The following is a 57,671-nucleotide window of genomic DNA, read 5'->3' on the forward strand; positions in this document are numbered from 1 at the left end:
CCGTTGTAAGCGGATGCCGGCCAACCGTCGTCGAGCGGCGTCAAGCCTCGGGCGCGGGCCTGCACCGACAGCGCCAGGTTGCCGATCTGAACCCCGGCATCGTTGTAATAAAACTCGCGTGTGACCGCGTAACCTTGCGCGTCCAGCAGCGCTGCCAGCGCATCGCCCAGCGCGCCCTGACGACCGTGGCCGACATGCAAGGGGCCGGTCGGATTGGCGGAAACGAATTCGACCACCACCTTCTGGCCGGCGCCGGCCGTGCTTCTGCCGTACTGCGCGGCTTGCGTCAGCACCGTCTTGACCACCGACTGGCGCGCGGTAGCCGACAGGCGCAGATTGATGAAGCCCGGCCCGGCGATCTCGGCCGCTTCGATCAAGGTTCCATCAGCGGCTTCTGCCATCAGCGCGGCAACGATTGCCTGCGCCAATTCACGCGGGTTTTTCTTCAATTTCTTGGACAACTGCATGGCGATATTGCATGCGACATCGCCGTGCGCCGGATCGCGCGGACGCTCCAGCGTGACATTCGCCTGCACTTCGGTGCCGGCCAGCAAGGGCGTCAGCGCCGCGTTGAAAAGTTCGAGAATTTGTTGTTTTTGATCGGCAAGCATGGGCAAATGGGGCGCAGCGGCATGGCCGCCCGCGATAAATTAATCGATGGGCACAATTATACTGGCATGAACTTGGCCTGCGTTGCGGGAGCCAACGCTGCAGCCGCAGCGACGCGGCGCAACGTGATCAACCGGAACCATGGATTGCTTCCAGCGTCAAAATGCCGCATATTCGGCTGCGGCATTTTGCCATGCCACATCTGTTCCCTGGAGTGTTGATGCTTGATTACTATTTCCCTGCCGCACTGGCGCCCGATATCATCAGCGGGCGCAAGAACCGGATCGTCGCGGCGCTGCCCGCCAGCGGCCTGCCGCCGTCAATCGGCGACCGGGTGCAGCTGTATTGCGGCAGCGGCAAGAAGGACCGGGTGCTGATCGCGCAAGGCCGCATCTGCACAGTCCAGCCGGTATTGCTGTGGGGCGACTTGATGGCGGTCGATGGGCGTGACCTGTCGGCCGCGGAAGCGCAAGCTTTTGCGCTGGAAGAAGGTTATGCGTCCTTTGCACAACTCAAGGGCTGGTGCCAGCAGCGCCATGCGCTACCTTTCTCAGGCCATTTGGCGCAGTGGGAAGCACGCCCGATTCCAATCCAGGCCCAGCTTTTTTAGGTTCGGCACATAGTCTGATACAGATCAGGATTGCATGCTGCCCACATACCGCATAAGCGGCATGCAGTGGATGACCATGCTAGTATCAAATGGTTGCTTCGTTGCACCGTTGCAAGCTTGTCCGGGCTGGAATGGGCTGATTAAAAAGGCTCTTTTGCAGCGCAGTGACGACATTTCATCGTTCGGCACATGCCGCCGAATTGATGCTGAGAGTTCAGATTTATTGTTGACGACGGAGGGTATTGCTGTGGACCGTATCATTAAAAATAATTACACCAGCACCGCGCAGTTGAAAGAATTGATGACTGCTCCGCCGATGACTGCAGAGCAGCACACCAAGCTGATGCGCAAACGCATCGCGCATCGCAGGATGATCGAAGATGCCAAAGAAAGCCATCTGCAAAATAGCGCGGACTGGGAATTCTCCGGCTAGTCCGTGAGCCGCTCGGCGATCTGGATACCGCATTTATACTGATCCACAGTATAAATTTTTACGCACTGTTGTATTGCAGCAAACACGGTGTTTATTGCCATACTCCACCACAATAAAGAACGCGTGGCAGGTGATTATTTCCTTTGTAGAATGGCTCGATCTTTGCTATAAATACAATAGAGATTCAGTCTCTGAAGGAGGAAATCATGCTGCGCCGACTCTATTACACCCTACCCGACGTACCTGCCGCCCGGGCCATGCTGGACGAATTATTGCTGGCACGGGTCGAGGAAAAACACATCCGTTTCTGGGCCAAGGACGGCACTTTGCTGCCGGACATGCCGGAAGCCGGCTTCCTGCATAAAACCGATGTGGTTCATGGCATGGAACTGGGCGCGGTGGTCGGCACCTTTACCGGCCTTGCCATCGGTATTCTGCTGACCTTATTCCCGCTGGAGGGCTTGCCTTTGCCGACCATGACGATTCTGGGTGCCGCTATCGGTGGTGCCTTGTTCGGTGCCTGGGTGTCAGGCATGGTGGCAGCTGCAATCCCGAATTCGCGTCTGAAAACCTATCAGGAAGACATCGAACGCGGCCAGGTGCTGCTGATCGTCGACCTGCCCCATCGGCGCGTGCCGGAAATCGAGGAAATAATCGCCAAACATCATCCTGAAATACGCTTCGGCGGCGAGGAACCGCATACGCCGGTATTCCCGTAACCGCATCCGGCCTTGCCATTGCGCAGCCGGAATGGGTGTGATCTGTCCCAGTCCATTACTCTGCTCTGGGCTTGGCCAATAATGCTTTCAAATTCGCCAGCCGGTTCTGTGGCGTAATAATTTCTGCTTCGGTCGGCACCGCATCGCCTTCATCGAGCTTCATTTCCTTGATGAAGCGCGAGATATCGCAGTGCACGCTTTCGCGCGCACGCATGCGCTTCTTGCACCAACTGACATGCAGCGTGCGCTGGGCGCGGGTAATGCCGACGTACATCAGACGGCGCTCTTCCTCAATGCGGGCGCCGAGGATTTCTATCGGCACTTCGCCCTCGGTGCCATTGCCTTTGTGGGGCAGGATGCCTTCTTCCACGCCGACCAGAAACACGTGCGGAAACTCCAGCCCTTTGGAGGCGTGCAGCGTCGACATGCGCACCGCGTCGGGTTCTTCATCACGGCCTTCAAGCATCGTCATCAGCGCCACCATCTGGGTCAAATCGAGTAAACTTTTTTCGGCAGCGTTGCCGTCCTTGCCACCGCTGCCTTTTTCTTTCAGCCAGGTGGTGAAGTCGAGCGTGTTTTGCCATTTGCTCTGGGCGGCGCGGTCGTCGAAGCTGTCGTACAGATAGGCTTCGTAATTGATCTCTTTCATCATGTCGTCCAGCAATTCGGCGGCGTGCCCTTCCCGGTGCGCGTGCATTTCGAGCTGGTTGATGAAAGTGCAGAATTGCCGCAGCGGGTACAGTTGACGGTCGGCCAGTTGCGCCTCGATGCCGCCCTTGAAGACCGCTTCGAACAGCGAACATTGCCACTGGCCGGCGACCTTGCCCAGTGTTTCCAGCGTCGATTGACCGACGCCGCGCTTGGGCGTGGTGACCGCGCGGATGAAGGCCGGGTCGTCATCCTGGTTGGCGACCAGGCGCAAATAGCTGACGATATCCTTGATTTCAGCCTTGTCGAAAAAACTCTGACCGCCCGAGATCGTGTACGGAATGCGCTCCTTGCGCAGCGCCTGCTCGATCACCCGCGCCTGATGATTGCCGCGATACAGGATCGCGTAATCGGAATACTGGGTGCGGCGCTCGAAGCGATGGGCCGACAGCATGATGGCGATTTGCTCGGCCTCCTGTTCGTTGTCCTGCATGCCGAGCACCTTGATCGGTTCGCCCAAGCCATGCTCGGACCAGAGTTCCTTTTCGAACAGTTTCGGATTATTGGAAATCACCGCGTTGGCAGCCTGCAGGATGCGGGTGGTGGAACGGTAATTCTGCTCCAGCTTGATAATCTTCAGATCGGGGAAATCGACTTGCAGGGTTTTCAGATTTTCTACCGTAGCGCCGCGCCAGGCGTAAATCGCCTGATCGTCGTCGCCCACCGCCGTAAACAGCGGCTTCTTGCCGGGACCGGACACCAGCAGCTTGACCAGTTCGTACTGGCAGGTGTTGGTGTCCTGATATTCGTCCACCAGCAGGTAACGCAGGCGGCGCTGCCATTTGTCGCGCACCGCCTCGTCAGTGCGAAACAGCTCGACCGGCAAGCGGATCAGGTCGTCGAAATCGACCGCCTGATAGGCCGACAGTGTGGCTACGTAGTTGCGGTAAATGCGCGCGGCTTGCGCCTCGTCTTCGTCGATGGCCTGGTTCAGCGCGGTGTCGGGATCGATCAGGCTGTTTTTCCACAGCGACATCGCGCTCTGGATGCGGCGGATCAGTTGCTTGTCGGTGGTGATCGCCAAATCCTGCACCAGCGAGAAGCAGTCGTCGCTGTCCATGATCGAGAAGCGATCTTTCAGCCCGAGCGACTTGGCTTCCTGGCGCAAAATTTTCACGCCCAGCGAATGGAAGGTCGACACCGTCAACTGCTTGGCCTGGCGCGGCTCCTTCAGCAGTTTGGCGATGCGCTCCTGCATTTCCAGCGCCGCCTTGTTGGTAAAGGTCAGCGCGGCGACGTTTTTGGCTTCGTAGCCGCAATCCTCGATCAGATGCGCGATTTTTTGCGTGATCACGCGGGTCTTGCCGGAACCGGCACCGGCCAGCACCAGACAGGGACCGTCCATGTAATGGACCGCATCGCGTTGCGGTGCATTTAAACCATGCGTTAAACCATGAGACATCGGGAAGGCAGACAAAAAGACGACGAGGCCAGACATTGTAGCAGCGCGCTGAAGCCGGCAACGGCCAGCCTTTCTACCGCTTTCTTGCTTTATTCGATTGATATAAGGTAATTTATTCGGTTCTTTTACAGGATATAGTCGCAAAGAAACATTTTGTCACGCAACATAATGCGCCTTGCATGCAAGAGCCCGGAACAGGCAGTCAATGTACGTCATGACAACCTTAATCCATCGCCCTGGCCAAGGCTGACATTGCGTAATCCACAACACATATCCCAAAGGAACCTATCATTATGAATGCGCTATTAAACCAACTCCGACTATGGCAAAAATTTGCCATTCTGGCTCTATTCGGCGTGATTCTGGTGGCTGCGCCATTCATTATGTATATCAATGAAGCCGGCAAAGTCATCAGCGCAGCCCGGCTGGAAATCCAGGGCTTGGCTCCGATGCGCCTGGTTCTCAAGACAATGCAAATGGCGCAGCAGCATCGCGGCCTGTCTGCGATGGTTCTGAGCGGCAATGCCGCGGCCCAGCCGAAGCGCGTTGGCAAGATGGAAGAAACCGACCAGGCCTTCGCCGCACTGGATGTAGAACTGCAAAAAAATATCAAAGCCGCCGCGATCACCAGCACCTGGCTGCAAACCACCAACGCCTGGAGCGCACTCAAAGGCAAGGTCGCGCAAGGCGCAATTTCAGCACCGGACAGTTTCGCCGCACATACCGCGATGATTGCGCAGTTGCTCAGGATCAAAACGCTGTTGATGGAATATTACGGACTTAGCTTTGATCCTGAAGCGCAAAGCTACTACCTGATCGATGCGGCACTGGTGCAAGCGCCGATGCTGGCCGAGATATTTGGCCAGACACGCGCCTTAGGCGCCGCCTTGCTGGCGGCGCAAAGCGCCACAGTGGAAGACCGTATGAAAATAATCGCAGTGATCGACAAGGCCAATGATCGTTACCAGGGCTTGAACGATTCACTCGAAAGAGCAGTTTCGCACAACCCGCAACTCAAGGAAAAATTAGCCGCACCCGGCCAGGCTGCGCTTGCCATCGCTAATCAGGTGATCCAGCTAGCGCAAAACGAGATCGTCAAAGCGGAACAACTGCAGTTTTCCGCCCCCGACTACGTTAACCAGTTCACTACGGCCATTGACACCCAGTTCAAACTCAATGAAGTCGCACTGGTGGAACTGGAAGCCATCCTCGTAGCCCGCGCCGCGCAGCTGACCACCACCAGCTATTTGCTCTGCGGCGCTATTGCATTGCTCAGTCTGCTGGCGGCTTTCATCAATTTCCTCATCACTCGCGGCCTGCTGCGCCAACTCGGCGGCGAGCCGGCGTATGCCGCCTCGATTGTCGAAAAAATCGCTGCCGGCGACCTTTCTGCCGCCATCGAACTCAAGCCGGGCGACCAGTCCAGCCTGCTGTTTGCGATGCGATCCATGCGCGATCATCTGGGAGCCATCGTCGGCAACGTGCGCAGCGGCACCGACGCGATCGCCACCGCCTCCGGCCAGATTGCCGCCGGCAACCTCGATCTGTCGTCGCGCACCGAAGAGCAAGCCAGCACGCTGGAACAGACCGCCGCCTCGATGGAAGAACTGACCGGCACCGTCAAGCAAAATGCCGACAATGCGCGCCAGGCCAATCGACTGGCGGCATCGGCCTCGGAAGTTGCGGTCAAAGGCGGCGAAGTAGTCGCGCAAGTGGTCGACACCATGCATGACATCAATGCCTCGGCCAGAAAAATCGCCGACATCATCAGCGTCATCGACGGCATCGCTTTTCAGACCAATATCCTGGCGCTGAATGCGGCGGTTGAAGCGGCGCGCGCCGGCGAACAGGGGCGCGGCTTTGCGGTGGTTGCCACCGAAGTGCGCAATCTGGCGCAGCGTTCGGCTTCCGCAGCGAAGGAAATCAAGGCCCTGATCGACGACTCGGCGCAGAAAGTCGATGCCGGCAGCACGCTGGTAGGACAAGCCGGCGCCACCATGCAGGAGATCGTCGCCAGCGTCAAAAAAGTGGCCGACATCATGGCCGAGATCACCTCTGCCAGCCAGGAGCAAAGCCAGGGCATCGAGCAAGTCAATCAAGCCGTGGCGCAAATGGATGAAGTCACGCAGCAAAATGCCGCGCTGGTGGAACAGGCTGCGGCGGCGTCCGAAGCCATGCAAGAGCAGGCTACCCAGCTAGCCCAGGTAGTAAGTGCCTTCAAACTCGCCGGGATGTTGACACTGGCGCCGACTGCCCTGCCCCATTTTTCGCCACCCGCTAAACATTCCGTAGTCAGCAAGATTGCCAGCGCGCCAAAAAAACAAAAAACAATCACCCATGACGCAACGGCGTCGTCTGAAGAATGGAAGGAATTTTAACCAGATCAATCCAGCACACTTGAAAAAATTCCATAACTTGGCGAGCGTGCGGGATGTCACAGAGTACAAATGCGTGGCACTTTGGCTGTTTTCCCTTCTTCGTGCAACCAGATAAAAAGAGCCCTACACCGGCCTGAACCGGCCTAATTGACTCCACAAGAAAACAAAAAATGAAAATAAGTAATCTTAAAATCGGGACGCGGCTAGGGATCTGTTTTGCAATTATTCTTGTTTTGTCGTTTATGACTACCGGCGTTGCGATGTGGCGACTACAGATCGTTGCCGAAGAAACGCGCGTGATGATGGAACAGCCGCTGGCCAAGGAGCGCATGACTGCCGACTGGTATCGCTATATTCATAGCGCGGTACGACGCACTGCAGCAATCGCAAAAAGTTCCGACCCGTCACTGGTGGCGTTCTTTGCCGAAGATAGCGCAGCTACCAACAAGGGTGCTTCGGAGATGCAAAAAGGCGTCGAGCCATTACTAACGACGGATAAGGAAAAGGCCCTGTTCCAGGCCATCGGCGAGCAAAGAAAAATCTATGCCACCGCCCGCGATACGATCCTCAGGATAAAAGCAGAGGGTCAAGCAGAAGAAGCCAACCGGATTATCGAGCAAACCTTCATGCCAGCGGCAAAGACGTACCAGAATCTGGTGCAGGAATTACTTGAAAATCAACGCGAAAATATTAATGCAATCAGCAGCAAAATTGAAGCCGACTATCGCGCCAGCAGATTTGCATTGCTGATGCTCAGTTTGGTTGCGCTACTGTGCGGAATCGGATGTACATGGATATTGACGCGCAATTTGCTAAAGCAGCTCGGCGGCGAACCGGAATATATAGCAACGATCGCACACCAAATCGCCACTGGTAACTTGGCAGTTGCGATAAACACGCAACCTAAAGATGATTCCAGTGTGCTGCATGCAATGAAGACAATGCACGACAATCTGGCCAACATCATCAGCCAGGTGCGCAACGGTACCGAGACGATTGTTACTGCATCGGGGCAGATCGCGGCAGGCAATCTCGACCTGTCCGGCCGCACGGAAGCACAGGCCAGCGCGCTGGAAGAAACAGCCTCCACGATGGAAGAGCTGACCTCCACGGTCAAGCATAATGCCGACAATGCACGCCAAGCTAATCAGCTCGCGCAATCCGCATCGGAAGTCGCGGTGAAAGGCGGCGAAGTAGTCGCACAAGTGGTCGACACGATGGGTTCGATTGATGCCTCGTCGAAAAAAATCGCCGACATTATCAGCGTCATCGACGGCATCGCTTTTCAGACCAATATCCTGGCCCTGAATGCGGCGGTCGAAGCGGCGCGCGCCGGAGAACAGGGGCGCGGCTTCGCGGTGGTCGCAACCGAAGTGCGCAATCTGGCGCAACGCTCGGCGTCCGCCGCCAAGGAGATCAAGACATTAATCGACGACTCGGTCGACAAGGTGGATGCCGGCAGCAAGCTGGTGGAACAGGCGGGCAAGACGATGGAAGAAGTCGTCTCCAGCATCCGACGCGTAACCAACATCATGGGTGAAATAACCACCGCAAGTAAGGAACAGAGCGATGGCATCGAGCAGGTCAATGAGGCGATTCTGCAGATGGATCAAATAACCCAGAAAAATGCCGCATTAGTCGAGGAAGAGGCTGCGGCAACTGCGTCCTTGAAAGATTTGGCCGATGATCTGGCACTCGTGGTCAGCGCGTTCAAGCTCGAAGCGATTCAGTCCAGCCCAATCCGGCAAACCACAGCGTTGCCCGTAAGGCAGCAGATTGCGGCACGACCGGCCAGTGCGCCAGCCAAGCAAAACGTGATTGCACATCCTAAAACCACGTCGGATAGCGACTGGGAAGAATTTTAAACCCGGCCGCCTGACAGCCCAATTGCACCGGTGTGTAGAAGGTTTGGTTAACGTTTTATCAGCCCGGCTTTCGACAAAACACGTTCCAGCATTTATGCGCAAAAATGACAAGACTTGACCGCGCAAGGGCTTCCTGATTTCTTTTCTACATCAATCGTGAGCGCGAAAACGAAGCGCGGACAGTACGCATATATGGCAAGCAAAGCCGACAAAGTGCACGGTTGATTTGGAAATGGAATGCGCATGCCCCTGTCAAACGGATTGCTTACCTTGGCTATATCCACTGATACTTTTTGTGAAATGCCCCTATGACCAACGAGGCCCATTGCTTCAGCCTGGCCGGTAAAAAAGGCCTCATCCTGGGCCGTCTTGTGACGCTCGATGAAATCGCCCGGCTCTGTGTTTTCTTATGCTCCGATCCCTCTTCCGGCATGACAGGGCAGACCAGTTACGTCGATGCAGGCTGCCACGCAGTAGCCTGACTTCCCGCAATTCCCCCCCCTGTGCCAATTAGAAAATATTATGTCTCTGACCCTGAACACTGACTTGATTGAAAACGTCACATACGACGAAATCACTCTGGGCCAAAGTGCCCGCTTGCTACGCACCCCAACTCTGGCCGACATTCAGACTTTCGCAGCCGTGTCGGGCGACTTCAACCCTACCCATCTGAATGCCGAGTACGCCAACGATACCCTGTACCACGAGGTGATTGCCCACGGCATGTGGGGCGGTGCGTTGATTTCAGCCTTGTTGGGCACGCAGTTTCCCGGCCCCGGCACCATTTATCTGGAGCAGGCGTTGCACTTCACCAAACCCGTTCACATCGGTGACACGCTCACCGTGACGGCCACGGTGGTGAGTAAGGACGATGCCAACAAGCATGTCGAACTGGATTGTCAGGTAATCAACCAGAAAGGTGACCGCGTGCTGCACGGCATAGCCCGGGTGCTGGCTCCCACGAAAAAAGTGCGCCTGCCGCGCGTCAATGCGCCGCACATCCAGCTGTTTGACCCCGAAGCCCGCTTCAAAGACCTGCTGGCGCTGAGTGCCGGCATGCCGGCAGTGCGTTGTGCTGTGGTGCATCCCTGCGATGTGGAGTCACTGAGCGGCGCGATGGATTCAGCCCGCTACGGCTTGATAGTGCCGGTGCTGATCGGTCCCGAGGCGCGCATCCGCCACATTGCCAAAGAAGCTGGCATCGACCTGACTGGCGCTGAAATTATCTCGGTGCCGCACAGCCATGCGGCCGCGGAAAAGGCCGCCGATATGGCCGCCAATGGGGAGGTGGAGGTGCTGATGAAAGGCAGTCTGCATACCGACGAGCTAATTCACGCAGTACTGGCCCGCCCGGCACTGCGCACCGGACGGCGCATGTCGCATGTGTTCCGCTTCGACGTGCCGTTGTACAGCAAGCCGCTGCTGGTCACCGACGCCGCGCTCAACATCCGCCCCAGCCTGCTGGAAAAGGTGGACATTATCCAGAACGCCATCGACTTTGCTCGCATCATGGGCGTAAAAATTCCCAAAGTCGCCATTCTGTCGGCGGTGGAAACCGTCAACCCCAACATTCCGTCCACGCTGGACGCCGCGGCGCTGTGCAAGATGGCCGACCGGGGTCAGATCACGGGCGGCATACTCGATGGTCCGCTGGCTTTTGACAACGCCATTTCGGCCCACGCAGCGCAGGTCAAGCACATCAAATCAGCCGTGTCGGGAAATGCCGACATCCTGGTTGTGCCCGACCTGGAATCCGGCAACATACTGGCTAAACAGCTGGAGTACCTGGCCGGAGCCACCGGCTCCGGCTTGGTGCTCGGGGCCCGGGTGCCAATTGCCCTGACCAGTCGCGCCGACGGCCCCATGGCCCGTGTGGCTTCGGCGCTACTGGCCCTGCTGGCGGCCCATGATGCCCGCCGCGACCACGTGCGTCAAGACTGATAAGGAGCGGGACATGGCCATTCTTGCCGTCAATGCGGGCTCTTCAACGCTGAAATTTTCCATTCATCCGCGGCAGAGGGGGCAGGTGCAGCCCAGCGTGCTCGCCGGTAGTATCCAGGGGCTGGAGCCCGGTGGCGCACCGGTATTGGGTTGGACCTTTCGGGGACAGCAGCAAACCCGCCAACTGCCTGTCTCCACTGGCGATCCGTTTGATCAGGCCCTGCGTAGTTTGGGCGAGCTGCTAGCGGGCGAACCCAGCATCCCCGCCATCGAAGCCATTGCCCATCGCGTGGTGCATGGCGGGCGGGACTTTTCTGCCAGTGTGCTGGTTACCGACGAGGTGCTCGCCAGGCTGGCCCGGCTCAATTCTCTGGCGCCGCTGCACCAGCCGCACAACCTGCAGGGCATCCGGGCGTTTCAAAAAGCGTTTTCCGCTACGCCGCAGGTGGCGTGCTTTGATACTACCTTTCATGTAACCCTGCCCGAGGTGGATTACAGCTTTGCCCTGCCGCAATCTCTGGCCGAACAGGGCGTGCGCCGTTACGGTTTTCATGGCTTGTCGTACCAGTACATCATGGGTGTGTTGTTGCAACGCAGCACACATGCAGGCGGCCGTGTCCTGATGGCCCACTTGGGCAACGGAGCGAGCCTGTGCGCGGCACAGGAGGGGCGCAGCTGCGCCACGACCATGGGTTTTTCAGCGCTGGACGGCCTGATGATGGGCACTCGCAGTGGTTCTTTAGATGCCGGGGTGCTGTTGTACCTGCTGGAGCAGGGTTGGGACCATAACCGGCTGCAAACCCTGCTTTACAAACAAAGCGGCTTGCTGGGTGTCTCTGGCATCTCGGCGGACATGCGCCGGCTGCGGATCGATGGCGGCGTTGCGGCGCAACGGGCCATAGACTTGTTTACCCATCGGGTGGTGCGCGAATCCGGTGCGCTGGTCGCTTGCCTGGGCGGATTGGACGTGTTGGCCTTCAGCGGCGGCATCGGCGAGCATGACGCCGTGCTGCGAGCCCAGGTGTGCGAGCGCCTGGGTTGGCTGGGGATGGCGGTGGACCCTGCGCTGAATCAGCAGGCCACGGGTAATGCGGTGATGGCCATTCACCAGCCGGACAGTCGCGTGCAGGTGTGGGTAGTGCCGACGGACGAAGGTCGCGTGGCGGCACAGGAAGCGGCGCGGTTGATTTAAAGCCACAACAACATACGTTGCCTGATTAATTTCATTGATTTAAAAACCATAATAGGGACATTGAAATGCATATTAAAAACTTGAATATCGGCCAACGGCTGGCTCTTTCTTTTGGCTGCGTCATTGCGTTATTGCTGGTGTTATCCATACTCAGCTTTAGCCGGGTTGGGAGCCTTAAAAATGAAATTGCACTGACCGCCAATGACCGTTATCCGATGACCGTATTGGCCAACCAGATCATCCGCGAGATTAACGCCCAGGCACGCTACATGCGCAATGCGTTGCTCATGACGAACCCGAAAGACGTGAGCAAAGAGCTTGCCCGCGTCGATGACAGCGGCAAGGCCGCGGGTCTTGCGTTCGACGATCTCGACAAGATGGTTATCTTGGAAAAAAGCCGGGAGTTCATGAAAACACTGGCCGTATTCAGGCAGCAATACCTGCCATTGAAAGCAAAGTTCATCAATCTCGTCAACGGCGACAGAAAAGACGAAGCGACAGCCCTTTTAATGGCTGAGGTGCGTCCGATGGAAATAAAATACACCGCAGAACTTGAAAAATTCCTGCAATTCCAGGACAGCCTGATGGCACAGGCCGGCAAACAATCGGTTCAGCAAGCCGAGAGCGCAGAGTTGTGGATCATGCTGCTGGCGATAAGTGCCGGCATCATCAGTGTATTGGCAGGTATTCTGACTACCCGCAGCATCACGCATCCCCTGAGTGAAGCGCTCAAGATTGCCCAGACAGTTGCCGCCGGCGACCTGACCAGCCGGATTGAGGTCAAATCAACCGATGAAACCGGCAAACTGATGCAGGCGTTGCAAGACATGAACACCAGCCTGGTCAAAACCGTCGGGCAGGTACGCAGCGGCACCGACGCGATCGCTACCGCCTCTGGCCAGATTGCAGCCGGCAACCTCGATCTGTCGTCGCGCACCGAAGAACAGGCCAGCACGCTGGAACAGACCGCAGCCTCGATGGAAGAACTCACCGGCACCGTCAAGCAAAATGCCGACAATGCGCGCCAGGCCAATCGACTGGCGGCATCGGCCTCGGAAGTTGCGGTCAAAGGCGGCGAAGTAGTCGCGCAGGTGGTCGACACCATGCATGACATCAATGCCTCGGCCAGAAAAATTGCCGACATCATCAGCGTCATCGACGGCATCGCTTTTCAGACCAATATCCTGGCCCTGAATGCGGCGGTTGAAGCGGCGCGCGCCGGCGAACAGGGGCGCGGCTTTGCGGTGGTTGCCACCGAAGTGCGCAATCTGGCGCAACGCTCGGCTTCCGCAGCGAAGGAAATCAAGGCCCTGATCGACGACTCGGCGCAGAAAGTCGATGCCGGCAGCACGCTGGTAGGACAAGCCGGCGCCACCATGCAGGAGATCGTCGCCAGCGTCAAAAAAGTGGCCGACATCATGAATGAAATCACCTCTGCCAGCCAGGAGCAAAGCCAGGGCATCGAGCAAGTCAACCAGGCGGTGGCGCAAATGGATGAAGTCACACAACAGAATGCGGCGCTGGTGGAACAGGCCGCAGCAGCGTCCGAGGCCCTGCAAGAACAGGCGGCCCATCTGGCACAGGTGGTCAGCGTATTCCAGATCGACAGCATGCAGACGCGGGTACCGGCGGCCAAGGTCCATCGTTTTTCACCGCAGATCAAGCACCTTGCCCCAAGCAAGCGCCCCCTGCCGCCAATGAAGCAAAAAATGATCGCAAATGGCGCCACCGCGCCGACTGAAAACTGGGAAGAGTTCTAAATTCGAATTGCCCCGTTTCAAACGCAGCCGCTGCAGTAAATGATGACTGCGGGTGGCTGCGGATGGCTGCGTTTGACGGATCAGGTTCACATAATCCTTTCATCTCAAACCGAAATGCCGGGACTGCTTTACCATTCCGCTATTGCGGCCATACCGGCTCGCCGACTTTTGCCAGAAACTCTCATGAAATTTAGCCACAGCATCGACATCAATGACCCGCAGAATCCGTCCATCACGCCATTGACGCGTCAGCAATTATGGCTGGGCCTGGTGTTGCGGGCGGAAGCGCCCAAGTTGTTCATGCCGCATCTGGATCAGTGCACTGTGTTTGATCCGATCGACAACACGGTACTGCGCGAATTGCATTACGGGGATCTGATAATCCGCGACTGCGTCACTTTTCATGTTTTGCAGCATGTGTACTACGATGTGCCGGCGCAGGGCGAGATTGCCGCGTCCAGCCTCGTCATGCGTATCGAGGAAGCGCAATCGGGCGAATTGTCGGTGCGCTTCGAGTACGACGACGGCAATGACGAAGCCACCGATAGCGCCAATGAAATGTACAACGAGTACCGCCGCTTAGCCTACTTTGCCGCCGACACCGATACCATCGAGATCATCCGGGAACTGGCAGCACAAGGCAAACTGGCCGAGCCAGTCGCTTGACGATAGTGCATACAACGCGTGGTATATTTTATAGCGCTTGTTTTATATGCGCAAATGCATGTTTTTTTATGCATACTCACCATATTAAAAAAATATGATTACTGTTCAGTCTATTGGATAACGGCTGTTTGAATTCCTTCTCCCGGCCGCTCTCCATATAAGCGCGGGTTGCACCCGCCCTGCCCGCTTCGGCAGCCATTCGGAAACGACCGCCGAAAGAATTACGTCATGCAGTTTTTTCGTGACTTTCTCGGACAAATGCGCAACACCCGTTATTAACTGCCAAGTTCCAACGAACGCGCTGGAACATTCTGATTGCTGTTGCGCTGCAAGCGGTCGTCGAGTTCGCCCAGTGTGGCCACCATGCTATTGCCGGTTTGCTCCATGGTCGTGCGCAGTTCTTGCTCGGTCTGACTCAACCTGGCTTCCACTCTTGCCGCAGTGCTGGTATTTTGTTGCGCCATCTTGCCCAGCTCGACTTCCAGATAGTTGTGCAACCCGGTAAAGCGCGAAGCCTCGGCCTGATCGGCCAGTTTGCGCTGGCTTTCCACCTCTTTGTGCAAGCGCCGGGTCTCCATGATCACCGAGGTTTGCATGGTGACGATAAAAGCCAGAAACAGCACCGCCAGCAAGGCGGTTGCCGCCAACAATATCAAACCGAGCGGCGCCTGCACGGTGGTAAACAGGAACGACAACGTGGTCGGCGCCATGATGGCGCTCCAGTTGACTGCCGCAAACAGGGCAACGCAGCCTAACACCAGCAGCAGCAACACATTTCGTAAATGCATAAAACCTCCATCGATAAGTGAGTGGCGTCGGTTGCGCACAGAGGCACAGCCGTACTTTTGGTTGACTATATTGTAACAACTGATGGAAAAATGTCGCCACCGCTATTGGTGCGCCGCAGTGTTAGCGGCCGATCATCTGGTGCGCTCGCTTGGTGCGATACATCGCCTCATCGGCACAGCGCAACAGGGCCTCGGTATCGCCGGCATCGTCGGGGAACAGCGCCAAGCCGATACTCGCGTCGACTATGAAATCCATGCCATTGATCAGATGCGGCTGCAACAACGCTTGCGCGATACGCTCAATCGCTTCCTGCGCTTCCGCTCTGCCGCACAGGTCTTCCGCAATCAGCAGGAATTCATCGCCGCCGAGCCGGGCCACGGTATCGGCGGCGCGCAATGTCTGTTTCAGGCGGCTGGCCACCTCGCGCAATACCGTATCGCCGGCGGCGTGACCGAACACATCGTTGACTTGTTTGAATTTATCCAAATCGACAAAAATCAGCGCCAGATGGGTACCGCGCCGCGGTACCTGCAGCATCGCATGCTTGAGCCGCTCCAGCGCCAGTTCGCGATTGCCCACTCCGGTAAGCGCATCGTTGAAGGCCAGGTATTTCAGGCGCTGCTCGGAATCGATGCGCGCGGTAACGTCGCGATTGATGCTGATGATGCCAATCACCTTGCGCTTGGCATCCTCCAGCGGCACCAATATCGATTCGGTATAACCGATCCGCCCATCCTTGCGCCGCATCCTGATCTCGCCCGCCCAGTGGCCCTGCAACAGCACCGCTTCCATCATGTCTTGTTTAAAACAGGCTATATCCTCCGGCAGATATAGCGTGCTGACCGGCTTGCCGATGATTTCCTGGCGCGCCCAGCCGTACAACCTTTCCGCACCGGAATTCCATTCGAGCACACGGCCCTCCATATCGATCACCACCACCGCATCGAACAGGAAGTCGAACGCTTTTGCACGTTGCTCAAACATGCTGCCCTCGCTCAATAAGCCTTTTGCCCGATGCTGTGCAATTCCAGGCAACGCTAGCCGCACCACCGGGCCTATTCAAAGTCGCCCGGCCCGATAACCGACATCCAAAGACTGGCAGGCTGTCGCAACAGCCGATCTCCCGCGATTCTCGCAGCGCATCTCCCTATAACAGATGACACCACAGCTAAAAACACGTTGATTGATTCGCATCATGGAATGAAAGAATTCCAGCAGCCAGACGCCACTGTTGCACCATACTTGGCGCCCAAAAATGTATTTTTCGTACAACATTATTTTCAATATTGCCGAAAATAAAGTAATAGAATCTATGCAAACAAGCCGATTGCTGGCATATTAATTGAGATTAATAGCACGATCGTTCGTTTGTAATAATAAACCCTCAGGAGACAGCAATATGAAAACAAAATTACTTGCAGGTTTGGTAGCATCCTGCTTCGCTGTGCCAGTGCTGGCGCAATCCAATATCACCATCTACGGCATCATGGATGCCGGTATTCACGTGTCCAGCAATGGCGAAGGCACCCGAACCAAACTGGTCAGCGGCATCGCCGACGGTTCGCGTCTGGGCTTCAAGGGCACCGAGGATCTGGGTGGCGGTTACAAGGCCATTTTCAATATCGAATCGCGCATTGAGCTCGATAACGGCACCAACCAGGCTGGGAATATCAGCGACAACGAAGGGTTTGCATTGCCCCGGGGACTAAACTTTGCGCCTACCTTGGTAGGCGCAGTGAGAGCCGGCGTTGCAGCTCAGGTGGCAGCGCAAGCGCAGGCTGGCGGTGCAACTGCGGCCCAGGCGGCGGCAATAGGCGCCGGTTTTGTCGCCAGTCCTGCCGGCATTAATGCTGTAAACGCGGCAGCCAACAGCGCCGGTGTTCCGGCAACTGCAGCAAGACTTCTGGCCGGTTCGCAATCCGCGTTGAGACAGGCTGGCGCAATCAAGATCGTCAACTTCAACGGCGCGCTGTTCGACCGGACTTCGATGGTCGGCCTGATCACGCCGGTCGGCGCGGTTCTGGCCGGGCGCATGTACACGCCGGGTTATGAAGTACTTGCCGGAGCCGACACTTTTGAAACCGGCACCGCCGGTTCCTGGGGCGGCATCGCCAACGGTAACGCCGGCCTGTTGACGGCCGGGATCGCGATCCGTTCCTCCAAGGCGCTGCAGTACCGGATTCAATTGCCGAGCGGCATCTCAGCGGCGCTGATGTACGGCTTCAAGAATTCCGGCTACATTGATCTCGACAAGCGTTTCTACGCTGCCAATGTGATGTACAAAGCCAACGGCTTCAATGTCGGCGTCGGCTACAACAACGGCCAGGACCAGTTTGGCAACAGCGGCCTGATCTCGACGATCATCGGCGGCTCGTATGAAACCGGCCCGTTCAAGTTCTTCGGCGGTTACCTGAAGCAAAAGAATGAAAACTCGGTCGTGGTGCCGCTGCTGACAAGTCTGACCTGGGACGCACCCGGCGGCATTGGCTCCAATCTGACGACGCAACCGGCGGCTCTGCAAGCGGCGTTGCGCAACTCGTATGTCAACACGCTGAGACAAAATTTCAAACTGGACGCCGACAGCTATAGTATCGGCATGCACTACAAGGTTGGCAACGGCCGCGTGATGGGTTCGGTCAGTCACCAGAACGACAAGACGGCACTCGACAACGATGCCACCCAATACGCGATTGGCTACGATTACAATCTGTCCAAGCGCACCGACATCTACACCGTGTTGGCGTACATTAAGAACGACAACGCCGCCCAATACGCACCGGGCGCAGCCAGTGCTTCAGGCGGCTTCACTAGCGCCGGCGGCGTCTCTGGCAAGGCGATTCAAATCGGTATGCGCCACCGGTTTTAAGCTGGAAACGCTGTAATCCATCGCAATCCGGTTGCAAGTTGACCGGGTAAATGCAAAAGAGGGTGCCGTTCAGGCACCCTCTTTTGCATTGTGGGCAGCATCTGGCATTAAAAATATACATAACCGCGTATTTCTAATATCCGCGATCAAATCATGCGGGAATACCATGCTTTTAGCCTGATTAGCTACCAACCTCAGGACACGCTGAAAATACCACTGTTTTTGCATGCAGTATTAATAACTGATGTTATGCAGCCCGCAGAGTCTGTGGTTCTGCATAGGCTTGGCGGGTTGCTTTGATAAAGAGCTTTGCTCTTATCGAAAAATGGTTTGTTTTGAGCTTTATATTCAGGCACTCCAATTTGGATATGGCATAAATTGACATGAAAACATGGTTTTTTTGCGTGGTTACTCTGGGTGTGGGCGATCTCGCCAGCGCGGCGTTGGACTTCAATGATTTGTGGAGCACTTCCACTTTCCACCGTTTTTTGTAGAGAGTAGTTATCTTCTCGCAATCACTAAAGTGGGCCCACAAATCCGGACAAGAGATTAAGCGGGCGCTGTCATGAAAAGAAGAGGCAGGCAGTGAGTGAAAGCAAACGGAAAGTTTTTACGGGGGCGCAAAAAGCCAAGGTTGCATTGGAAGCAGTCAAGGGCACGAAGACCATCAATGATGATTGCCCAAGAGTACGGTGTGCATTCAACCCAAGTTGGCCAATGAAAAAAAGAATTGCTGGAGCTTTCAGGCTGTCTGTCTGAAGGCAAGCATGGGCCGAAACCGGTCAATGCGCAGAACGCTCCAGACCAACTGTACGCCAAGATCAGGCAACTCAAAATGGAACTAGACTGACTTCCGGATCGGCCTGTAGCGCAGCGGCAAAGCCGGATCGAACCAGCGCAAGAACTGGCGGTGTCGACACAATGTAAGCTGCTGGCGGTAACAAGGTCCAGTGTGTATGACCGGAAAAAGTGTCGGCATAAAGTCGTTGGTGAACGCGACCATGTGTTATTGCAATTACTCGATAAAGAATACACGCGGCACCCGTTTTACGGCACGCGGTGCATGACGCAAAAAAGTGGTGCTGAAAATTCAGGCAAACGCTTAAGTGGAAATTCTGCCCAAATGAGAAAGCGCAATGCGCGCATTAGGAGCGGAAATGAAATGTACCAGAAGGAATTACACTGTGGCATTTAAGGTTAAAGTTACCCTATCGATAATTAATGAAGAGAAGACGCTGGCCGAACTGAGCACGCAATATGACGTGCATGTGAACCAGATCACACAATAGAAATCGGAATTGATCCACCGAGATTTTTGCCACGGCGGCGGAACGCAAGGAAGCCGCCGGCGGGTCGGACGTCGGATCGTTGCATGCCAAGATTGGCCAACAGGCGATAGAGATTGATTTTTTGGCAGTCGCGCTCGGTCGCATGGACGGTGCGAGCGCAAAGAAATGATCGACAAATCACACGCTTTGTTTGTGACGCGCCAGGCCGAATTGCTGGACCTGTCGCGCTCGAACGTCTATTACCTGCCGCAAGCGGTGCCACCGTCGGATCTGTCGCTGATGCGCTGCATCTCGAGTATCCCTTTGCCGGTGCCCGGATGCTGCGCGATATGGTCATTGATCGGCCCAATCAGGTCTGGGCCACGGATTTGACCTATATTCCGATGCGGCGCGGATTTGTCTACCTGGTCGCCGTCGTCGACTGGACCACGCGCAAGGTGCTAGCGCATCGGGTGTCGGCCAGCATGACGACGGACTTCTGCGTCGCAGCGCTCACCGAGGCAATCGAGAAATACGGTGTACCGGAGATATTCAATAGCGACCAGGGAAGTCAATTCACCAGCAACGATTTCACTCAGATTCTGAAGGGAAATAGTATCAAGATAAGCAAGGACGGCAAGGGGCGTTGGGGCGATAACGTGTTTGTCGAACGGCTCTGGAAAAGTGTGAAATATGAGCAGGTCTACTTGCATGCGTATGAGACCGTTGCTGAAGCGCGATCAAAGCCGGGTGGTTATCTTGATTTCTTCAACAGTCGGGGCCAGCACTCGCTGCTTGACCGCCAAACGCCGGACATGGTTTACTTCGAAACACAACCGCAAGTGCCGGCGGCTTGAGGCTCTATTTGTGTTAGACGTTGCTGCGTAAACAATCCCGAGCAAAGTTGAATATTTTGCTTCACTCTATAGCAACGTCTAACGCGAATAGAGCCCCGCTTGATGGTAATCCGGGTTACCCACCCGCGCATGCACTCGTGCTTGATTGAGAAGCAGCACACGCGCTCGTGGATAACCCTACGCTGCGAAGTTTCCACTCAAAAGCCAAAAACTCTGCCTTAACTAACAGTGCCACCTCTGTCGCCCGCGACGCGGTGTGCCATTAAGATAACTTTTTACTTGTCGGGCAAGCTAAAATTTTACCTAAAGTAAGTGCGCCCAGCTGGGCATGAAGCAAAAAAAAGCAACCACTTAACAGTGATTGCTTTTAGTATATTGGTTGCGGGGGCAGGATTTGAACCTACGACCTTCGGGTTATGAGCCCGACGAGCTGCCAGACTGCTCCACCCCGCGTCTGATGTAAGAACTATACATCAAATTCCGTAACAAAGCAACTGGGATTTCAAAGCAAACGCACAATGCTAAACTTAAATGCAGAATTAGATTTGTTCATAAATAATTTTGTTCGATTAAAAACGCAAGAATTGCATATAACGTATTCTTAGGAAAACCAAATAAATAAACTACGACACGTCCCTATGAAATTTTGCTCCGTCTGCGCCCATCCGGTCGCGTTAATCATTCCTCCTGACGATAACCGGCCACGTTTTGTATGTACACAATGCGGCATGATTCACTATCAAAATCCAAAGATGGTGGTTGGTTCAATTCCCGCATGGGAAGAAGAGGGTGAAACACGCGTGCTGCTATGTAAACGCGCTATTGAGCCTCGATATGGATTTTGGACTTTGCCTGCCGGCTTTATGGAAAATGATGAAACGACTGCCGCTGCCGCTTTACGAGAAACGCACGAAGAGGCTGGTGCGAGCATCGTGCTGCACGGATTATTCTCTCTGTTAAACGTACCACATGTGCAACAGGTGCACATGTTCTATCGTGCAACGCTGCTTGATCTAAATTATCTCGCCGGGCCAGAAAGCTTGGAAATCGATATTTTTCCCGAATCTAAAATACCGTGGAACGAAATAGCGTTCCCCACTGTTGCACATACGTTGAAATTTTTTTTTGAAGATAATAAGAAAATAAAGCAGGGAGGCGAATATGGATTTCACCCTTTCGACATCATCAAACCAATGGATACAATGGGTTCAGAAATCCAGACCAAAGTTGGGTCGTAAGTAGAATATATGGATGATTTAAGCAAGGACGGTTTCAATGCAAAATGACAACAAGGCCAAGCTTATCGACCCAGTATGCTTTAAAGTCAAAAACGTCTACAGGAAGGAACAAACCGGCTTAGTATTTCCGGTCCAGTGATTTTCTAGGTCTGGTGTTGAGTTTCCATGCGATGTCGTCAAGCTGTTGTTGGGAGTCATGAGTAAAGCGGATGCGGAGTCATGCTGCTGGGGTTAGTGCGGTGGTTAATCAAGTGGAATTTTGAATACTGAAGGTATTTATGTGTTGGAGCGCATAAAAAAACCCCCGTAGGATGAGTACGGGGGTTTTAGGGATAACAGCCTGACGATGACCTACTTTCACACGTGTTGACGCACTATCATCGGCGCGAAGTCGTTTCACGGTCCTGTTCGGGATGGGAAGGGGTGGTACCGACTTGCTATGGTCATCAGGCATAACTTGTAACATCGTTTGCTACTGCGTATATCGTATTGCTACGAGTGTGCATGTCAGCAAGCGACGCAATCTGGAAGAAGTAAAGATATATTATTTTTGGGTTGTGACTGCCAAAGTTGTCAAACACAAGTTTTACTCATTGATTTCTATAACCTGCCAAGGTTATAGGGACAAGCCTTACGGGCAATTAGTACTGGTTAGCTTAACGCATTACTGCGCTTCCACACCCAGCCTATCAACGTCCTGGTCTCGAACGACCCTTCAAGGAGCTCAGGGCTCCAGGGAAATCTCATCTTAAGGCAAGTTTCCCGCTTAGATGCTTTCAGCGGTTATCTCTTCCGAACTTAGCTACCCGGCAATGCCACTGGCGTGACAACCGGTACACCAGAGGTTCGTCCACTCCGGTCCTCTCGTACTAGGAGCAGCCCCCTTCAAATTTCCAACGCCCACGGCAGATAGGGACCAAACTGTCTCACGACGTTTTAAACCCAGCTCACGTACCACTTTAAATGGCGAACAGCCATACCCTTGGGACCGGCTACAGCCCCAGGATGTGATGAGCCGACATCGAGGTGCCAAACTCCCCCGTCGATATGAACTCTTGGGAGGAATCAGCCTGTTATCCCCAGAGTACCTTTTATCCGTTGAGCGATGGCCCTTCCATACAGAACCACCGGATCACTATGTCCTACTTTCGTACCTGCTCGACTTGTCAGTCTCGCAGTTAAGCACGCTTATGCCATTGCACTAACAGCACGATGTCCGACCGTACCTAGCGTACCTTCGAACTCCTCCGTTACACTTTGGGAGGAGACCGCCCCAGTCAAACTGCCTACCATGCACTGTCCCCGATCCGGATAACGGACCAAGGTTAGAATCTCAAACAAACCAGGGTGGTATTTCAAGGTTGGCTCCACGCAAACTAGCGTTCACGCTTCAAAGCCTCCCACCTATCCTACACAGATTGGTTCAAAATTCAATGCAAAGCTACAGTAAAGGTTCATGGGGTCTTTCCGTCTAGCCGCGGGTAGATTGCATCATCACAACCACTTCAACTTCGCTGAGTCTCGGGAGGAGACAGTGTGGCCATCGTTACTCCATTCGTGCAGGTCGGAACTTACCCGACAAGGAATTTCGCTACCTTAGGACCGTTATAGTTACGGCCGCCGTTTACTGGGACTTCAATCAAGAGCTTGCACCCCATCATTTAATCTTCCAGCACCGGGCAGGAGTCACACCATATACGTCCACTTTCGTGTTTGCATAGTGCTGTGTTTTTATTAAACAGTCGCAGCCACCAGTTTATTGCAACCCTTTCATCCTTCCCCCGCAGGGGGGTCAAACTACCAGGGCGTACCTTATCCCGAAGTTACGGTACCAATTTGCCGAGTTCCTTCTCCCGAGTTCTCTCAAGCGCCTTAGAATACTCATCTCGCCCACCTGTGTCGGTTTGCGGTACGGTCTTGTATGACTGAAGCTTAGAGGCTTTTCTTGGAACCACTTCCAATTGCTTCGCGAACAAGTTCGCTCGTCTCAACCCCTTGAATTACGCCCCCGGATTTGCCAAAGGGCCTTCTACAAGTCAAGAACCGGCACTTCCAACCGCCGGACAACCTTCTGTGATCCGTCCCCCCATCGCATCATACAATGGTGCAGGAATATTAACCTGCTTCCCATCAGCTACGCATCTCTGCCTCGCCTTAGGGGCCGACTCACCCTGCTCCGATGAACGTTGAACAGGAAACCTTGGGCTTACGGCGTGGAGGCTTTTCACCCCCATTATCGCTACTCATGTCAGCATTCGCACTTCTGATACCTCCAGCATCCTTTACAAGACACCTTCGCAGGCTTACAGAACGCTCTCCTACCATATCCTTACGGATATCCGCAGCTTCGGTGACTGGCTTAGCCCCGTTACATCTTCCGCGCAGGACGACTCGATCAGTGAGCTATTACGCTTTCTTTAAAGGATGGCTGCTTCTAAGCCAACCTCCTGACTGTTTTAGCCTTCCCACTTCGTTTTCCACTTAGCCAATCTTGGGGACCTTAGCTGGCGGTCTGGGTTGTTTCCCTCTTGACGCCGGACGTTAGCACCCGACGTCTGTCTCCCACGCTCGCACTCATCGGTATTCGGAGTTTGCAATGGTTTGGTAAGTCGCGATGACCCCCTAGCCATAACAGTGCTCTACCCCCGATGGTGATACGTGAGGCACTACCTAAATAGTTTTCGGAGAGAACCAGCTATTTCCAAGTTTGTTTAGCCTTTCACCCCTACCCACAGCTCATCCCCTAATTTTTCAACATTAGTGGGTTCGGACCTCCAGTGCGTGTTACCGCACCTTCATCCTGGCCATGAGTAGATCACTTGGTTTCGGGTCTACACCCAGCGACTAAATCGCCCTATTCGGACTCGATTTCTCTACGGCTTCCCTATACGGTTAACCTTGCCACTGAATGTAAGTCGCTGACCCATTATACAAAAGGTACGCAGTCACGGAACAAGTCCGCTCCTACTGTTTGTATGCACACGGTTTCAGGATCTATTTCACTCCCCTTCCGGGGTTCTTTTCGCCTTTCCCTCACGGTACTGGTTCACTATCGGTCGATATCGAGTATTTAGCCTTGGAGGATGGTCCCCCCATGTTCAGACAGGATTTCTCGTGTCCCGCCCTACTTGTCGCAAGCTTAGTACCACAATAAACATTTCGTGTACGGGGCTATCACCCTCTATGGCAGCCTTTTCCAAAGCTTTCCACTATGTCTACTGCTATTGCTTGCAGGCTCTTCCCATTTCGCTCGCCGCTACTTTGGGAATCTCGGTTGATTTCTTTTCCTGTAGCTACTTAGATGTTTCAGTTCGCCACGTTCGCTTTGCACACCTATGTATTCAGTGTGCAATGACCTTTCGGCCGGGTTTCCCCATTCGGAAATCTGCGGATCAAAGCGTGTTTGCTCGCTCCCCGCAGCTTATCGCAAGCTACTACGTCCTTCATCGCCTGATATCGCCAAGGCATCCACCATGTGCACTTATTCACTTGTCCCTATAACGTTGGCTTCTAACCCGATAGTGCTGTTCATGCACGGATTAAAAACCGGTTATAGGATATTTCTATGAGTATTACTTTAGCGTTTGCCGTATTGCAAGGAATTTGTATTTAAAACATCTTAACAAACTCGCTTTTAATACTTTTTGATTTGATACAATCACAACCCATCAAGTCATACAGATCCATCAATGTGCACGCCTGGCATTGCTGCCGCGATATTGCTATCAACGTGGGCATCGATTTATCCATACTCCTTGATAAATCTTTACTTCTTCCAAATTTTTAAAGAACGAAACAGCTAATGGCTTAAGAAACCAAACCTGAATTTTTCATGCACCTCTTACTTTTGCATGAGTGACTCAGGTTTGTATTCTTGATCAGTTACGTGGTGGAGGTTGACGGGATCGAACCGACGACCCCCTGCTTGCAAAGCAGGTGCTCTCCCAGCTGAGCTAAACCCCCAGTATCTTTTTTATACTCTTTGGTAGGTCTGGTTGGACTCGAACCAACGACCCCTGCGTTATCAACACAGTGCTCTAACCAGCTGAGCTACAGACCCGCTTGAATCAGCGACTAGTCAACTCTGCGCTGTTGGTCGTGCGGCTCTTCTTACACAACACACACGCTGGCAGTCCAATTACTGTTCATTGCTGCTCTTCTTTTTCATAACAGTCGATAAGTGTGAACACTTGACTTCAGCACATACTCTAGAAAGGAGGTGATCCAGCCGCACCTTCCGATACGGCTACCTTGTTACGACTTCACCCCAGTCACGAATCCCACCGTGGTAAGCGCCCTCCTTGCGGTTAAGCTACCTACTTCTGGTGAAACCCGCTCCCATGGTGTGACGGGCGGTGTGTACAAGACCCGGGAACGTATTCACCGCGACATGCTGATCCGCGATTACTAGCGATTCCAACTTCATGTAGTCGAGTTGCAGACTACAATCCGGACTACGATACACTTTCTGGGATTAGCTCCCCCTCGCGGGTTGGCGGCCCTCTGTATGTACCATTGTATGACGTGTGAAGCCCTACCCATAAGGGCCATGAGGACTTGACGTCATCCCCACCTTCCTCCGGCTTGTCACCGGCAGTCTCATTAGAGTGCCCTTTCGTAGCAACTAATGACAAGGGTTGCGCTCGTTGCGGGACTTAACCCAACATCTCACGACACGAGCTGACGACAGCCATGCAGCACCTGTGTTACGGCTCTCTTTCGAGCACCCTCTGATCTCTCAAAGGTTCCGTACATGTCAAGGGTAGGTAAGGTTTTTCGCGTTGCATCGAATTAATCCACATCATCCACCGCTTGTGCGGGTCCCCGTCAATTCCTTTGAGTTTTAATCTTGCGACCGTACTCCCCAGGCGGTCTACTTCACGCGTTAGCTGCGTTACTAAGTCAATTAAGACCCAACAACTAGTAGACATCGTTTAGGGCGTGGACTACCAGGGTATCTAATCCTGTTTGCTCCCCACGCTTTCGTGCATGAGCGTCAGTGTTATCCCAGGGGGCTGCCTTCGCCATCGGTATTCCTCCACATATCTACGCATTTCACTGCTACACGTGGAATTCTACCCCCCTCTGACACACTCTAGCCATGCAGTCACAAATGCAGTTCCCAGGTTGAGCCCGGGCATTTCACATCTGTCTTACATAACCGCCTGCGCACGCTTTACGCCCAGTAATTCCGATTAACGCTTGCACCCTACGTATTACCGCGGCTGCTGGCACGTAGTTAGCCGGTGCTTATTCTTCAGGTACCGTCATTAGTAAGCTATATTAGAACTCACCGTTTCTTCCCTGACAAAAGAGCTTTACAACCCGAAGGCCTTCTTCACTCACGCGGCATTGCTGGATCAGGGTTGCCCCCATTGTCCAAAATTCCCCACTGCTGCCTCCCGTAGGAGTCTGGACCGTGTCTCAGTTCCAGTGTGGCTGGTCGTCCTCTCAGACCAGCTACTGATCGTGGCCTTGGTAGGCTTTTACCCTACCAACTAGCTAATCAGATATCGGCCGCTCCACGAGCACAAGGTCCTTGCGAATCCCCTGCTTTCCTCCGTAGATCGTATGCGGTATTAGCGCAACTTTCGCTGCGTTATCCCCCACTCGAGGGTACGTTCCGATATATTACTCACCCGTTCGCCACTCGCCACCAGAGCAAGCTCCGTGCTGCCGTTCGACTTGCATGTGTAAGGCATGCCGCCAGCGTTCAATCTGAGCCAGGATCAAACTCTTCAGTTTAATCTCTGTTTTATGTCATTGCTGACATGGTCCATTTTACCGGACCGGTCGCTCACTCAAAATACTGACAGGCTCTTCTTGAAGTTGCCTCCAAAAAGATCCTATTTTTCTTCTGTGCGAGCATTTGATATTTTAAGTTTCACAACAGATACTTTCGCATCCGTCGCGGCGCTTCCATCAAGTGCTCACACTTATCGACTGTTAGTTGTTAAAGATCTTTCTTTTCTCCGCTAGCCCTGGCATCTTCACCCGGACCAACCAGACTGCAAAGCGTTTTGTTTGCAGCGCTGAAGAGGGCAGATTATGCAGCGTTTTTCTTACTCAGTCAACATTTTCTTTCGTCACACCCGGCGCAAACTTCAACTCCCTGCACCCCGCGTTTCGTCTAATCCCGCCAACTTCCGCTGCCACTTCTCTCCCTGCTTATCGCCCCGCCTCTCAGCGGGAGCCGAACTATAGCAAACGTCGCTGAACTTTGGCAAGCGCTTTTCTAAAAATGCTTGCATCCCTTCCTTTTGGTCGGAGGTGGCGAACCAAGCCCGCATCAAGCGCATCTGAGCTAATTATTTACATGATATTTTTCGCACACCATTTGGTGTCATGCCAGTTATCGCGTACTCTATATATAAAGAAGCGGCAGAATCTACAGTATCGTCCGCCCCCTAATTTCAACACAGACCCGGGACTATCCATTGGCCAAGCCTAATTACCAATTCGAAAAGCGTCAAAAAGACCTTGCAAAAAAACGCAAGAAAGAAGAAAAATTACAGCGCAAGTCGATACCGAAGACCGATGCTACAGATGAGGGCGCTTCAAGCGAAGGCGAGCCAAACGCCGATGCTAATCCGGCACCCGACCAACAATAGTCATTACACACGATCTTGCGCGCGCCCGAGGCACCAGGTGACAAGGCAGCAGCTTTCTTACTACCCCGGCGCGGCGCTCAGATAGAGTATCTACAAAGCAGTTGTATCGGTATCGGATTGATATCGGTGAGCTGCTTTCCTACGTTAATTTGCAGCAACGCATCCACGACCGAACTCAACAGGGTCGGTATGTGCTGCGCAATCAAGTAATCGATGACCTCCTCCTTGAGCAATTGACTGCTTGCAGGATTAAGTTCGTGCGCTATATATAGAAGATTACTGCGGCCGCAATCCTGTACTGCCTGGGCCAAGCTGCGGTTGTCGCCACTCAAATCATATAGTGCATTGATATCGGGCCGCATCGACAGCACCTCGCACAAGGCAGGATACGTATCCTCGGCATCATCCTCACCTTTGACAATCTCAAAAAGATTTATCTGTGGGTGGCTTTGCCGCAATAAGGCGCGGCAGCCGATTTCCCTGTCCTCATGGCTGCGGTAAGAGGCGCTATTCACCACCAGTGCCACATTGGCTACAGGCAAGTGTTTCAGGTGACTGCCTAATAGAAAAGCCGCTGTTTGCCCTGCGGCGCGATTATCAATCCCGACATGACAATGACGCGCATCGGCGTCGACATCGGTATTAAAACTCACGACCGGAATCTGGCGTCGCTTGAGAGCGCGTAGGCGGTTGCCGACCAGTTCGGTATTTCTGGCAGAAATCGCCACGCCATCGCATTTTTCTCCGATGGTTGCCAGGTAGTCACTCAATTTCTCATCTTCATTCGCCGCAAACCGCACCACGCCAAGCTTGCAACCGCGTGATCGGAATATCTCTGTGGAATCGGCCAGCGCCGCTTCCAAGGCGTCGGCAAATGCATCGCTGCCTTGCACGCAAAACTGGAAATGCCTGCTTGCAACCGGTGCCGCAGGGCTGGGTGCGCTAGCGTCGGCGGCGGTTTTTTCCAGCTCTGCCGCGACCCGTGCGACCAAGTCGCGGGTGCGCGGGTGAACCCCAGGTCGGTTGTTGATCACACGATCGACCGTGGCACGGCTCAGTCCGGAAGCTTCCACGATCTCATTCAGTGCTGCTCGTCGTCGCATCATTTTGATCCTTTTTTATCCTACTGATGCATTTAAACTCATCAGAATTACATTGAGGCGAGAGTCTACCGGCTACAGGGCGTCTTGCAAAGTGGTTCAACACCAGATGGGCTGCACGCAAAATTGCGCAAGAAAGAGAGAAAGAAAGTTTGAACGACTACAAACATGCAATTCACATATTGTTTTTGCTGACAAATGATTCAAATCAGATACTTTTACTTCAACAAATAAATCATGATGACATTTAAGAAATTTAATATTCATCAAAAATAAATTAATTTTGATATCGTCATAAATCATTGTTAGTGATCACAACTCCTATAAATTGCAATTTCAGGCAAATAAATTTATAAAGTTTTAAATTTATAGAAATAAACTCATTTTTCATCATTTCGATCTCATTACGCAATATTTCCTCGGCAGATCCAATCGACATGCTTTTGCATGTTTTTTATGCAAGGTGAATTGCCATTGACACCAAAAATCGGTGCTGCAACGCGTTACAATCAGGCTCTGAACTCGGCAACGCAGCTGCAGCGGGCTATTTCCAACTTCTATTCCGGCATTTGTCGCAGCCCTGCGAAGTAATATGTACTGCATACTGTATTTTTACTTCCGCTTTAAATACATGTGGAAAATGCACACTTATTACTTATACTCCCACTATTTATCTAATATTGAAACTGCTTTAGCATGCAACCGATCGCTCCCGGCACCGTCGTTTTCCACCGTTTTCGCGGATATGGGGTTCTGACTGCGGTAAATTTGCTGTCAGGCTGGGTGTCGGTGCGCTTCGGCCAGGAATCGCACACGCTCGATCTGTGCCTGTCGTCCGACCAGCTGCAACAAGCAGATGGCGAGCCGATCCTGTTTCGCCGCAATCCGCCCGAACGCATGCCACATGCGCGTCTGATGGCGATGGTGCGCGCGCTGCATGGCGCCGGTTATCAGCGGCTGTATCTGTATTCATGGCCGAAACCGTCCGGCTTGCACTGGCATTGGCACCTGTTTACCGGGGCGCGCAACTGGAACGCGCGGCCGCTGCGCGCCGGCTGGTTCGGCTCCGGGGCCGATTACATCTTTAATCCGGTGCTGGGTTGGGGTGATGCGCCGGGAGCATCGACTGCGGAATTGATTCAGGCTCTGGCACAGTTCGACCCGGAAGGCCTGTCGCATGCGCTCGGCCATGATGCCGATCACAGCGCATGGTTTGCCGCTATCTGCGACGCCTTGCTGCCGGATTATGCTTACAGCTTTGGCTGGGAAGCGCCGAATGCCGCAGCGGCGTCTGCCAGCCTTGCCGGCGCGGCGCTGCAGGCCATGCCGGTGCGTCAGGGATTGCCCGCTTACAGCGGCGCGGAGCTGCCGTTGGCGCCGGGCTTGCAGCATCTGAGTCGGCCGCACAACATTTTTCCTTCCCTCAAAAGTGGCGCCGAATGCCTGTTGCGAGGCGCTTGAAATCCGCTGAAAAGCACAGCTCCCACTGGTAAAAGTTACGTACTGCCGCGATGGATTCCAATCCCATCGGCATCTATCACAATGTGCGGTTTTGTGCGTTAATGTCCGATTTTCCTTGCCGGAGAATCCTCTTTCACGGATTCTTGCATCCATTCTGATCGCGCCATCGACATGACACCCGCCGCCATTATTCCTCCCGTCCTTCCGCCCACCCACAGCCTGTTTGAAGACATTCTGGCGCTCTTTATCGGCACTCTGTTTGTCTCGCTCGGCATCGCCATGTTCAACCAGGCAGGATTGATTACCGGCGGCACTGCTGGCCTCGCGTTTCTGATCCATTACACCACCCAAATTCCGTTCGGCGCGGCATTTTTCGTCATCAATTTGCCATTCTATTTCCTGGCGTTGCGGCGCATGGGCTGGCGCTTCACCATCAGGACTTTTTGTGCGGTGGCGCTGGTATCGGTATTTTCCAGCTTGCATCCGCAGTTTGTGCATTTCAGCACACTGACACCGGTGTATGTCGCGCTGATGGGCGGATTTCTGATGGGAACCGGGTTCATCGTGCTGTTTCGCCATCAGGCCAGCCTGGGTGGCGTCAACATCCTCTCGCTCTACCTGCAAGACAAATACGGGATTCGTGCCGGAAAATTGCAGATGGCCGTCGATGTCGTCATCGTGCTGGCTTCGCTGCTGGTGGTCAACCTGACGGCCCTGCTGGCTTCGATTCTGGGTGCGGTGGCGCTGAATCTGGTCATCATGCTGAACCATCGCCCCGGCCGCTACATGACGGTATGAACCGGCGTCCGCCCGCTTCAGGCGGACACCGTCCAAAATTTGACACCTGCGACTGCTGCGCATATATTTTGAGTTCTTGATTGGAACAGGGCAGTCATGCTGCCGCCAAAACGACGCGAGGTTTTCATGACACTTCAAGCGACTCCACTTAACGCCGCGCACCGTGCCGCTGGCGCCCGCATGGTCGATTTCGGCGGTTGGGACATGCCGGTCAACTACGGCTCGCAAATCGAGGAGCACCTCGCGGTGCGCAGCGATTGCGGCATGTTCGACGTTTCGCATATGTGCGTGGTCGATCTGGAGGGCGCCAATGCGCGCGCCTTCCTGCGCGGCCTGGTTGCCAACAATGTCGATAAATTGCAAATACCCGGCAAGGCGCTGTATTCCTGCATGCTCAATGCCGACGGCGGTGTAATCGACGATCTGATCATTTATTTCTTCAGCGAAAACTGGTTCCGGCTGGTGGTCAATGCCGGCACCGCTGAAAAAGACCTGGTCTGGATTGCGGCCCAGAACAACAAAACCGGCAGCGGCCTCGTCATCACCCAGCGTCGCAGCGGCGCTGACGCGCTGGCGCTGATTGCGGTGCAAGGACCGAATGCACGCGCCAGGGTGTGGCAGGTGCTGCCGCAAACGCAAACCGCCAGCGCGCAATTAAAACCTTTCAATGCAGTCGTGGCGGCCGACACGCCGTTCGGCGAAGTGATGCTGGCGCGCACCGGTTACACCGGCGAAGATGGCTTCGAACTGGCCTTGCCGGCCACCCAAGCCGAAGCGTTGTGGAATGCGCTGGCAGCCGCCGGCGTCAAACCCGCCGGTCTGGGCGCGCGCGACACGCTGCGGCTGGAAGCCGGCATGAATTTGTACGGCCAAGACATGGATGACACCGTCAATCCGCTCGACGCCGGTCTGGCCTGGACCATCGATCTGGTCAGTGACCGCGATTTTATCGGCAAGGCGGCGCTGCTGACCAAAGGGCAACAGGCGCAATTTCTCGGTCTGATCCTGCGTGAAAAAGGCGGCGTGCTGCGCGCCCACCAGAAAGTCGCCACCGACAAAGGGCAGGGCGAAATCACCAGCGGCACCTTCAGCCCGACCCTGCAGCAAGCGATTGCGCTGGCGCGCCTGCCGCTCGGCGTAGAGGTGGGCGACACGGTCCAGGTTGAAATCCGCGGCAAGAAGCTGGCGGCGGCAGTGGTCAAGCCGCCGTTTGTGCGCCACGGCAAAATTCTGCTTTCCTGATTTCTGCCTGCCGCGTTATTCAAATCGAAAAAACGCGGAGTATATGCAAACTTATTATTGTTTATATGCTGAAATATATGTGGCATCTATGAGTATATGTAGTTTCGAGCTTTCGTAGGGTGCGCCATGCGCACCTACTGCACTAAAAAATTTTCCATCCCTGGAGTCAAAAAATGAACATTCCCGCAGAACTCAAATACAGCGAATCCCACGAATGGGCGCACGCCGAAGCCGATGGCACCATCAGCGTCGGCATCACCGATTATGCGCAGGATGCGCTGGGCGATATCGTGTTTGTCGAATTGCCGATCATCGGCCAGCAGCTGACCGCCGGCAAGGATTGCGCGGTGGTGGAATCGGTCAAGGCGGCCAGCGACATTTATGCGCCGCTCAGCGGCGAAGTGGTGGCGGTCAATGATGCGCTGGGCGACGCGCCCGAGCAAATCAACCAGAACGCTTATGCAGCCTGGCTGTTCAAGCTGAAGCCGGCCGACCTCGGCGACCTGGATGGCCTGCTCGATGCGGCGGCCTACCGCACCAAGATCGACGCCTGAACTTTCCATAACGACTCCAGATCATGACCCGCGCCAGCCTGTCCCAACTTGAAGCACGCGACGCTTTCATCGCGCGCCATATCGGCCCGTCCGAATCCGAACAACAGGCGATGCTGGCTGTCGTCGGCTACCCGAGCCGCAGCGCGCTGATCGACGCCATCGTGCCGCCCAACATCCGCCGCAAGGATGCATTGCCGCTCGGCCAGTTCACCCAGCCGCTGCCCGAGCAGGCGGCTCTGGCCAAGCTGAAAGGCCTGGCTGCCAAGAACCGCGTGTTCAAGTCGATGATCGGGCAGGGCTATTACAACACCTTCACGCCGGGCGTAATCCTGCGCAACCTGTTTGAGAATCCGGCCTGGTACACCGCATACACGCCGTATCAGCCGGAGATATCCCAAGGCCGGTTGGAAGCGATTCTGAATTTCCAGCAAATGATCACCGACATGACCGGGATGGCGATCGCCAACGCGTCGATGCTCGATGAAGGCACTGCCAGCGCCGAAGCGATGACGCTGATCCAGCGCGTCGGCAAATCCAATTCGAACGTATTTTATGTGGCCGACGACGTGCTGCCGCAAACCCGTGAAATCATCGAAACCCGCGCCCGGCCGCTCGGCATCGAAGTGCGCACCTGCAGCGGCGAGGGCAAGGACGGAAAGGACGACAGCGCGCTGCACAACGATTGTTTCGGCGTGCTGCTGCAATATCCGGGCGTGAATGGCGAAGTGCGCGATTACCGCGAATACGTCAAAGCGATGCACGCCAAGGGCGCGCTGGTGATCGTCGCCGCCGATCTGCTGGCGCTGGCGCTGCTGACGCCGCCGGGCGAGTGGGGCGCCGATGTGGTGGTCGGCAATAGCCAGCGCTTCGGCGTGCCGCTCGGTTTCGGCGGACCGCACGCCGGTTACCTGGCTACCCGCGAAGCATTCAAGCGAAGCATGCCGGGCCGTCTGGTCGGCGTCACCGTCGATGCGCAGGGCAATAACGCGTACCGGCTGGCGCTGCAAACCCGCGAACAGCATATCCGGCGCGAGAAAGCCACTTCCAACATCTGCACCGCGCAAGTCTTGCTGGCGGTGATGGCCTCGATGTATGCGGTGTATCACGGTCCCCACGGCATCCGCCGCATTGCGCAGCGCGTGCATCGATACACCAGCGTGCTGGCGGCCGGCTTGCGCGGACTCGGCTACGGCATCGCCAATGTGGCCTTTTTCGACACCCTGACGGTGCAAGTCAAGCTGGCCGACAAGCTGCACGCTGCAGCGCAGGCGCAGGGTCTGAATCTGCGCAAAATCGACGACCATCATGTCGGCATCTCGCTCGATGAAACCACCGAACGTGGCGACGTGCAATTGCTGTGGGCGATTTTTGCGCAGGAAAGGCAGGGGCAGGCACAGGCGCTCGATTTCGACGCCATCGAAGCCGATGTCAACGATGCGTTTCCGGCTGCGCTGGCGCGCCGCAGCGGCTTCCTGACGCATCCGGTCTTCAACCGCTATCACGCCGAGCACGAAATGTTGCGCTACCTGCGCAGCCTCGCCGACAAGGATCTGGCGCTCGACCGCAGCATGATTCCGCTCGGCTCCTGCACCATGAAACTCAACGCCACCAGCGAAATGCTGCCAGTCAGCTGGCCCGAATTTTCCAGCATCCATCCGTATGCGCCGACCGGCCAGACCATCGGCTACCGCGAAATGATCGACCAGCTGGAAGAAATGCTGTGCGCGGCCACCGGTTACGCCGCCGTATCGTTGCAGCCGAACGCCGGCTCGCAAGGCGAATACACCGGCCTGCTGGTGATCCAGGCGTATCACGCGTCGCGCGGCGACGCGCATCGCAACGTCTGTCTGATTCCATCCTCGGCGCATGGCACCAATCCGGCCTCGGCCACGATGGCCGGAATGCAGGTGGTGGTGGTGGCCTGCGACGCCCGCGGCAATGTCGATCTGGCCGACCTGAAAGCCAAGGCCGAACTCCATAGCAACAACTTGGCGGCGGCGATGGTGACTTACCCGTCGACCCACGGCGTGTTCGAGGAAGGCGTGCAGCAATTGTGCGAAATCGTCCACGCGCACGGCGGCCAGGTCTACATCGACGGCGCCAACATGAATGCCTTGGTCGGCGTCGCCGCGCCCGGCCAGTTCGGCGGCGACGTCAGCCACCTGAATCTGCACAAGACTTTCTGCATCCCGCACGGCGGTGGCGGCCCCGGCGTCGGCCCGGTTGCGGTCGGCGCGCATCTGGCCAAGTTTCTGCCGAATCTGCGCAGCGCCGGCTACCAGCGCGACGCCGCCGGCATCGGCGCGGTCAGCGCGGCCCCGTTCGGCTCGGCCAGCATTTTGCCGATTTCGTGGATGTATATCGCGATGATGGGCGCGGCAGGTTTGACCGCCGCCACCGAAGTCGCGATCCTGGCCGCCAATTACATTGCGCGCCGTCTGACGCCGCACTATCCGGTGCTGTATTCGGGCCACGACGGGCTGGTCGCGCACGAATGCATCCTCGATCTGCGTCCGCTGACCGCCGCCACTGGCATCAGCAACGAAGACGTCGCCAAGCGCCTGATGGATTTCGGCTTCCACGCGCCGACCATGAGCTTCCCGGTGCCGGGCACGCTGATGATCGAGCCGACCGAAAGCGAATCGCAAGCCGAGATCGACCGTTTCATCGACGCGATGATCGCGATCCGGCAAGAAATCGCCCAGGTCGCCAGCGGCGAATTCGACCGCGCCGACAACCCGTTGAAACATGCGCCGCATACCGCGCAGGTGGTCTGCGGCGACCTCTGGGAACATGCGTACAGCCGTGAAATTGCAGCCTATCCGGTGGCCGCGCTGCGCCAGCAAAAATACTGGCCGACGGTTGGGCGCGCCGACAACGTGTATGGCGACCGCAAGCTGTTCTGCGGCTGCGTGCCGATCGGCGAATACGAGTAAGAAACGCGCAAAAAAACAGCCAGCGGAAGTTCTTCCGCCTTCCCCGCGAAAGCGGGGAAATTCCAGAGATTACTTTCGAAGTAATTTGGCAAGCAGGATGGGTGCGGTAGCAGCCAACGCCACTGGTCAACTCAAAGTTGCCTTCTGTCAACTAAAGCCACAAAAACATCGGCGGCTCAATTAAACTCTTGAGCTATGCACAAATCACACGGATTTACATTGATCGAATTGATGGTTGTGGTGGCTATTGTCGCCATCCTCAGTGCGATTGCTGCCCCATCGCTCCAGCGGCTGATCCAGTCGACTACGATATCGAGCAACGTGAATACCTTTCTGGCCGACATGCGCTATGCGCGCAGTGAATCGATTCGGCGCGGCGGCGGGGTTGTCATGTGCCGCAGCGATGCGCCCGAAGCGACCAATCCGACTTGCGGCAGCGGTTCCGGCCCAGGTGGAAATGGGTGGGTCAGCGGCTGGATTATGTTTCACGACCTGGACAACGACGGAGCAAAAACCGCAACCGAGCCACTGCTGCGGGTGCAGTCGCCCATCACCGCGATAAATTCCATTGTGGAAGCAGGCGGCGCATCATCCACCAAATTCCGCTTCACGGCGACCGGACGCTTTCTCAACTTAAGTTCGGCCACGACACTGACATTTGGTGGCAACGACATGTTCGCCAACGAGGTTCAACGCACGGTATGCGTCAGCCTTGGCGGCCGCGCCCGAATTGCCGGCGACGGCTTCGCCGATTGCCCGAATTAATAACCCATGAAGCCATCGCCTATGAATCGTCACCATCAAACCGGCGCCTCGCTGATCGAGGTGCTGGTCGCCCTGCTGTTGCTATCGTTCGGGATGCTTTCTCTCGCTGCAACGCTGTCTTTCGCCGTGCAGATGCCTAAGTTATCGGGCTACCGTGCGACAGCCGTCAACCTGGCGTCCAGTTATATCGAACGCATTCGTGCCAACCCAGGAGCGTCCGGCAACGACGGGTTCAGCGGCGGGGCCTACGACAAAAGCAGTTACGACAATTCAGAGACCAAACTCGCAATAGATTCATCGAAAATCTGCACCTACCCTAACTGTGTCCCTACATCCTTGGCGGCTATGGACCTTGACGAAACAAAAGTCGCGGTGCGTTCGCAACTGCCTTCTGGCGATATTCTCATGTCGCGCAAAGACAACAGCGGCATAGTCAGCAAGACCACCGGAAACTTGTGGATTGTGTGGCAGGAACCCGATACTTATGCGGCGCTCGATCCATCATCCTCTGACAATTGTCCGCCCGAAGTAACGAATAACGAGCCCGCCCCCAAGCCGCGTTGCCTCTATGTGAGATTCAAGATATGACACGCCAACGTCTCTCCGACTCACGATACCTTAAAGGGTTTTCGCTGATCGAACTGATGATTTCCATGGCCATAGGGCTGATCATTACGATCGCGGTTTTTTCCGCGTATATGGGCGCAGCAGGAGCCGGGAAAATGGCCGAGGCGCAGGGACGCATGAACGAAGATGCCCAGGCTGCACTAACCATTTTGACCCAACAGCTACGGATGGCGGGGAATAATCCCGATCAGACCAACCGCATCGACGATACCAATCCCACACTTTCCAGCCGCCACAATCCGGTTTATCTTCCGACGCCGACCTATATGGGATTCGCATTGTTGCCGTCTACGTTCGAACTCTCCTCATTCCGCATCCGGGGCTGCGATGGAAAATTCAGTAACATCACCACAGCAACCAATCTCGACCACCTCACCTGCGCGGCCGGAACCACCACATCACCGGACTCCATTGCCGTCAGTTACGAAGCGGATAAGTTCAATACGGTGCCCACCGTCGGCGGCTTGCCAACCGACTGTCTCGGGAGTGCATTGAGTCCAGTCAAAGCCACACTCCCAATGGTTGCTGGAGCAACTGATGTGACCTACTACGTGACAGACAACCGGTTTTATATTGGCACCTCATCTTCCATACCCAGCCTGTATTGCAAGGGCAATGGCGGCAACAGCACACCCCAACCGCTGGTTGAAAATATTGAGGACATGCAGTTCACCTATGGCGCAGTAGTCAATACTGCAACCACGGTGGCTGGCTATTTGCGCGCCGATGAATTCATCACCCAGACCGACATGGCTGCCTTGCCCAATGACGCAGAGCGGTGGGCAAAAGTCATAACGGCTCGTATCTGTGTGCTGGCGCGTAGCGAGGTTCCGGTTGTATCCGATGCAGCGTCAGCGCGCTATATCAAGTGTGACGGCAATCTGGAAACTAACCCTCCAGACCTTCGACTGCGGCGCGCTTTCTCCACCACGGTTGTGTTGCGAAATCCGCAGCTAAAAATCACTCCCTTGCCATGAAAATACCAACCCAATCTACATGCCGCCCAAAAACGAGAAGGGGTTTGCCACGCTCTCGATTGCCGCAGCATCAGCGCGGCGTCGTGCTGATCATTGCACTGATTTTATTAGTTGTGATCTCGCTGCTGTCCATCACAAGTATCCGCAATGCCGGTTCCACTGCAAGTGTTGCAGGCAATGTGCGAACCACTGAGATGGCTACTCAGGCCGCTGAAATTGCTTTGCGTCATTGCGAGTATTCTTCTTTGGATATCTTGACAGTTCTTAGTGGCAGTCCGTCTACTTATGCAACCAGTTTTATTCAATCTAATATTTTACCGAAAAGCACCCCGCCACAATGGCAAAACAGTGGATCTTGGGATCTCCCATCCACTGCGATTTTCGTGCTTCCCATGGATATGGTTAATCAGGCTGGGATGACTGATAAAACCTACAAGCGACCGCCCGAGTGCATGGTAGAACTTACGGACAGTACGACTAACAGTACGACTAACAGTACGACTACCTACTATGTAATCACCGCCCGTGGATTTGGGCCTGAAGTAGGGCCTGCCGATGCGAGCCGCAGCCGCCCCGTTGGCAGCGAAGTCTGGCTCCAATCCCACATTTCAATACTTGATGAGAATCCCTCATGATTAATTTCTTTCGTGCGACATTGTCCACCGGACGATTACCCGCCAATCGAAAACAATGGGTGTTAATTTGCCGGAGATTTTTTGGTAAAACCTTGCCACGGAGTGCCGGTACGCGCCGATGGATATTTCAGCTGGTCACGCTGCCGCTGCTGCTGGCCTGGCTACCGGCACAGGCGGCAAAAAACTACGATTTCCCCAATAACTTGCCCCCAGGCTGCAGCGGCGATCGCGTCAATTACACTTGCGGTGTGCTATCGCTCGCCGCCAACGACAAGATCACCATCTCATCGCCGGCCACCATTACTATCACAGGCGATTTCACAACCGGCGCCGGCAGCAAAATCAATGAAGGGGGTTCTACCGCCAACCTTACCCTGGTGGTTAACGGGATGACCGGCTTTGGCACAGGCACATTTATGACCGCGAACTTGACTGGCGGCGGCACCGTCACCACTGGTGCTAACAGCAACATTGTAGGCAATATCACCACTATCGCCGGCGTCGTCAACATCGGTAATAACAATACATTCGTCGGTAAGATCACCACCGGCTCCGCCGCCATCAATGTCGGCAATAACAGCAACATCACTGGCGCGATCACCACCAAGATCGCTGGCGTCGTCACCATCGGCTCTAGCACCAAGGTCGTCGGCAATATTAAGACTGCCTCCGGCGCCGTCAACGTCGGCGCTGATAGTACAGTCGATGGCTCAATCATCACCGGTATCGCTGGCGCTATCACACTGGGGGCGAACGTAACAGTCACTGGCGATGTCGCCACCACTTACCATGGCAGCGAAGTCGGCGCCGGCGCCATCACAACAGGGAGTAATACAAAGATCGGCGGCAGTGTCACCACTAACGCTGGCGCCATCACAGTGGGGAATAATACGGATGTCGCCGGCGGTGTTGCAACCAACGTCGGCGCCATCACAGTGGGAAATAACACAGATGTCGGGGGTAGCGTTTGCACCGGTAAGGCTGGTGCCGTAACAGTAGGGAACAACACAGATGTCGGCGGCAATATCGTGACCAACGCAGGCGCCATCTCAGTCGGCAATTCGAGTAACGTCGCCGGTAACCTCATTTTCAATGGCGCCGGAGCTAGAACAGTGGGAAATAATACAACTATCGGCACGACTTCGAATAGCTCGGAATGCCCTAAGAGTCCAACATTATTAATACCCCTCAAAATCAATTCGCGCCAGTGGCGTCAAATTTTCATGCGCTAGCATGAAAATTATCTCAGCATTCATTCAGGAGTAGGTTTCATGCATTTTCATTTCACCTCCCACAGACCATCAGCCCGGAGCTCCGGGTTCACGCTGATCGAGCTCATGGTCACGGTGGCAATTGTGGCAATTTTGGCCAGCATAGCCCTGCCTGCCTACACCAGCTACGTAGCCAGAGCAAAGCGGGCGGACGCCCGAACCCAGCTGCTGCAGGTAGCCCAGTTCATGCAGCGCTTTTATGTCGCCAATGACACCTTTACCAAAGATCGCGCCGAGCACGACGTGATCGACCAAATTCCAGGGAACCTGAAGCGGTCGCCCGCAGATAGCACCGCAATCTATAACCTTTCCATTCCAACTGCTACGCTCACTTCTGCCAGCTATGTTCTGCGCATGGTTCCCGTTACCGGAGGATCGATGATCAATGACTCTTGTGGAACCTTTACCCTGACGTCAACCGGCGTGCGCGGAGTCTTGGTCGGCGGCACTGCCGGCGGCTCGACCCTGCGCGACACCTGCTGGAAGTAGCGCGAGTCATCGGGGTTGCGTCGCACTAACCGGTGAAAAGTAAATTCGGCAGCAGCAAAGCGCATCGCCCTTGACTGGCATGCCGGCTGAACAGCCCCAGCATTTTGAATAAACATAGGGGTATGTGTAATAGCCCTGCACTTTACGCAATAAGAACATGCGTCGCTCATAAATACAGTGCGCTGTATGTATTTCATCCGCGCAGCGCCGTACAGGCAAAAACGCCCGCAATCCATGACAGATTGCGGGCGTTTTTGATGTGGAAATCGTGCAGCGCTTACACCACGCCCTGATCGATCATCGCGTCTGCCACCTTGCGGAAACCGGCGATATTCGCACCCAGCACCAGGTTGCCGTTCTGGCCGAACTCGGCTGCGGTGGTGCTGACGGTCTGGTAAATATTGTTCATGATGGCGTGCAGGCGGCTGTCGACTTCTTCGAAATTCCATTGCTGCATGCTGGCGTTTTGCGCCATTTCTAGCTGGCTGGTGGCGACGCCGCCGGCGTTGGCGGCCTTGCCCGGACCGTAGCTGATGCCGGCGGCCAGGAACTTGTCGATTGCGCCCTGGGTCGATGGCATGTTGGCCCCTTCCGATACGCAGCGGCAGCCGTTTTTCAGCAGCGCTACCGCATCGGCTTCATTCAGCTCGTTTTGGGTGGCGCTGGGGAATGCGGCGTCGCAAGGCACCGACCAGAGCGGATTGCGGCCGGCCGGGTAGTCCGATGCCGCCGTGTAGCGGGCCTCGGGGTGATGCTCGGCATAGGCGGCCAGCGAAACCCCTTCGACTTCCTTGAGTTGCTTCAGGGTTTCCAGGTTGATGCCTTGCGGGTGGTGGATCATGCCGCGCGAGTCGCTCACGGTGACCGGTGTGGCGCCGACCTGCTGCAGCTTTTCGACCGTGTAAATGGCGACGTTGCCGGAGCCTGACACCAGGCAGGTTTTGCCTTCGAGCGTCTGGCCGATGGCCGCCAGCATGTTTTGGGCGAAATACACCGAGCCGTAGCCGGTTGCTTCCTTGCGTGCCAGCGAACCGCCCCAGCTGATTTTCTTGCCGGTAAATACGCCTTCGTAGCGGCCGGTCAAGCGTTTGTACTGACCGAACATGTAGCCGATTTCGCGCGCGCCGACGCCGATGTCGCCGGCCGGAATGTCGGTGGTGGGGCCGATATGGCGGTACAACTCGTTCATGAACGACTGGCAAAAGCGCATCACTTCATTATCCGACTTGCCCTTCGGGTCGAAGTCGCTGCCGCCCTTGGCGCCGCCGATGGACAAGCCGGTCAGCGCATTCTTGAAAACCTGCTCAAAGCCGAGAAACTTGATGATCCCCGCGTACACGCTCGGGTGCAGGCGGAGACCGCCCTTGTATGGCCCCAGCGCCGAATTGAACTCGATCCGGTAACCCTTGTTGACCTGTACCTGGCCCAGGTCGTCGATCCACGCGACACGGAACATGATCTGGCGCTCCGGTTCGACGATGCGGTCGATGATGTTGTGCTTCTTGTATCTGGAATCCTTGTCCAGCAATGGCCGCAGCGACATCAGGACTTCTTCGACTGCTTGGTAATATTCGATTTCGGCCGGGCCGGTGCGCTTTAATTTTGCGATGGTGTCTGCTACGTATGGCAAGATAATTCTCCAGTAGTAAGTGGGACAGGAATGAAAAAGAGTGCGTCGCATGCGAGTCCGGTGCATGCATTTGCCCGCGGCTAACCCGTTCATGACGGGGTAGTGCAAGACTGCCGGCTGCCTCGCCCCAAAATTTTACGGTAGTGCCGCCGCAAATACCTAGCGCTAATTCGGGCCGGCAAGCGGACACAGGAGTGCCGCCATCACTTATCGATGACCTTGCGCGCAAACGAATCCAGGTAATCCATCAAGGCGTCGGCGCCGCTGACTGCAGCGTCGGGGTCGCCGTTGGCGATTGCGGTGGCCAGCATCATGTGGCATTGGGCGTCGGCCTCGATATCGCCCTCGTGCTGAAACGCGTACCAGAAGCGGCGGCACTGCATCACTTGCGGAATAACCGCGGCAACCGCGGAGGGATTGCGGCAGGCAAGGTGGCTGACCGTGTCGAGCGCCTGATCGGCCTGCATATAGGTTTTCAAGTCGTTCTTTTTGGCGGCGGCGACCATTTTCCTGGCGTGCGTCAGAATCTCCTTGCGCTGCTGCGGCGTGGCGCGGCGTGCTGCGCTGGCGGCGATCAGGCGCTCCAGCACGCGGCGGGTTTCGATCAGGGTCAAATGCGCGGCCAGTTCGATGTCGCTGACGATCAGGCCGCGCCGCGGCAACTGAACAATCAAGCCATTGGCCGACATCCGCATCAGCGCTTCGCGCAGCGGGGTGCGACCCAGACCGGTCGCATCCACCAGTTCGGCTTCGACAATCGGCGTCCCCGGTTTGAGCTGCAAGGTGACGATCATGCTTTCCAGCACGTTGTAGGCAATATCAGCCGCGCGCTGCTTGGTCCCGCCGGGTTTATTGGCTGAATCGGTTGCTGTCATTGCGTCTGGTGCCTGCGCGCTCGATGTTGCATGATTTAACTCAGTCAAAGCCGCGCTGCCGCTTGAACTGATCGGTGGCGGCAACCAGCGCACTGGCAATGCCCGGCTCAAACGCTGCGTGGCCGGCATCCTCGATCATGTTGATGCGCGCTTGCGGCCACGCCTGGTGCAGACGGTAGGCCGACAACGGCGGGCATACCACGTCGTAGCGGCCTTGGATAATGATGGCAGGCAGATGCTGGATGCGCCCGACGTTGCGGATCAACTGGTCGTCCGTCAGAAAGGCGTCATGCAGGAAATAGTGCGCTTCCAGTCGCCCCACGCCGAGGCCGACCGCTTCCGAGCCGAACTCCTCGGCGACTTCCGGGTGCGGCAACAGATGCAGGCAACTGCCTTCATAACGGCCCCAACTGCGCGCCGCTTCCGAGTACACGGCCGGGTCGTCGCAGAACAGGCGCTTCTCAAAAGCCTGCAGCAGATTGCCGCGCTCGGACTCGGGAATCTGCGCGACGAACTGCGCATGCGCTTCCGGGAAAAACCATTTGACGCCGTTCAGGAACCAGTCGATTTCGGGCTTGGTGCATAGGAAAATGCCGCGCAACACGAAGCCGGTGCAGCACTGCGGATGCGCTTCGCCATAGGCCAGCGCCAGCGTCGAACCCCAGGAGCCGCCGAACACCAGCCATTGTTCGATCTCCAGCATCTGCCGCAGGCGCTCGATGTCGGCGATCAGCAACTGGGTCGTGTTGTTGCGGTATTCGCCCAGCGGGGTCGATTTGCCGGCGCCGCGCTGGTCGAACAGCACGATGCGGTAATGCGCGGGATCGAAGAACTGGCGATGCTTGGGCGACAAGCCAGCACCCGGCCCGCCATGCAGGAACAGCACCGGCACTCCGTCGGGATTGCCGCATTCTTCCCAGTACAAAGTATGCAATGCGTCCACCGCCAGCATGCCGCTGCGGTAGGGTTCGATCGGTGGATAAAGCGCGGGGAGAGTGCTTGATTCAGTCATGGAAGAGTGCCTCGTAAATAGGCCGGCAGCAGACGCTGCCGGCGAGATTACATATCAAATTGCACAGTCGAAAAAATGGTAACTATTCGGCCGGCATGCTAATGATGAGCGAAGTTCTGCGGTTCTGCAGGAGCGCGCCCGGGTGCGATCCTGCAAAAACTGCTTCGGTTTAGATGTCTCTTATTGCGGGCTAGATAGTTGCAAAAAATGGAGCAATTCGCATCGCTCCATTTTTCATTTCAGGCCGTTAAAGCGAGATTGGATTAATAACTGGCCAGAGCAACCGGTGCGCCATTCTTGAAGGAAAACACGGTGACCGGAGCCTGTTTCATATTCCCTTTTTCGTCATACGAATAGGTGCCGGCAACGCCCTTGTGGCTGGACTTGTACATCTCCGCGCCGACTTTGACCGGATCTACCGAGTTGGATTTTTGCATCGCCTGGGCTATGAACATGGTCTGGTCATAAAACGAAGCGGCATAGACATCGGCGTCGCGGTTAAAGCGTTTCTTGTATTTGGCCTTGAATGCCGGGCCATCCGCGACTTTATCCAGAATTGCTCCGCCCTGCGCGCAGAGCACGACATCGTTTACCGCATCGCCGCCCAGTTTCCCCATCTCCGGGCTGCACAGCGTATCGCCGCCCAGCAATTTCGCCTTGAGCCCAAGCTGCTTCATCTGGCGCGCCATCGGAGCGCCTTGCGGGGCATAGCCGCCGAAGAAGATCACGTCGGCGTTCTTGGCTTTCATGTTGGTCAGGATGGTGGCGAAGTCGGTCGCCTTGTCGGTGGTGTACTCCTGCCCGACTACTTTGAGGCCCGATTTCTTCGCTTCCTTGATGAATTCCTGAGACAGCCCCTGGCCGAACGCGGTGCGATCATCGATCACGCCCACGGTTTTGACCTTGAGTATTTTGGCCGCATAGACCGCCATGCTGGAGCCGATTTGAGAATCGCTGGCGACGATGCGAAACAGGTTCTTGTAGCCGCCCTCGGTGACTTTGGGATTGGTGCCCACCGTCGACATCATCACGCCAGCCTCGTTATAAATGCGCGATGCTGGAATGGCGACGCCGGAACAATACGGGCCGAGGACAAACTTGGCGCCGCCATCGACCAGCTTCTGGGCCGCGTTGACGCCGGATTTTGGGTCGCACTGGTCATCTTCTGATTGCAGTTCGAATTTGATCTGCTTGCCGCCTATCGTCAATTTTTTGGCGTTCAATTCTTCCACCGCCAGGCGCACGCCGTTTTCATCGTCCTTGCCGGCAAAAGCATTGGCGCCCGAGAGCGGACCGGTGTGACCGATCTTGACCACTTGCTCTTGGGCGAAAGCGCTGCCGGCCAAAGCCATGGCAATCGCGCCTGCGATTGGAATCATTTTTAATTTGAATTGCATATTGTCATCCTCTTGAGAATTGAACCGCGGTAAATCGAATTGAACAACAGTGAATTGAACAGCAGTGATTAAGTGATACGCAATTGACCTGCCATACGCTACGGTCTGCGCCGTCTCTGGTTTCAGATGCAAAACTGATGCATGCATGCATGCATGCGCATTTATACCCGATGCGCTGCACGCCATCAACTGGCACTGCAATGCGTCTGAAATGCGCATCAAATTGCGATGCCCGGCTTTTCTGAAAAGCGAGAATACCATTCGGCTAATATATTTACAATATATCCAACCGATGCTGCGAACGCCCGTAATCGGGCAATGCCAGCGCCGCGAAAGCGGCCGAAAACAAGCTGCTAAATGATGCAAATACAACATACTGAATTAGGTATATTTACTTACCGCAGTGAATACACGCTGCAATTGCTATATTTTTAAAATTTACACCGGAGTATCTTTAGCGCGTTCTTTTTGACGGAGGCACGAACCACGCGCAAACCTGCCGTCAAACCCGAATGCCCCAGACCAAAGGATCGCTTTCATCCAGCAGCAAAGTGGCTTCGGCATTCACATAAGCGCGGCCGCGGATGCTGGGCCGGATTTGCCCGTCTTCGATCCGGTAAGACGCTTCAAACACGCTGCCGATGATGCTTTCCTGACGCCAGATTTCGCCTTCCGCCAACGCGCGGTCCGCGGCCAGACAGGCGACTTTGGCGCTGGTGCCGGTGCCGCACGGCGAGCGGTCGTAAGCCTTGCCCGGGCATAGCACGAAGTTGCGGCTGTCGATGCCGGCAGTAGGGGAGGGTGCGAATAATTCGATATGGTCGATTGCCGCGCCGTCGCTGCCGGTGACGCCTTCGCGCTCCAGCGCCTGGCGCACCCGCCAGGCAAAATCGGTCAGGGCTTCGATATTTTTCAGCGTCAGTTGCAAGCCGTGCTCGCCGACCAGAAAAAACCAGTTGCCGCCCCAGGCCACGTCGCCATAAATGCGGCCGTATCCGTCCACCTCGATGGCAAGCGCTTTCTGGGCCCGATACGCGGCAACGTTGTGGACGGTGACGCTGCCGTCGGTGTGCAATTGCGTCTCGACGACGCCGACCGGCGTTTCGATCCGGTGACGTCCCGGCTGAATGCGCCCCAGATGCGCCAGCGACACGATGAAGCCGATCATGCCGTGACCGCACATGCCCAGATAGCCGACGTTATTGAAGAAGATCACCCCCGCCGCGCAACTGCTGTCGTGCGGTTCGCAGAATAATGCGCCGACCATTACGTCCGAGCCGCGCGGCTCGCACACCACGGCCGAGCGCACCTGGTCATGACTGCGCTGGAAACGCGCCAAACGTTCGGATAAGGGGCCGGCACCCAGGTCGGGGCCGCCGGCCAGCACCAGACGGGTAGGTTCGCCGCCGGTGTGGGAGTCGATGATGGATATTTTTTGCATGGAGTTCTGTGTGATTCAAATGAATTTCGCAGGATCAGCGTTGCTGCAGCGCTTGCGGATTGAGGATGTTGTTCGGCTTGCCCTGGGCGAAATCGACCAGATTCTGAAACGCGGCGCGGAAGTACAGCGCATAACTGTTCTGTTCGACATAACCGAGATGCGGCGTGGCCAGTACGTTTTCCATGCGCAGCAATGGCGAGTCGGACGGCAGCGGCTCGCTTTCAAATACATCCAGTGCCGCCGCGCCGGGCCGTCCTGCCTGCAAGGCTGCCAGCAACGCACCGGGCGCGACCAGTTCGGCGCGGCTGGTGTTGACGAATAGGGCGTCGGGCTGCATCAGCGCCAGATCGGCTTCGGAAACACAGGCTACGGTTGCATCATTCAAACGCAGATGGAGGCTGATGATGTCGGAGGAGGCGAAAAAGGCTTCCTTTGATTCGGCCGCCAGATAGCCGTCCTGGACCGCGCCTTGGCGGCTGGCGGCACGGCCCCAAATTTGCACCGTCATGCCGAATGCCTTGCCATAGGCCGCGATCCGACGCCCGATTTTGCCATAGCCCCAAATGCCCAGAGTCCGCCCCTGCAGCAACATGCCGAGCCGATTGTATTGCGGCGTTAGCGCTGCGGTCTGCCACCGGCCGACTTTCAGATGGGATGCGTATTGAGGGATCTTGCGTTGCGCCGCCATGATCAAAGCCCACGTCAGTTCGGCCGGCGCACTCGGGTCGCCCACGCCTTCCGCTATGACAATGCCGCACGCGGTAGCGGCGGCGACATCGATATGGCCGCTGACTTTTCCGGTTTGCGAGATCAGCTTCAGGTTCGGCAGCCGGGCCAGCAAGGCCTGGTTGAATGCGGTACGTTCTCGAATCAATACCAGCGCGTCGAAAGGCGCCAGGCGCGCCGCCAGTTGTCCGGCGCCGCGCGCACTATTGTTGAATACCTTGACCTCATGGCCGGCTAGCAATGCGAAACAATCGAGCTTGCGTACACAATCCTGGTAATCATCGAGGATGGCAATTTTCATCAAATTTCGCCTTTTAAACGTGGTTTTTTCAGCGTTTTACGCATTATGGAAAATCACCAACAAGCCTGCTCCTTTGCACTTCGTGAGCGCCGTTAGCCCCTATGGATAACATTTATAATATTTCACGGGCTCGAAGGCCGTACCAACGGCCTTCCTCGCACCGGCGTCTGTGCGCGTTTTGGCTCCAACTGATCCAGCGCAAGCATCCAGCTGACGATACCCTTAATGCGCCGAAACGCGGCACAATTAATTCCATTTACTCTTTGGAGGATGTTTTGATGAATCAACCCATCATGAAAGGCGTAGCTGCAGTCAATGCGCCGGCCTTTGTGCACCAGCAAAAACTCATCAACTGGGTGGCCGAAATCGCGGCTCTGACCAAACCTGCCAATATCGTCTGGTGCGACGGCTCGCAACAAGAGTATGACCGTCTGTGCGAAGCCATGGTCGCCGCCGGCACCATGAAAAAACTCAATCCGGCCAAGCGTCCGAACAGTTTTCTGGCGTGCTCGGACCCTTCCGACGTGGCGCGGGTCGAAGACCGCACCTTCATTTGTTCGGCCAGCAAGGAAGACGCCGGCCCCACCAATAACTGGATGGAACCGGCCGAAATGCGCAATACGCTGTCCGCCCTGTTCGACGGCTGCATGCAGGGCCGCACCATGTATGTGGTGCCGTTCTCGATGGGCCCGCTGGGCTCGCCGATCGCCCATATCGGCGTTGAACTGTCCGATTCGCCGTATGTGGTGGTCAACATGCGCATCATGACCCGCATGGGACGCGCGGTGTATGACGTGCTCGGCACCGATGGCGAGTTCGTGCCTTGCGTGCATAGCGTCGGTGCCCCGCTGGCAGCCGGCCAGCAGGATGTTGCGTGGCCCTGCAACCAGACCAAATATATCGTCCACTTCCCGCAAAGCCGCGAAATCTGGTCGTACGGTTCCGGCTATGGCGGCAATGCGCTGCTGGGCAAGAAATGCTTTGCGCTGCGCATCGCTTCCACCATGGGTCGCGATGCAGCGCAGGGGCCCTCTGGCGGCCCGGGCTGGCTGGCCGAACACATGCTGATCCTGGGCGTCGAATCGCCCGAAGGCAAAAAACATTACGTGGCGGCGGCGTTCCCGTCGGCCTGCGGCAAGACCAACTTCGCGATGATGATCCCGCCGGCCGGTTTCGAAGGCTGGAAAGTCACTACCGTCGGCGACGATATCGCCTGGATCAAGCCGCAGGTTGACGAAAAAACCGGCCACGTCCGCCTGTACGCGATCAATCCGGAAGCCGGCTATTTCGGCGTGGCGCCCGGCACCAACGAAAAGACCAATTACAACTGCATGGCGTCGATGCGCGAGAACACCATTTTCACCAACGTCGCATTGACCGACGATGGCGATGTCTGGTGGGAAGGCTTGAGTTCGGTCCCGCCGGCGCATCTGATCGACTGGCAGGGGCGCGACTGGACGCCGGAAATTGCCCTTGACACCGGCGCCAAGGCCGCGCATCCGAACGCGCGTTTCACCGTCGCCGCAACGCAGAATCCGGTCTTCGACACCGCCTGGGACGATCCGGCCGGAGTGCCGATTTCCGCCTTCATCTTCGGCGGCCGCCGCTCCACCACGGTGCCGCTGGTGACCGAAGCGCGCAACTGGGTCGAAGGCGTGTACATGGCGGCCACCATGGGTTCCGAAACCACCGCCGCCGCCGCCGGCCAGATGGGCGTGGTGCGGCGCGATCCGTTCGCCATGCTGCCGTTTGCCGGTTACAACATGAGCGACTATTTCCAGCATTGGCTGGATATCGGCAAATGCATTGCCGCGTCATCTGGCAACGGCGCGGCGCAATTACCCAAAATTTACTGCGTCAACTGGTTTCGCACCGATGCCGACGGCAAATTCGTCTGGCCCGGATTCGGCGACAACATGCGGGTGCTGAAATGGATACTGGAGCGCATCGAGGGCAAGGATGGCGTCAGCGGCGGCATCGATCACCTGTTCGGCATCAGCCCGCGTTTTACCGATCTGCAATGGGATGGACTCGACTTCACGCAAGCCCAGTTCGACACTATTACCTCGATCGACAAGAATGCCTGGCGGGAAGAACTCAAGCTACACGCGCAATTGTTTGAAAAACTGCAATACCATTTGCCAAAGGAATTGGAGGCAAACCGGGTCGCGCTGGAACAGGCTCTGTCAGCCTGATTTTAATTTGACGCGATGCAGCACAGCCATAAAAAATCCATAATTCGGCCGTTTTTCTGCATCGCAGCAAATAAAAAAAACCCCGTAGGCAGCGCCTGACGGGGTTTGAACCCTTCCCGAACGGGAAAGGGGAGACATCCGATATAAGGTTTTGCGCGTTAGATCGTTGCGTGCGATTGACGTTGCACAGTAAGACCGTTTGTTACAGTGGCGTGCGCCGATGCATCGGCAATGTGCGCCAGCGACAGACTGGCGTCGCGGCCGGCATCAAGCGTCACAGCCGGAGCGGCGATCAGCGCCGCCAGACGGGAAACCGGCGCACTCAGCAAATATGCAAACGGGAACACTATCGGCCAGGAAGTCAGCCAAGCTTCCATCCAGGCAGCCGTGAAGCCTGGCGAAAATCCGACCCAAACCAGGCGCAGAACCGCCGCCATCACCAGGGTGATCAGACCCGTCATCAATAACGATGGCAACATCGAGGCCAGACTGTTCGAACGCCGCGGCGCTTTGCGCGCGGTTCGCGAACGGGAATAGGTCGCAACCGGCGTGCAATTGAGGTAGTACGCGGCCGCAGGCGCCATCTGGTCGTTGTAGGCGCTGGTGTTGTTATGCATGATGGTCATTCTTGGTTACGAAACTGCTAGTTATTTTTTAATGAAATTAGCTGCGGCACGAAAGCGCGCGCAACTCAGCCACCAAGTTAGGCGGCAGCGCATCGCTTGAACTGGTCATCGAATGCAAAGTCATTGCATTGCGATAATAAGCACGTGCAAGACGTTGCTCCCTGCTCATGTTAGGCTTGACCACCATTTTCAGCGCGCGGTAGGTGCCTGTCAGCAAAGGCTTGAATATGATTACAAAAGCAAGCAGAAGAGCGACACTGCTCGCGATTTGTAATGAGTAAATGAGGGACATGTTTTGTTCCAAATCAATGTATATGAAGTTTTTTCTTAAGCGCACTATATTGCGCTGCAATATATAAATCAAATTTCAAATTCTCATATCAGTTATACTTTTACTGAATGGCAAATAGTTGCTTTATTTTTAATTAAAAACAACCAGGCTAAGGCTGATTGCAAGACGCCGGATTTTTATCCTGCGCCGATTCACTTACGGTACCTTTAAAAAAATCATGCGCTTTCTCTCTCTGGATCTGAATTTGTTGCGCGTCTTCGATGTGGTGATGACCGAGCAGAACCTGACCCGCGCCGCCAACCGGCTGTCGGTCACGCAGCCGGCGGTGTCGAATGCCCTCAAGCGCCTGCGCGAAACCGTCGGCGATGATTTGCTGATCCGCACCGCGTACGGCGTCAAGCCGACGCCGCGTGCCGAAGCGCTGTGGCCGGCGGTGCGGCGCGCCTTATCGGACCTGGAAGCAGCGCTGATTCCGGAAGCATTCGACGTCAAGACTGCGCGCCAGACTTTCCACATGGCGATGGCGGACGCGACGGCGGCGCTCTGGCTGCCGTCTCTGGTGCGCTCGTTCGAGCGCGAAGCACCCGGTTTGAGCGCGCGCATGGTGCCCCTGACGACGCGCGAGCCGCGCCCGATGCTGATGCGCGGCGATATCGATCTGGCGGTGGGATTTTTTCCCGGCGTGGTGGCGCAATTGGAAGGCGGGCAGGGCAGCGACTCGCCGATTTTGCACCAGCGCCTGCATTCCGGCTCCTACGTCTGTGTGATGCGGCGCGACCATCCGCTGGCAAAATCCGAACTGACGCTGGACGCTTACTGTGCGGCCAACCACTTGCTGGTGAGTTTTTCCGGCCGCGCGCACGGCTTGATTGATGAGGAGCTGACCAAATTTGGGCGCAAACGGCATATTTTGCTGACGGTAAATCAGTTTTTCACGGCCGGCCGGATCGTTGCCAATTCCGACTTGATCACGGTGCTGCCGCGCCATCTGGTCGTGTCGACCGGCATGGGCAACGAATTGATCCACAAGGATTTACCGATCGAAACCCCGGCGGTCCACGTCGACATGCTGTGGCACGAACGCGATGCGCGCAATCTGGCGCATAAATGGTTGCGTGAACACTTGATCACCATGAGCCGGCATGAATTCAATTCCGGCAATCTGAAATAGTGGCGGCAGTGCCGGCCGGGCGCCGGCACTGCATCAATACTCAAGATGGGTATGCTTTAAAAAACAAGCACTACCGCACTGATTCAGCACTATCTAAAAAATACCCTACTTATTTTATAGGAAGCTTGGTGGAATTTTTAACTTCTTCCATGACCGCATAGGTATGGGTTTCCCGCACGCCCTTGAGCTGCAATAACGATTTGCCGAGAAAGTCGCGGTAAGCGTTCATATCCTTGACGCGCACCTTGACCAGGTAATCGAAACCACCGGCGACCATGTGGCATTCCTGCACTTCCGGTATCACCTGCACCCCGCGCTTAAACGAGTCAAACACATCCGGCGTAGTGCGGTCCAGCACCACTTCAATGAACACCAACAACGCCACACCGAGCAATTCAGGATTGAGTTGTGCGGTGTAACCGAGGATATAACCGGTTTCCTGCAGCTTGCGCACGCGTTCCAGACAGGCTGCCGGCGACAAGTTGATCTTTGATGCCAATTCAACATTACTGATGCGGCCGTCATTTTGCAATTCTGATAGAATTTTTTTACTGATTTTGTCGAGCATAAGTGACGTGTAAGGAATAAGTTGAGGATTTGGACGCGGAACCAATACACAAATTATTTCGCGCACGTTCCTGATCATCCGCGGATAAATTTTATTCGGTTTAATTTTCCCATCAAATAGATAATTTTGATAGTGACGACAATTACCAGAATAAATGCACTTCAATCCCACCTACAATCAAATTAACTTCCGTAGCCGCTGCATCCGGCTGACGGCTTCCATCTTCCCTTATTCGATTGCGCCAGAACATGACCAATTTCACCACCTCCGCCGCTGTTGCTGCCATTGCTCCTGCTCCTGCTCCTGCCAACGATCTGCCATTTGCCGCACTCCAGAATGAAATTCTGCGCGATCCGACGCCGCTGCGCGCCGCCATTACGGCCGCTTATCGCAAAGACGAAAGCGCCGCTGTGCAATGGCTGTTATCGCAAATGCATATCAGCGATGAAACGCAGGCCAAGGTGCAGACGCTGGCGCGCACACTGGTGCAATCGGTGCGCGAAAAACGTACCCGCGCCTCCGGCGTGGATGCGCTGATGCATGAATTTTCGCTGTCGTCGGAAGAGGGCGTGGCGCTGATGTGCTTGGCCGAAGCGCTATTGCGCATTCCCGATAGCCACACCGCCGACCGCCTGATCGCCGACAAGATCAGCAAGGGCGACTGGCGCCGCCACCTGGGCGAATCGCCATCGCTGTTCGTCAATGCCGCCACCTGGGGCTTGCTGGTGACCGGCAAACTGGTCGGCACCAGCAGCGAGCAGGGCTTGGGTTCGGCCTTGACCAAACTGATTACCAAAGGCGGCGAACCGCTGATTCGCAAGGGCGTCGATCTGGCCATGCGCATGCTGGGCAACCAGTTCGTCACCGGCCAGACCATAGCCGAAGCGCTGAAAAACGGCCGCGACAATGAGAAACGCGGCTACCGCTATTCCTACGACATGCTGGGCGAAGCGGCGCTGACCGAAAAAGATGCGGCCGCTTATTACGTTTCCTACGAAACCGCGATCCACGCCATCGGCCGCGCCTCGAACGGCCGCGGCATCAAGGACGGTCCCGGTATCTCGGTCAAACTGTCGGCGCTGCATCCACGCTATGCGCGCGCCCAGCGCGAACGCGCGATGCTGGAACTGTTGCCGCGCCTGAAAAACTTGTTGCTGCTGGCCAAGCAATACGATATCGGCCTGAACATCGACGCCGAAGAAACCGACCGGCTGGAGCTGTCGCTGGACTTGATGGAAGCGCTGGCGTTCGACCCCGATCTAGCGGATTTTGACGGTTTGGGTTACGTGGTGCAGGCGTACCAGAAACGCTGCCCGTTCGTGATCGATTACCTGGTCGATCTGGCGCGCCGCAGCGGCCGCAAATTCATGGTGCGGCTGGTCAAGGGCGCGTACTGGGACGCCGAAATCAAGCGCGCGCAAGTCGATGGCATGAGCGGCTATCCGGTGTACACCCGCAAGGTGTACACCGATGTTTCTTACCTGGCGTGCGCGCAGCGCTTGCTGGCGGCGGCCGATGTGGTTTATCCGCAATTCGCGACCCACAATGCGCTCTCGCTGGCCACCATCTACACTTGGGCCCAGGAACAAAACGTCACCGATTACGAATTCCAGTGCCTGCACGGCATGGGCGAAACGCTGTACGACCAGGTGGTCGGCAAAGACAATCTGAACCAGCCGTGCCGCATTTATGCGCCGGTCGGCTCGCACGAAACCTTGCTCGCCTATCTGGTGCGCCGCCTGCTGGAAAACGGCGCGAATTCATCGTTCGTCAATCAAATCGTGGACGAGAAAGTATCGATCGATTCGCTCATCACCGACCCGCTGGCGCTGTCGCAACAGTTAGCCGGCGCGCCCCATCCGAAGATCGAATTGCCGCTGGAGTTATTTGGCCCGGCACGCAAAAATTCCGCCGGCGTCGATTTCAGCGATGAAAACGTGCTGCGCGAAATTAGCGCCGCACTGGGCCAATTCGGCAGCCGCCAATGGCAGGCAGCGCCGCTGCTGGCAGGCGCGGTAGCGGCCACACAGGCGCAAGCGATCCTGAACCCGGCCGATCATCGCGACACCGTCGGCGCCGTAATCGAAGCCAATGTGATTGACGTTGAAACCGCGTTGGCGGCAGCCAGCGCCTTTGCGCTGGACTGGCAAACCGTGCCGCCATCCGAGCGCGCCGCTGTGCTGTGGCGCGCCGCCGATTTGCTGGAAACGCATCACCTGGAGCTGATGGCGCTAGCGATCCGTGAAGCCGGAAAATCATTGCCGAACGCGATTGCCGAGGTGCGCGAAGCGGTCGATTTCCTGCGTTATTACGGCACCCAAGTTTCCACCGGCGTCAACAGTTTGGCGCTCGGGCCGGTGGTCTGCATCAGCCCGTGGAATTTTCCATTGGCAATTTTTATCGGCCAAGTCAGCGCAGCACTCGCGGCCGGCAACGTGGTGCTGGCGAAAGCGGCGGAGCAAACGCCGTTGATCGCGCACCGCGCAGTGCAACTGCTGCATGAAGCCGGTGTTCCACGTGGAGCATTGCAGTTCCTGCCGGGCCGCGGCGAAACTGTCGGCGCCACGCTGACCGCCGATGCGCGCACCCGCGGCGTGATTTTTACCGGCTCCACCGATGTGGCGCAGCTGATCAACCGCACGCTGGCGCAGCGCTCTGTCGCCGAATCCTGCGACATTCCATTGATAGCGGAAACCGGCGGCCAGAATGTGTTGATCGTCGATTCTTCGTCGCTGCCGGAACAAGTGGTGCAAGACGCAATCGCGTCCGCCTTCGACAGCGCCGGCCAGCGCTGTTCGGCGCTGCGCGTGCTGTGCCTGCAAGCCGACATCGCCGACAACACCATCGCGATGCTGAAAGGCGCGATGCAGGAATTGCGCGTGGGTAATCCGGATCGCTTGGCAACCGACATCGGCCCGGTGATCGATCCCGAAGCGCAGCAAAACCTGCTGGCGCATATCGCTAAAATGAAAATTAGCGCGAAATATTTTTATCAATTGCCATTGCCGGCACAGTGCCAGCACGGCACTTTCGTGGCGCCGACCGTGATCGAAATTGCATCCCTGTCCGAATTGCAAACTGAAGTGTTCGGGCCGGTATTGCACGTATTGCGTTACCAGCGCAGCGCGCTGCCGCAATTGATCGATGCGATCAATGCCACCGGCTATGGCTTGACTCTGGGCGTGCATTCGCGCATCGATGAAACCATCGATTTCATCGCCAGCCGCGCCCATGTCGGCAATATTTACGTCAACCGCAATATCGTCGGCGCGGTGGTCGGGGTGCAACCATTCGGCGGCGAAGGCAAGTCCGGCACCGGCCCCAAGGCCGGCGGACCTCTGTACATCAAGCGCCTGCAGCGCAATCCGGATGGCGCGCTGGGCGCGCACACGATCCATGAACCGGCCGCGCCGGTGGCTACCGACGCATTCAACAGCCTGTTGAGCTGGGCCAAAACCCACGGCCACGAACGCATCGCCGCACTGGGCGAGCAATACGCCCACACCACGCCGCTGGGCACCACGCTGGTCTTGCCGGGCCCGACCGGCGAGCGCAATACCCTCAGTTTTGCGCCGCGCGGCGGCGTGCTGTGCGCCGCTTCCGGCACCAGCGCTTTGCTCAATCAGATCGCTGCTGCGCTGGCGACCGGCAATACGGTGCTGGTCGCCGCGCAATCGGCCAGCCTGATTCCATCCGGCTTGCCAAAGCAGGTGCGCGCGCAGATCCATGTCATCGACAATCCGGCGCAGGATGCCGGCTTCGCGATTGCGTTGGTGGATGGCGCGCAAATGGCGCAGCTATTGCCGCTGCTGGCCGCGCGCGAAGGCGCATTGATTCCTACAGTGGAAACAACGGAAACGGACGCCATTGCCTTGTGGCGGCTGGTGGCTGAACGCGCACTCTGCATCAACACCACGGCTGCCGGCGGCAATGCCAGTTTAATGACGCTGGAAGGGTAATTGCCAGGCTAATTCAGACAGTTTTTTCTTAAAAAAAGCCACCGGGTAAGATGCAACCCGGTGGCTTTTTTTCACGTTGAACAGGCGTTTTTCAAGAAAAAATCGGATCCGCGAAAGACACGAAAAATGAAATCATTTGGGGTTTCGCGACTTTCTTTGATTTTTGTTAAATAGTGTAATTTAACAGAAATTAAAAGACGTTAATGAATTTATAGTACTTAATGACTATTTTTCGCCTGCATTCCGGCGCACATTCTTTTCACTATATTGAACGCGTAACGCTGCGCCACCCGCTCCAGAAAACTGTTGAAGTCGATGCTGGCGTTTTCATTTGCCTTGTCTGAAATGGTCCGCACCACCGCAAACGGGATGCCGAATTCGAAGCAGACTTGCGCCACTGCCGCACCTTCCATCTCGACTGCCAGCACTTCCGGCAGCGCCAGTTTCAAGGCGGTAATTTTAGCGCTGCTGGTGATGAATTCGTCACCGCTGGCAACCAGGCCGCGATGCAGGCGCGGCGCTTTCAACCTAAACGCAGCCTTGTCCTGGCTTGCAATCGCGTCAACCCAGTCCATGCCCAGAAAATCGTAAGCAGCCTGGCCGACCAGGGCGCTCAAATCCACGTCGGAAGCAAAAGCGCTGATGCCTGTCAGCGGAACTTCGAAACGCGGCGCCAGCGGCGTCGCATCCATATCGTGCTGTACCAGATTC

At 55.9% G+C, this 57,671-nt stretch carries 42 protein-coding genes, 3 tRNA genes, 3 rRNA genes and 2 pseudogenes (2 of these 50 running past the window's edge); 28 read left to right on the plus strand and 22 right to left on the minus strand.

Annotated elements, in window-relative coordinates; all coding sequences use genetic code 11:
- A protein-coding gene (gene argS / locus FKCLFG_RS16295; protein WP_472614114.1) for an arginine--tRNA ligase crosses the window boundary here: on the minus strand, positions 1-611 show its start. The gene continues 1,111 nt to the left of window position 1, outside the view; 611 of the gene's 1,722 nt are visible here — the first part of the coding sequence; the start codon lies at positions 609-611; its stop codon lies beyond the left edge, outside the window.
- Positions 612-829: 218 nt separating this feature from the next.
- Between argS and FKCLFG_RS16300 the strand changes: the two genes are divergently transcribed.
- The 3 genes from FKCLFG_RS16300 to FKCLFG_RS16310 all read left to right on the plus strand — a co-directional run bounded on the left by FKCLFG_RS16300 (position 830) and on the right by FKCLFG_RS16310 (position 2,371).
- A complete protein-coding gene (locus FKCLFG_RS16300) occupies positions 830-1,219 on the plus strand; it encodes a hypothetical protein (RefSeq protein WP_472614115.1) in 390 nt (129 codons plus the stop codon).
- Between the two features lie 61 nt (positions 1,220-1,280).
- Positions 1,281-1,652: a hypothetical protein gene (locus tag FKCLFG_RS16305; protein ID WP_472614116.1), complete on the plus strand. Its 372-nt coding sequence runs from the start codon at positions 1,281-1,283 to the stop codon at positions 1,650-1,652.
- A gap of 206 nt (positions 1,653-1,858) precedes the next feature.
- Complete coding sequence (locus FKCLFG_RS16310; RefSeq protein ID WP_472614117.1) at positions 1,859-2,371, plus strand: DUF1269 domain-containing protein; 513 nt, start codon at positions 1,859-1,861, stop codon at positions 2,369-2,371.
- Positions 2,372-2,426: 55 nt separating this feature from the next.
- Here the strand turns inward: FKCLFG_RS16310 and FKCLFG_RS16315 are convergent, their stop codons facing one another.
- The gene (locus tag FKCLFG_RS16315; protein ID WP_472614118.1) at positions 2,427-4,481 is read right to left on the minus strand and encodes a UvrD-helicase domain-containing protein; all 2,055 of its coding nucleotides are present in this window, start codon (positions 4,479-4,481) and stop codon (positions 2,427-2,429) included.
- 293 nt (positions 4,482-4,774) lie between these two features.
- Here FKCLFG_RS16315 and FKCLFG_RS16320 point away from each other — a divergent pair, with 293 nt between their 5' ends.
- From FKCLFG_RS16320 to FKCLFG_RS16350, 7 genes are all read left to right on the plus strand, one after another.
- The gene (locus FKCLFG_RS16320) at positions 4,775-6,859 is read left to right on the plus strand and encodes a methyl-accepting chemotaxis protein (RefSeq protein ID WP_472614119.1); all 2,085 of its coding nucleotides are present in this window, start codon (positions 4,775-4,777) and stop codon (positions 6,857-6,859) included.
- Between the two features lie 170 nt (positions 6,860-7,029).
- On the plus strand, positions 7,030-8,724 hold the full coding sequence (locus FKCLFG_RS16325) for a methyl-accepting chemotaxis protein (protein WP_472614120.1): 1,695 nt from the start codon (positions 7,030-7,032) through the stop codon (positions 8,722-8,724).
- 308 nt (positions 8,725-9,032) lie between these two features.
- Entirely contained in the window at positions 9,033-9,206 is a 174-nt protein-coding gene (locus FKCLFG_RS16330; RefSeq protein WP_472614121.1) for an SDR family oxidoreductase, read from the plus strand.
- A gap of 40 nt (positions 9,207-9,246) precedes the next feature.
- Positions 9,247-10,665 (plus strand): bifunctional enoyl-CoA hydratase/phosphate acetyltransferase, encoded by a 1,419-nt coding sequence (locus FKCLFG_RS16335; RefSeq protein ID WP_472614122.1) that lies wholly within the window; start codon positions 9,247-9,249, stop codon positions 10,663-10,665.
- A 13-nt stretch (positions 10,666-10,678) separates the two neighbouring features.
- Positions 10,679-11,857, plus strand: a complete 1,179-nt coding sequence (locus FKCLFG_RS16340) for an acetate/propionate family kinase (RefSeq protein WP_472614123.1) — start codon at positions 10,679-10,681, stop codon at positions 11,855-11,857.
- A 65-nt stretch (positions 11,858-11,922) separates the two neighbouring features.
- Positions 11,923-13,617: a methyl-accepting chemotaxis protein gene (locus FKCLFG_RS16345; protein WP_472614124.1), complete on the plus strand. Its 1,695-nt coding sequence runs from the start codon at positions 11,923-11,925 to the stop codon at positions 13,615-13,617.
- Positions 13,618-13,800: 183 nt separating this feature from the next.
- Positions 13,801-14,283: an AtaL-like protein gene (locus FKCLFG_RS16350; RefSeq protein ID WP_472614125.1), complete on the plus strand. Its 483-nt coding sequence runs from the start codon at positions 13,801-13,803 to the stop codon at positions 14,281-14,283.
- A 275-nt stretch (positions 14,284-14,558) separates the two neighbouring features.
- On the opposite strand, the gene FKCLFG_RS16355 is transcribed toward FKCLFG_RS16350, so the two are convergent.
- Together FKCLFG_RS16355 and FKCLFG_RS16360 are read right to left on the minus strand one after the other, a co-directional pair.
- Positions 14,559-15,071 carry a lipopolysaccharide assembly protein LapA domain-containing protein gene (locus FKCLFG_RS16355; protein WP_472614126.1) on the minus strand — a complete coding sequence of 171 codons (513 nt, stop codon included), beginning with the start codon at positions 15,069-15,071 and terminating at the stop codon, positions 14,559-14,561.
- 121 nt (positions 15,072-15,192) lie between these two features.
- Positions 15,193-16,056, minus strand: a complete 864-nt coding sequence (locus tag FKCLFG_RS16360) for a diguanylate cyclase domain-containing protein (protein WP_472614127.1) — start codon at positions 16,054-16,056, stop codon at positions 15,193-15,195.
- Positions 16,057-16,471: 415 nt separating this feature from the next.
- On the opposite strand from FKCLFG_RS16360, the gene FKCLFG_RS16365 reads away from it, so the two are divergent.
- Positions 16,472-17,938 (plus strand): porin, encoded by a 1,467-nt coding sequence (locus FKCLFG_RS16365; RefSeq protein ID WP_472614128.1) that lies wholly within the window; start codon positions 16,472-16,474, stop codon positions 17,936-17,938.
- A 247-nt stretch (positions 17,939-18,185) separates the two neighbouring features.
- Here the strand turns inward: FKCLFG_RS16365 and FKCLFG_RS16370 are convergent.
- A pseudogene (locus FKCLFG_RS16370) lies at positions 18,186-18,482 on the minus strand (IS701 family transposase); the annotation flags it as partial.
- Between the two features lie 592 nt (positions 18,483-19,074).
- On the opposite strand from FKCLFG_RS16370, the pseudogene FKCLFG_RS16375 reads away from it, so the two are divergent.
- Positions 19,075-20,063: pseudogene (locus FKCLFG_RS16375) on the plus strand (IS3 family transposase).
- Positions 20,064-20,439: 376 nt separating this feature from the next.
- Here the strand turns inward: FKCLFG_RS16375 and FKCLFG_RS16380 are convergent.
- A tRNA-Met gene (locus FKCLFG_RS16380) sits at positions 20,440-20,516 on the minus strand.
- 185 nt (positions 20,517-20,701) lie between these two features.
- Between FKCLFG_RS16380 and FKCLFG_RS16385 the strand changes: the two genes are divergently transcribed.
- The gene (locus FKCLFG_RS16385; RefSeq protein WP_472614129.1) at positions 20,702-21,301 is read left to right on the plus strand and encodes an NUDIX hydrolase; all 600 of its coding nucleotides are present in this window, start codon (positions 20,702-20,704) and stop codon (positions 21,299-21,301) included.
- Between the two features lie 338 nt (positions 21,302-21,639).
- Here FKCLFG_RS16385 and rrf read toward each other — a convergent pair.
- From rrf to FKCLFG_RS16410, 5 genes are all read right to left on the minus strand, one after another.
- Positions 21,640-21,752 (minus strand): 5S ribosomal RNA (rrf, locus tag FKCLFG_RS16390).
- Between the two features lie 169 nt (positions 21,753-21,921).
- A 23S ribosomal RNA gene (locus tag FKCLFG_RS16395) occupies positions 21,922-24,796 on the minus strand.
- Positions 24,797-25,188: 392 nt separating this feature from the next.
- A tRNA-Ala gene (locus FKCLFG_RS16400) sits at positions 25,189-25,264 on the minus strand.
- Positions 25,265-25,284: 20 nt separating this feature from the next.
- Positions 25,285-25,361: transfer RNA gene (locus FKCLFG_RS16405), tRNA-Ile, on the minus strand.
- A 152-nt stretch (positions 25,362-25,513) separates the two neighbouring features.
- Positions 25,514-27,046 (minus strand): 16S ribosomal RNA (locus FKCLFG_RS16410).
- Together the 16S, 23S and 5S rRNA genes with 2 tRNA genes alongside form the textbook arrangement of a ribosomal RNA operon.
- 692 nt (positions 27,047-27,738) lie before the next feature.
- Here FKCLFG_RS16410 and FKCLFG_RS16415 point away from each other — a divergent pair.
- Positions 27,739-27,912: a hypothetical protein gene (locus FKCLFG_RS16415; protein WP_472614130.1), complete on the plus strand. Its 174-nt coding sequence runs from the start codon at positions 27,739-27,741 to the stop codon at positions 27,910-27,912.
- Between the two features lie 77 nt (positions 27,913-27,989).
- Here FKCLFG_RS16415 and FKCLFG_RS16420 read toward each other — a convergent pair whose 3' ends face one another.
- Positions 27,990-29,018, minus strand: coding sequence for a LacI family DNA-binding transcriptional regulator (locus FKCLFG_RS16420; RefSeq protein ID WP_472614131.1), 1,029 nt, complete (start codon positions 29,016-29,018; stop codon positions 27,990-27,992).
- A gap of 690 nt (positions 29,019-29,708) precedes the next feature.
- Here FKCLFG_RS16420 and FKCLFG_RS16425 point away from each other — a divergent pair.
- The 11 genes from FKCLFG_RS16425 (at position 29,709) to FKCLFG_RS16475 (ending at position 40,767) form a co-directional block, all read left to right on the plus strand.
- Positions 29,709-30,473, plus strand: a complete 765-nt coding sequence (locus tag FKCLFG_RS16425) for an L-asparaginase (RefSeq protein ID WP_472614132.1) — start codon at positions 29,709-29,711, stop codon at positions 30,471-30,473.
- 171 nt (positions 30,474-30,644) lie between these two features.
- A complete protein-coding gene (locus tag FKCLFG_RS16430) occupies positions 30,645-31,271 on the plus strand; it encodes a YitT family protein (RefSeq protein WP_472614133.1) in 627 nt (208 codons plus the stop codon).
- A gap of 126 nt (positions 31,272-31,397) precedes the next feature.
- A complete protein-coding gene (gcvT, locus tag FKCLFG_RS16435; protein ID WP_472614134.1) occupies positions 31,398-32,513 on the plus strand; it encodes a glycine cleavage system aminomethyltransferase GcvT in 1,116 nt (371 codons plus the stop codon).
- Between the two features lie 173 nt (positions 32,514-32,686).
- The gene (gcvH, locus tag FKCLFG_RS16440) at positions 32,687-33,067 is read left to right on the plus strand and encodes a glycine cleavage system protein GcvH (protein WP_472614135.1); all 381 of its coding nucleotides are present in this window, start codon (positions 32,687-32,689) and stop codon (positions 33,065-33,067) included.
- Positions 33,068-33,090: 23 nt separating this feature from the next.
- Positions 33,091-36,003 carry an aminomethyl-transferring glycine dehydrogenase gene (gene gcvP / locus FKCLFG_RS16445; RefSeq protein ID WP_472614136.1) on the plus strand — a complete coding sequence of 971 codons (2,913 nt, stop codon included), beginning with the start codon at positions 33,091-33,093 and terminating at the stop codon, positions 36,001-36,003.
- Between the two features lie 195 nt (positions 36,004-36,198).
- A complete protein-coding gene (locus FKCLFG_RS16450) occupies positions 36,199-36,768 on the plus strand; it encodes a GspH/FimT family pseudopilin (RefSeq protein ID WP_472614137.1) in 570 nt (189 codons plus the stop codon).
- 6 nt (positions 36,769-36,774) lie between these two features.
- Positions 36,775-37,356 carry a type IV pilus modification protein PilV gene (gene pilV / locus FKCLFG_RS16455; RefSeq protein ID WP_472614138.1) on the plus strand — a complete coding sequence of 194 codons (582 nt, stop codon included), beginning with the start codon at positions 36,775-36,777 and terminating at the stop codon, positions 37,354-37,356.
- On the plus strand, positions 37,353-38,372 hold the full coding sequence (locus FKCLFG_RS16460) for a PilW family protein (RefSeq protein WP_472614139.1): 1,020 nt from the start codon (positions 37,353-37,355) through the stop codon (positions 38,370-38,372). The genes pilV and FKCLFG_RS16460 overlap by 4 nt, the downstream gene beginning before the upstream one ends.
- Positions 38,369-39,007 carry a pilus assembly PilX family protein gene (locus tag FKCLFG_RS16465; RefSeq protein WP_472614140.1) on the plus strand — a complete coding sequence of 213 codons (639 nt, stop codon included), beginning with the start codon at positions 38,369-38,371 and terminating at the stop codon, positions 39,005-39,007. Before FKCLFG_RS16460 ends, FKCLFG_RS16465 begins: the two co-directional genes overlap by 4 nt.
- A complete protein-coding gene (locus FKCLFG_RS16470; protein ID WP_472614141.1) occupies positions 39,004-40,239 on the plus strand; it encodes a beta strand repeat-containing protein in 1,236 nt (411 codons plus the stop codon). The genes FKCLFG_RS16465 and FKCLFG_RS16470 overlap by 4 nt, the downstream gene beginning before the upstream one ends.
- A gap of 39 nt (positions 40,240-40,278) precedes the next feature.
- Entirely contained in the window at positions 40,279-40,767 is a 489-nt protein-coding gene (locus FKCLFG_RS16475) for a type IV pilin protein (RefSeq protein WP_472614142.1), read from the plus strand.
- Between the two features lie 277 nt (positions 40,768-41,044).
- On the opposite strand, the gene gdhA is transcribed toward FKCLFG_RS16475, so the two are convergent.
- The 6 genes from gdhA to FKCLFG_RS16505 all read right to left on the minus strand — a co-directional run bounded on the left by gdhA (position 41,045) and on the right by FKCLFG_RS16505 (position 48,149).
- Positions 41,045-42,397, minus strand: coding sequence for an NADP-specific glutamate dehydrogenase (gene gdhA, locus FKCLFG_RS16480; protein WP_472614143.1), 1,353 nt, complete (start codon positions 42,395-42,397; stop codon positions 41,045-41,047).
- Positions 42,398-42,600: 203 nt separating this feature from the next.
- Positions 42,601-43,272: a GntR family transcriptional regulator gene (locus tag FKCLFG_RS16485; RefSeq protein WP_472614144.1), complete on the minus strand. Its 672-nt coding sequence runs from the start codon at positions 43,270-43,272 to the stop codon at positions 42,601-42,603.
- Positions 43,273-43,312: 40 nt separating this feature from the next.
- Positions 43,313-44,284 carry a prolyl aminopeptidase gene (pip, locus tag FKCLFG_RS16490; protein WP_472614145.1) on the minus strand — a complete coding sequence of 324 codons (972 nt, stop codon included), beginning with the start codon at positions 44,282-44,284 and terminating at the stop codon, positions 43,313-43,315.
- 263 nt (positions 44,285-44,547) lie between these two features.
- Positions 44,548-45,681 (minus strand): branched-chain amino acid ABC transporter substrate-binding protein, encoded by a 1,134-nt coding sequence (locus tag FKCLFG_RS16495; RefSeq protein WP_472614146.1) that lies wholly within the window; start codon positions 45,679-45,681, stop codon positions 44,548-44,550.
- 502 nt (positions 45,682-46,183) lie between these two features.
- Positions 46,184-47,122 carry a 4-hydroxyproline epimerase gene (locus tag FKCLFG_RS16500; protein ID WP_472614147.1) on the minus strand — a complete coding sequence of 313 codons (939 nt, stop codon included), beginning with the start codon at positions 47,120-47,122 and terminating at the stop codon, positions 46,184-46,186.
- Between the two features lie 34 nt (positions 47,123-47,156).
- Positions 47,157-48,149, minus strand: a complete 993-nt coding sequence (locus FKCLFG_RS16505; RefSeq protein ID WP_472614148.1) for a D-2-hydroxyacid dehydrogenase family protein — start codon at positions 48,147-48,149, stop codon at positions 47,157-47,159.
- 278 nt (positions 48,150-48,427) lie between these two features.
- Between FKCLFG_RS16505 and FKCLFG_RS16510 the strand changes: the two genes are divergently transcribed.
- Positions 48,428-50,344 (plus strand): phosphoenolpyruvate carboxykinase (GTP), encoded by a 1,917-nt coding sequence (locus FKCLFG_RS16510; RefSeq protein ID WP_472614149.1) that lies wholly within the window; start codon positions 48,428-48,430, stop codon positions 50,342-50,344.
- Positions 50,345-50,502: 158 nt separating this feature from the next.
- Here the strand turns inward: FKCLFG_RS16510 and FKCLFG_RS16515 are convergent, their stop codons facing one another.
- Together FKCLFG_RS16515 and FKCLFG_RS16520 are read right to left on the minus strand one after the other, a co-directional pair.
- Positions 50,503-50,961, minus strand: coding sequence for a DUF2798 domain-containing protein (locus FKCLFG_RS16515; protein WP_472614150.1), 459 nt, complete (start codon positions 50,959-50,961; stop codon positions 50,503-50,505).
- A 46-nt stretch (positions 50,962-51,007) separates the two neighbouring features.
- Positions 51,008-51,274: a hypothetical protein gene (locus tag FKCLFG_RS16520; protein WP_472614151.1), complete on the minus strand. Its 267-nt coding sequence runs from the start codon at positions 51,272-51,274 to the stop codon at positions 51,008-51,010.
- A gap of 205 nt (positions 51,275-51,479) precedes the next feature.
- Between FKCLFG_RS16520 and FKCLFG_RS16525 the strand changes: the two genes are divergently transcribed.
- A complete protein-coding gene (locus FKCLFG_RS16525) occupies positions 51,480-52,433 on the plus strand; it encodes a LysR family transcriptional regulator (protein ID WP_472614152.1) in 954 nt (317 codons plus the stop codon).
- 109 nt (positions 52,434-52,542) lie between these two features.
- Here FKCLFG_RS16525 and FKCLFG_RS16530 read toward each other — a convergent pair whose 3' ends face one another.
- Positions 52,543-53,001: an Lrp/AsnC ligand binding domain-containing protein gene (locus tag FKCLFG_RS16530; protein WP_472614153.1), complete on the minus strand. Its 459-nt coding sequence runs from the start codon at positions 52,999-53,001 to the stop codon at positions 52,543-52,545.
- 248 nt (positions 53,002-53,249) lie between these two features.
- On the opposite strand from FKCLFG_RS16530, the gene putA reads away from it, so the two are divergent.
- Positions 53,250-56,960 carry a trifunctional transcriptional regulator/proline dehydrogenase/L-glutamate gamma-semialdehyde dehydrogenase gene (gene putA, locus FKCLFG_RS16535; protein ID WP_472614154.1) on the plus strand — a complete coding sequence of 1,237 codons (3,711 nt, stop codon included), beginning with the start codon at positions 53,250-53,252 and terminating at the stop codon, positions 56,958-56,960.
- Between the two features lie 218 nt (positions 56,961-57,178).
- Here putA and FKCLFG_RS16540 read toward each other — a convergent pair whose 3' ends face one another.
- Positions 57,179-57,671, minus strand: partial view of a 5'-methylthioadenosine/adenosylhomocysteine nucleosidase gene (locus FKCLFG_RS16540; RefSeq protein ID WP_472614155.1) — the 3' portion only. It continues 293 nt past the right edge of the window; 493 of the gene's 786 nt are visible here — the last part of the coding sequence; its start codon lies off the right edge, out of view; its stop codon occupies positions 57,179-57,181.

The sequence above is a fragment of the Gelidimonas denitrificans genome, assembly GCF_055694065.1.

Excerpts from the sequence above, each read along its gene's own strand:
- FKCLFG_RS16300 (WP_472614115.1), top strand. The coding sequence starts at position 830 with ATGCTTGATTACTATTTCCCTGCCGCACTGGCGCCCGATATCATCAGC.
- FKCLFG_RS16305 (WP_472614116.1), top strand. The coding sequence starts at position 1,281 with ATGCAGTGGATGACCATGCTAGTATCAAATGGTTGCTTCGTTGCACCG.
- FKCLFG_RS16310 (WP_472614117.1), top strand. The coding sequence starts at position 1,859 with ATGCTGCGCCGACTCTATTACACCCTACCCGACGTACCTGCCGCCCGG.
- FKCLFG_RS16315 (WP_472614118.1), bottom strand. The coding sequence starts at position 4,481 with ATGTCTCATGGTTTAACGCATGGTTTAAATGCACCGCAACGCGATGCG.
- FKCLFG_RS16320 (WP_472614119.1), top strand. The coding sequence starts at position 4,775 with ATGAATGCGCTATTAAACCAACTCCGACTATGGCAAAAATTTGCCATT.
- FKCLFG_RS16325 (WP_472614120.1), top strand. The coding sequence starts at position 7,030 with ATGAAAATAAGTAATCTTAAAATCGGGACGCGGCTAGGGATCTGTTTT.
- FKCLFG_RS16330 (WP_472614121.1), top strand. The coding sequence starts at position 9,033 with ATGACCAACGAGGCCCATTGCTTCAGCCTGGCCGGTAAAAAAGGCCTC.
- FKCLFG_RS16335 (WP_472614122.1), top strand. The coding sequence starts at position 9,247 with ATGTCTCTGACCCTGAACACTGACTTGATTGAAAACGTCACATACGAC.
- FKCLFG_RS16340 (WP_472614123.1), top strand. The coding sequence starts at position 10,679 with ATGGCCATTCTTGCCGTCAATGCGGGCTCTTCAACGCTGAAATTTTCC.
- FKCLFG_RS16345 (WP_472614124.1), top strand. The coding sequence starts at position 11,923 with ATGCATATTAAAAACTTGAATATCGGCCAACGGCTGGCTCTTTCTTTT.
- FKCLFG_RS16350 (WP_472614125.1), top strand. The coding sequence starts at position 13,801 with ATGAAATTTAGCCACAGCATCGACATCAATGACCCGCAGAATCCGTCC.
- FKCLFG_RS16355 (WP_472614126.1), bottom strand. The coding sequence starts at position 15,071 with ATGCATTTACGAAATGTGTTGCTGCTGCTGGTGTTAGGCTGCGTTGCC.
- FKCLFG_RS16360 (WP_472614127.1), bottom strand. The coding sequence starts at position 16,056 with ATGTTTGAGCAACGTGCAAAAGCGTTCGACTTCCTGTTCGATGCGGTG.
- FKCLFG_RS16365 (WP_472614128.1), top strand. The coding sequence starts at position 16,472 with ATGAAAACAAAATTACTTGCAGGTTTGGTAGCATCCTGCTTCGCTGTG.
- FKCLFG_RS16385 (WP_472614129.1), top strand. The coding sequence starts at position 20,702 with ATGAAATTTTGCTCCGTCTGCGCCCATCCGGTCGCGTTAATCATTCCT.
- FKCLFG_RS16420 (WP_472614131.1), bottom strand. The coding sequence starts at position 29,018 with ATGATGCGACGACGAGCAGCACTGAATGAGATCGTGGAAGCTTCCGGA.
- FKCLFG_RS16425 (WP_472614132.1), top strand. The coding sequence starts at position 29,709 with ATGCAACCGATCGCTCCCGGCACCGTCGTTTTCCACCGTTTTCGCGGA.
- FKCLFG_RS16430 (WP_472614133.1), top strand. The coding sequence starts at position 30,645 with ATGACACCCGCCGCCATTATTCCTCCCGTCCTTCCGCCCACCCACAGC.
- gcvT (WP_472614134.1), top strand. The coding sequence starts at position 31,398 with ATGACACTTCAAGCGACTCCACTTAACGCCGCGCACCGTGCCGCTGGC.
- gcvH (WP_472614135.1), top strand. The coding sequence starts at position 32,687 with ATGAACATTCCCGCAGAACTCAAATACAGCGAATCCCACGAATGGGCG.
- gcvP (WP_472614136.1), top strand. The coding sequence starts at position 33,091 with ATGACCCGCGCCAGCCTGTCCCAACTTGAAGCACGCGACGCTTTCATC.
- FKCLFG_RS16450 (WP_472614137.1), top strand. The coding sequence starts at position 36,199 with ATGCACAAATCACACGGATTTACATTGATCGAATTGATGGTTGTGGTG.
- pilV (WP_472614138.1), top strand. The coding sequence starts at position 36,775 with ATGAAGCCATCGCCTATGAATCGTCACCATCAAACCGGCGCCTCGCTG.
- FKCLFG_RS16460 (WP_472614139.1), top strand. The coding sequence starts at position 37,353 with ATGACACGCCAACGTCTCTCCGACTCACGATACCTTAAAGGGTTTTCG.
- FKCLFG_RS16465 (WP_472614140.1), top strand. The coding sequence starts at position 38,369 with ATGAAAATACCAACCCAATCTACATGCCGCCCAAAAACGAGAAGGGGT.
- FKCLFG_RS16470 (WP_472614141.1), top strand. The coding sequence starts at position 39,004 with ATGATTAATTTCTTTCGTGCGACATTGTCCACCGGACGATTACCCGCC.
- FKCLFG_RS16475 (WP_472614142.1), top strand. The coding sequence starts at position 40,279 with ATGCATTTTCATTTCACCTCCCACAGACCATCAGCCCGGAGCTCCGGG.
- FKCLFG_RS16485 (WP_472614144.1), bottom strand. The coding sequence starts at position 43,272 with ATGACAGCAACCGATTCAGCCAATAAACCCGGCGGGACCAAGCAGCGC.
- pip (WP_472614145.1), bottom strand. The coding sequence starts at position 44,284 with ATGACTGAATCAAGCACTCTCCCCGCGCTTTATCCACCGATCGAACCC.
- FKCLFG_RS16495 (WP_472614146.1), bottom strand. The coding sequence starts at position 45,681 with ATGCAATTCAAATTAAAAATGATTCCAATCGCAGGCGCGATTGCCATG.
- FKCLFG_RS16500 (WP_472614147.1), bottom strand. The coding sequence starts at position 47,122 with ATGCAAAAAATATCCATCATCGACTCCCACACCGGCGGCGAACCTACC.
- FKCLFG_RS16505 (WP_472614148.1), bottom strand. The coding sequence starts at position 48,149 with ATGAAAATTGCCATCCTCGATGATTACCAGGATTGTGTACGCAAGCTC.
- FKCLFG_RS16510 (WP_472614149.1), top strand. The coding sequence starts at position 48,428 with ATGAATCAACCCATCATGAAAGGCGTAGCTGCAGTCAATGCGCCGGCC.
- FKCLFG_RS16515 (WP_472614150.1), bottom strand. The coding sequence starts at position 50,961 with ATGCATAACAACACCAGCGCCTACAACGACCAGATGGCGCCTGCGGCC.
- FKCLFG_RS16525 (WP_472614152.1), top strand. The coding sequence starts at position 51,480 with ATGCGCTTTCTCTCTCTGGATCTGAATTTGTTGCGCGTCTTCGATGTG.
- FKCLFG_RS16530 (WP_472614153.1), bottom strand. The coding sequence starts at position 53,001 with ATGCTCGACAAAATCAGTAAAAAAATTCTATCAGAATTGCAAAATGAC.
- putA (WP_472614154.1), top strand. The coding sequence starts at position 53,250 with ATGACCAATTTCACCACCTCCGCCGCTGTTGCTGCCATTGCTCCTGCT.